Origin of the sequence: Streptomyces sp. NPDC019937, from assembly GCF_040631655.1 — a bacterium.
In the GTDB taxonomy this organism is placed as follows: domain Bacteria; phylum Actinomycetota; class Actinomycetes; order Streptomycetales; family Streptomycetaceae; genus Streptomyces.
In genome coordinates this window covers 1-43,051 of sequence record NZ_JBEYAL010000056.1, presented here as the reverse complement: position 1 = coordinate 43,051, position 43,051 = coordinate 1, and the positions used below count along the sequence as shown (strand labels likewise).

The window sequence follows — 43,051 nt, the reverse complement described above, 5'->3', positions numbered from 1 at the left end:
GGGGGCGGGGGACGCCGTTGCGGGGGACCACCGTGCCGCTGGGGCTCGGCGAGGCGGGCGCGTCGTACGCGTACGACGCGCCCGGGGCGCAGGTCCGGCGGCGTGGGATAGGTGCCTGGGTGCGGCAGCTGACCGGGGGCCGGGGCGCCGACGAGCGCGGCGCGGACGAGGCCGCGGGCGCCGAGGACGTGGCGGCGCGGGCGGCCGAGGAGGCCGCCGCGCTGCACCGGCGGTGGCCGGACCCCGCCGCGGTGCTGATGACGGCGCTGGGGCCGGGGCCGCGGCTGTGGGAGCGCGGGCCGGGCCACCCGGACGCGCTCACCGTGCGGCTCGGCTCCGCCGACCGGCTCGCGGGCGCGGGCGGGCTGCTGCCCGCGGCGCCCGTGACCGTCGATCTGCGGCAGGCGGGTTCGCTGGGGCTGGCGGGGCCGCGCGGGCGGCTGGCCGGGCTCGCCCGGTCCGTCGTGGCGCAGCTCGCGGCGCTGCACCCGCCGGGCACGCTGGAGATCGTGCTGCTCAGCACCGAGGACCGGCCCGCCGAGTGGTCCTGGCTGGGCTGGCTGCCGCAGCTCCAGCCGTTGCGCGGGCAGGACTGCCGGTTGCTGCTGGCGTACGACGCGGAGCAGGTGACGGCCCGTGCGGCGGAGCTGACGCGGCGGCTGGACGACGCCGCCGGGGGCCCGGCCGGGCCGTACACGGTGGTGATCGTGGACGGCGATCCGGGCCCGCCCGCGCTGCGCGAGACGCTCGGGCGGCTGGCGGTCGGTGGTCCGGGGGCGGGGATCCATCTGCTGTGCCTGGCCGAGGCCCCGGCCGCGTCGCCCGCCTCACCGCTGTCGGTGAGCTACGAGACGGCGTGCGCGGCCTCCGCGGCGTTCGCGTCGTGCGAGGTGGCGGCGCTGCTGAGCGGGGATGTGGCCACCGGGCTGCAGATCGTGCGCCGGGACGCCGCCACCGGCGGCGCGGGCGTCCCCATGTGGGTGGCCGGGGCCACCACGGCGGCCACCGTGGACGCGGTGTCGGGGGCGTGGGCCGAGCGGTTCGCGCGGGCGCTCGCGCCCCTGCGCCCGGCCGCTTCCGGCCACGGCGACGAGGGCGGTCCGGGGCGGCAGGTGTCGGCTCCGCTGCCCTACTCGGCCCGGCTGCTGGACGAGTTGGGGCTGGCCCGGGCCACCCCCGCCTCGTTGATGGCCCGTTGGGCGGCCGCCGCAGACGAGGTTCCGGCGGGCGGCCGGGCGCTCGCGGTGCTGGGCGCCGGGCCGCGCGGGCCGGTGACCGTCGATCTGGCCGCCGACGGCCCGCATCTGCTGGTCGACGGCGGGGCGGGCACCGGCAAGACGGAGCTGCTGCGGTCGCTGGCCGCCTCGCTCGCGGCCGCCGAGCGCCCCGACCGGCTGGAGCTGGTGCTCCTCGACGGCGCGGGGGCGAGCGGCGGCGCGGAGCGCGGCGAGGGGCTGCGGATGTGCACCGACCTGCCGCATGTGTCGACGTATCTGGCGGCCTCCGACCCGGTGCGGATGCGGGAGTTCGCGCAGGCGCTCAGCTCGGAGCTGAAGCGCCGGGCCGAGCTGCTGGGCCGACTGGACTTCGTCGCCTGGCACGCCCGGCTCCGGGAGGGTACGGGCGCGAGCGCGGCGGGCGCCCCGCGGGTGATCGCGCCCCGCTCCCCCGGCGACATCGACGCGCCGCCCAGTACGACGCTGAGGCTGCGCCCCCAGCGCGGCCGCCACGACCAGCCCGACCGTCCCGACCGGCACGACCGTCACGACCCGAGCGAGCAGCACGGCCCCGAAGCGCACACCGCGGAAGCTCCGCGCCCCTTCCCCCGCCTCGTCGTCCTCGTCGACGACTTCGACGCGCTGGTGGCCCCGGCCCTCGGCAGCCCGGGCCGCCCGGCGGCCGGTTCGGTCGTCCGCGCGCTGGAGGCGGTCGCCCGCGACGGCGCCCACCTCGGCGTCCACCTGGTGGCGGCGTCCGGCCGCCCGGACCGTACGGCGGATACGGCGGCGGTCGAGCGGGCCGGGCTGCGGATCGTCCTGGAGCCCCGTCCGCTGGGCCCCGCCTCGTCCGAGCGGCCGGAGGCGGAGACCCACGCGTCCGACGCGTCGGGTGAGCCCGGCGGGGAGCACGCCCCCGGGCGTGGCCGTCTGCTGCGCCCCGAGGACGCCGCGGCGACCCCGTTCCAGGCGGGCCGGGTCACCGGGCGGATACCGCGCACCGCGACCCAGCGGCCGACGGTCGTACCGCTGGAGTGGGAGCGGATGGGCGATCCCCCGGCCCGCCGCCCGCTGCGCGAACTGGGCAACGGGCCGACCGATCTGGCGCTGCTCGCCAGCGCGCTCCAGCGTGCCGCGCAGTCGGCCGACGCGCCGACCGCGCCCGCGCTGATCTGACCGTCGGGCTCCCGGCCGGAGGGGCGGGCCGCACCGCGGCCCGTCACCAACCCCTCGGCGCCCCCGATTAATTGACGCTTTAACCGATCTCAGATCCCAGATCCCAGATCACCGATCACCGATCACCGACCCCAGATCCCAGATCACCGATCTGCCCGTTCCGCTCCCCCTTTGTGATTCGGCGTTCATCACGGCCCGGTCACGACCGTGAGTGAACGCCGAAAACAGTATTGCCACGTTGGGTGACCGGGCGTAGGACTGTCGCACGGGACACGACCGCGCGCGAGGCGGTCGGCATCGGAGGGAAACGGGGATGCAGAAATCGCTTCGCAGGAAGCGGAAGAAGCGAGCGGCACGAGCCGCGCTGGCCGCGGCGTCGGCGGGAGCCCTCATGCTCACCGCCGCGGGCTGCGGCGGCGACGACGGGGACACGGTCAGCGGCGGCCCGCCGCCGGTCACCGTGAAGCTGCCTCAGCTGAAGGGCCAGAAGCTCCAGGTCACCGCCGTCTGGACGGGGACGGAGCAAGAGAACTTCACCAAGGTGCTGAAGGAGTTCGAGAAGCGCACCGGCGCCAAGGTCTCCTTCGTGCCCAGTGGTGACGACATGGCGGGCTTCGTCGGCTCGAAGGTCGCGGGCGGTTCGCCGCCGGACGTGGCGATGGTCGGCCAGGTCGGGGTCATGCGCGAATTCGCGCAGAAGGGCTGGGCGAAACCGCTCGACGCCGCCGCCAAGGCGGAGGTGAACAAGAACTTCGCCAAGGGCTGGCAGGAACTCGGCTCGTACGACGGCAAGCAGTACGGGGTGTATTTCAAGGCCAGCAACAAGTCGCTGCTCTGGTACAACACCTCGGCCTTCGACTACGCGGGCGCGAAGGTGCCGAAGACCTGGGACGAATTCCTGGCCCAGGCCCAGCTGATCTCGGATTCCGGCACGGACGCGGTCGCGGTCGGCGGCCAGGACGGCTGGACGCTGACCGACTGGTTCGAGAACGTCTATCTCTCCCAGGCGGGGCCGGAGAAGTACGACCAGCTCGCCCAGCACAAAATCAAATGGACCGATCCATCGGTCAAGAAGGCCCTCGAGACGCTCGCCCAGCTGTGGGGCGCCAAGGGCCTCGTCGCGGGCGGCCGCGGCGGCGCGCTGCAGACCGCGTTCCCGGATTCGGTCACCAAGGCGTTCGGCAACGCCGCCCAGCCCGAGGCGGGCATGGTCTTCGAGGCCGACTTCGTCGCCGCCAACGTCCAGGACGCGGGCGCGGAACTCGGCGGGGACGCCAAGGTGTTCCCCTTCCCGGCGGTGGGCGCCAAGCCACCGGTGGTGACCGGCGGCGACGTGGGCGTGGCGCTGAAGAACAGCAAGGCCGCGCAGGCGCTGCTGACGTTCCTGGCCTCGCCCGACGCCGCGACCATCTGGGCCCAGTCCGGCGGCTTCATCTCGGCGAACAAAAACGTCAAATTCAGCGCCTATCCCAATGACCCGATGCGTGACATCGCCAAGGCGCTCATCGCGGCGGGCAATGACTTCCGGTTCGACATGTCCGACCAGGCCCCGGCCTCCTTCGGCGGAAAGCCCGCCCAGGGCGAGTGGAAAGCGCTCCAGGACTTCCTCAAGAACCCGAGGAACGTCGAAGGAATCCAGCGCCAGTTGGAAGCCGATGCCGCCAAGGCGTACAAGAACTGACGACTCGACCGGGAGATCCACATATGTCGACCGCGACAGCGGGCGGCGCGGCCACACCTGGCCGGGCACCGTCCGCCCCACCGGCCACTCCGCACGTCGCCAAGAAGAGGAAGAGCGTCCTGGGCACCCGGCCCTGGCTGGCGGCGGTGTTCCTGCTGCCCGCGCTGGTGCTGCTCGGCGCGCTCGTCGTCTATCCCATCGGCTACTCCGTCTACCGCAGCTTCTTCGACGCGAGTGGCAACGGCTTCGTCGGCCTGGACAACTACACGGAGATGTTCTCCGACGACGCGACCAAGACGGCGATCAAGAACAACATCATCTGGCTGATCCTGGCCCCCACCATCTCCACCGCGCTCGGCCTGATCTTCGCCGTGCTCACCGAGCGGGTGCGCTGGGCCACCGCGTTCAAGCTGATCGTCTTCATGCCGATGGCGATCTCCATGCTGGCCGCGGGCATCATCTTCCGGCTGGTGTACGACCAGGATCCGGACAAGGGCGTCGCCAACGCCATGTGGGTGAGCGTGCATGACTCGTTCAGCGCCTCGCCGCCCTTCCCCGGCGCCCATCCGCGCCCGGCCGCCGGGCTGACGGAGTCCGCGGGCGGCTCCTTCACCACCCAGGACACCGTCCGCGCCGGGTCGCCCTCCTCGATTCCGCTGGTCGCCGCCAAGCGCGACGACATCAGCGGCGCGCAGGACGCGAAGGCCGCGCGGCCCGAGGCCGGGAAGATCACCGGCACCGTCTGGTTCGACTTCACCAAGGGCGGTCTGGGCAAGGAAGGCGCCATCGACAAGGGCGAGAAGGCGATGGCCGACCTCAAGATCGAGGCGGTCAAGGACGGCAAGGTCGTCGCCAGAACGACGTCGGCGGCGGACGGTACGTACACCCTCCCCGCCAAGGCCGAGGGCGCCCAGCTGCGGCTGCCCGCCTGGAACTTCTCCGCGCCGTACAACGGCATCGACTGGCTCGGCCCGTCCCTCGTCACCCCCGCCATCATCGGTTCGTACGTCTGGATCTGGGCGGGCTTCGCCATGGTGCTCATCGCGGCGGGGCTCGCGGGCGTACCGCGTGAGCTGATGGAGGCCGCGCGGATGGACGGCGCCAACGAGTGGCAGGTCTTCCGGCGGGTCACCGTGCCGCTGCTGGCGCCGGTGCTCTCGGTCGTCGTCGTCACGCTGATGATCAACGTGATGAAGATCTTCGACCTGGTCTACATCATCGCGCCGGGACCCTCGCAGGACGACGCCAACGTCCTCGCGCTCCAGCTCTTCCAGTCGTCCTTCGGGACGGATGTCAACCAGGGCCTCGGCAGCGCGATCGCCGTGCTGCTGCTGTTGCTGGTGCTGCCCGTCATGTTCGTCAACATCCGCCGGATCCGAAGGGAGAGCCGCCGATGACCAGCGCGGACACGGTCGTACAGACGAAGCGGTCCCCGATCGCGCGGATCGCGGAACGAGCCGGGGGCGGGGTGGTGCAGGTCGCCCTCGTCCTCATCGGGCTCTTCTGGCTGATGCCGACGGCCGGGCTGCTGCTGTCCTCCCTGCGCGACCCCTCGCAGGTGGACATCTCGGGGTGGTGGAAGGTCTTCACCGACCCGTCGCAGCTGACCTTCGACGCGTACGACAAGCTGCTCGGCAACCAGCAGATCACCGATTCGCTGTGGACCACGCTCGCCATCACCATCCCGGCGACCCTCCTGGTGGTCGTCTTCGGCGCGCTGGCCGGCTACGCCTTCGCCTGGATGGACTTCCCCGGCCGCGACTGGTGGTTCCTGATCGTCGTCAGCCTGCTGGTCGTCCCGATCCAGGTCGCCCTGATCCCGGTCGCCAAGCTGTTCGGGGAGATCGGCATCTTCCAGACCACGACCGGCGTCGTGCTCTTCCACACCGCCTTCGGACTGCCCTTCGCGATCTTCCTGCTGCGGAACTTCTTCGCCGAGATCCCCAGGGAGCTGCTGGAGGCGGCCCGCCTGGACGGCGCGGGCGAGCTGCGGCTGTTCTTCCGGGTCGTCATGCCGCTGGGCGCCCCGGCGATCGCCTCGCTGGGCATCTTCCAGTTCCTGTGGGTGTGGAACGACATGCTGGTCGCCCTGATCTTCGCCGACAGCGGCAATCCGCCGATCACGGTGGCGCTGCAGCAGCAGGTCCGGCAGTTCGGGAACAACATCGACATCCTGGGCCCGGGCGCCTTCGTCTCGATGATCATCCCGCTGGCGGTCTTCTTCGCCTTCCAGCGGCAGTTCGTGCAGGGCGTGATGGCGGGCGCGGTGAAGTAACCCCGCCCGACCTGTGGCCCGGCGACCCAGCGGTCGCCGGGCCATCGCCGTCTGCGGGCGGTCGGCGGGGGCGCTGGGCCGAACGGGGGCACTTTGGGCGGCGGCCCGCCATGCCGCCGCCCCATCCGGGCGGCGTTCAGATGATGGTGTGAGGAACCACCCGTCCCGCGCCGCCCGCCCCAGGACGCACGATGCCCCTCACCGCACCGCCCGCCGCCCCCCGCCACCCATGGCTCGCCGATCCGCCCCTGGTACGCGGCTACCGGCGTACGGTCCCGCTACGAATCCGCCGCGCGGTCATCGCCATGACCGGCGCCGACGTGCGCCGCGCGGCCCTGCACGGGCTGGGGCGGCTGTCCCTCGCCTCCGGCACGCTACGGCTGCGCTGGGCCAGGCGGCGGCTGGGCCGGCTGGTCCGTACCGGGCTGCTGTCCGCACCGGACCGCATGGTGATCGCCGACGACCGCGGCACCCGGATCGCGACCGTCGTCCCCGCCCCCACCCCGCTGTTCGCGCGCGCCGAGAACCTGCGGCTGGTGTGCGAGGCGCTGGACCGGGCGCGGCTCGACCACTTCGTCGTCCGCTGCTACAGCAACGTCGCCTCCGCCGTGGGCGTCCGCGCGGACCAGCGGGCCGAGGTGGTCGCCGCGCTCGGCGCGCTGTGCGCGAGGGAGGCGGGCTACGTCTCGCCGCCCCCGCGCCGCAAGGGCGGGGCGGGGGCGCTGCGCCTCGGCGCCACGGCCCGGGCCTGGCGGCCGCTGGCCGGCGCGCCCGTCATCCGCTTCACCCGCTTCCACACCACCCCGCGCGGGGACCTCGTCCTGGGCTCCTCGCACGGCTGCGACATCGAGTTCTGGGAGCGCGCCCCGGCGGACGCCCCGGGGACCCCGGGGACCTCCGAGCCGACCGACCACACAGCCACCGGCGGCGCGCCCCACCTCCACGCCCCCCGCCCCAACCGCACCACCGCCTCCGTACCGCTCGTGGGCGACGCCGTACGCGCACCGGACCAGCGGTTCACCCGGCTCGCCCCGGCCGAGGGCTGGTCCCCGGGTCCCCTCGTGCGTACGCGCCCCGAGTTCACCACCCGGCTGCCGGACGAGGTCCGCTTCCCCATCGACGTCGTCTACACCTGGGTCGACGGTTCGGATCCGCGGTGGCAGCGGCGGCGGGCCGCCGTAACGGGCGAAGGCGGCGGCTACCACGAGCAGGCCGCCAACGCCGCCCGCTACGCCAACCGCGACGAGCTGCGCTACTCCCTGCGCTCGCTGCACCTGTACGCCCCCTGGGTGCGCCACATCTACATCGTGACGGACCGCCAGGTGCCGCCCTGGCTCGCGCTCGACCACCCCGGCATCACCGTCGTCGACCACGAGGAGATCTTCGACGACCTCACCGTGCTGCCCACGTTCAACTCGCACGCCATCGAGACCCGGCTGCACCACATCGCGGGCCTCGCCGAGCACTTCCTCTACTTCAACGACGACGTCTTCCTCGGCTCGCCCGTCACCCCGCAGGACTTCTTCCTCGCCAACGGCGTCACCAAGTTCTTCCCCTCCCGCGCCCTGATCCCGCTGGCCCCCGCCGACCGCCTGGACGTCCCCGTATCGGCGGCGGGCAAGAACAACCGCAGGCTGCTGGAGGGCCGGTTCGGCGCGACCGTCACCCAGAAGATGAAGCACACCCCGCACGCCGTGCGCACCAGCGTCCTCGCCGAGATCGAGCGGGAGTTCGCCGACCCGATCCGCGCCACCATGGCCAGCCGGGTGCGTTCCGCCTCGGACGTCTCCCTGCCGTCCTCGCTCCACCACTACTACGCGTTCCTCACCGGCCGCGCGATCCCGGCCCAGCTGCGGTACGACTACGTCGACCTGGCCCGGCCCGGCATCCACTCCCGGCTGGCGAGGCTGCTGCGCTCGCGCCACTGCCAGGCGTTCTGCCTCAACGACACGGTCTCCTGCGAACACGACCTGGCCGGTCAGCTGGCCCTGCTCCGCCCCTTCCTCGACGCCTACTTCCCCGTCCCCAGCCCGCTGGAGCGGGCCGTCACCCGACAGGAGCCGCGGCAGCCATGCCCCTCGCCATCACCCTCCCGCTGAACCCGGACGTCCTGGCCGCCAGCGGTCCGTACCCCCGCGCGCTCAATGTGCTCAGCCGCAAACAGACCGCGGTCCAGCGGCAGTTGCGCCGCTCCGGCCTCGCGGGCTACGAACCCACCACCCAGGCCACCCTGCTGGCCCTGGCCGGACAGGCCCCGGCGGGCGGCGCGGTGTACGACATCGGGGCGCACATCGGGCTGTACTCGGCCCTCATCGACGCGATCTACGGGCACGGCGGCCCGCACACCATCGCCTTCGAACCCACCCCGCAGACCGCCGCCCTCTGCCGCCGCATCCGCCACTGCAACGCCCTGGACTACGAGGTGCAGCAGACCGCGCTCTCCCGCGAACCCGGCACCGCGGAGCTGTACTTCTCCCACAAGTCGGAGTCCTCGAACTCCCTCAACCCGGCCCACCGCAAGCACACCGAATCGGTGACCGTCCCGGTCACGACGGTGGACGCCTTCACCGAGGACCGCGGCCTCACCCCCCACCTCATCAAGATCGACGTCGAGACCTACGAGGCGGCCGTCCTCACCGGCGCCCTCGCCACCATCCGCCGCCACCGCCCCTGGATCATCTGCGAACTCCTCCCCAGCGCCGACCACGACACCCTCCGCACCGCCCTGGCCCCCCTCACCGCCATGGACTACGGCCTGCACCCGATCACCCCGGAGTCCCCCTGGCAGCGCTACGACGAGACCACCTACCGGCAGGCGGTCAGCCCCCAGTCCCGCGACTGGCTCCTGGCCCCCCGCCCCCTCGCCCCCGCCTTCCACCGCGCCGTACGCCGCTGGCTCATCGCGATCCTGGCCTGCGACGAGACGACGAACCTCCTCACCCCCGACAAGGCGTCCTTCCCCTACGCCTGGAACGCCCCCTACCGCCCCCGCGCCCTCCGCCCCACCCTGACCCGCCTCACCACCGCCGCGACCCTCGCCCGCCGCGCCTTCCCCCGGCCCGTCACCACGACGGTGCGCTGAGCGGCCCCGGCTCGACCGCCTCCGACACCGCGACGAGAAGGCCCTCGACACCGTCGCCCCAACGGGAGCTGATGACCAGATCCCGCGCCGGGTCGGCCCACAGCAGATGGGCACCTCCGTTGCCGCGGGCGCAGCGCCCGGTGGCCGGGGCGCCCGGCCAGACCGTGCGGTGGTCGTTGAGCCACCAGGACAGCCCGTAGTCCGGCTTGACCCGGCACGGGGTCCACATCCACTCGATCCAGCGGGCGGAGACGACCCGGGTGTGCCCCCACCGGCCGCCGCGCAGGCACAGCTGCCCGACGCGGGCCAGGTCGAGCGCGCTGATCCACAGCCCTCCGCCCCAGTGGGCGCCGCCGGACACCACCGGCACCCGCGCTCCGTCGAGGTCCACGAACGCGTTGGCGTAGCCGTGCCAGGACCAGGACGACGACGCCCCGATCGGCGCCATGACGCGCTCCCGCAGCACGTCCGGCAGCGCGCGGCGGAACAGGACCGTGAGCGCCAGGGCGGTCAGGTTCACCCGGACGTCGTTGTACGCCCAGCCCTCACCGGGCGGCCCGCCCGCCGACTCGGTGCCCTCCCGCGTGCTCTGCGCGTCGGCCGACGTCGGCTTCCCCCACAGCTCGCCCTCCCACTGGCTCGTCTGGTCCAGCAGATGCCGCCAGGTGATCGCCCGCCCGTGGACACCCTCGAACTGCGGCAGCCCGACCCGCGCGGACACCGGCTCGTCGAGGATCAGCACCCCGTCGTCATGGGCGATGCCCGCCACCAGCGCCAGCACGCTCTTCGTCGCGCTGTACGCCATCTCCACCCGCCCCGGATCCCCCCCACGACCCGATCACCACCCCCCGCCGGACGACCACCCCACTCGCCCCGCCGCCATCCAGCAGCGGCCCGATGACCTCCCGGTGCGAGGCGTCGGCCACCTGTGCGTCGAGGTACGCGGCCATGTCCCCCACCCCGGCCACCGCCCGCTCGCCCTGCTCCCGAGCGGCCCGCGCCACGGCCCCCGCGTCCACACCCTCCCAGGGGTCGCCGAAGCCACCCGTCTCGCCCAGGACCACGCCGACCTCGCCCATTCCCACCCTCCCCGTTGGAGCCGACTCACCGCACAGACTGCCGGCACCCGGCCACCATTCGGAGAGCGACAAAAGGCGCATATCCGGCGAGTCGCCTAAGGTGCAGTCAGTACGACGCAGCCTCCGCGAAGGGCACGTGCCATGAATCGCCTCGGTGTCCGCAATCCCCGCGGTCTCGCGGCGTTCGCCGTGGTGGCCGGGGGGATGGTGACGATGGCGGGGGCCGGTGTCAGCGGGGCCGGTGGGGTGTTCGTGGGGGCCGGGGCGGTGGGGGTCGCGGGCGATCTGGCGCTGCAGCGCTGCGCTCCGGGGCTGATGGGGCGTCTGGGGCGATTGCACATCGGGGAAACGCTGCGCTTCGAGTTGCGGTGTGTGCTGCTGCTCCTGCTGCTCGGGCGGATACACGTCACCGGCCCGATCGGGCTGGCGTCGGCGATGGCGCTGGTGCTCTGTCTGCTGGGCGGCCAGGCGCTGCATGCCGCGATATGCACGCTGATCCGCCGTCGGCGGCGGCTCGCGGTCGCGGCGCGCCACATCGATCTGCGCCGGCTGGGCATCAGCGACCGGCCGCCGCGGCGGCTGACCGAATGGCCGGGGCTGCGGATGCTGGCGTACGAGGTGTCGGCGCTGGCCGGGCTGGGGGCGACGCTGGTCACCGGGGACGCCCGCTGGGTGGTGGCGGGGCTGACCCTGGCGGCCGGGGGGTGCCTGGTGACGGTGCTGGCGCTGCTGCCGTACCTCGTGCGGTCGCTCCGGCTGCCGGGCCCGGCACGGGTGCTGGCCGAGGTGAACGCCTGGCTGGGGCGGCACCGGCCGGAGACGGTGCTGTACTTCTCCGGGCCGCGGGAGTCCGCGTACCAGGTCGGCATGTGGCTGGAGACGCTGGCCGCGCTGCGCGCCCCGGCGCTGGTGATCCTGCGGGAGCGGCATCTGCTGGAGGGGCTGGCGCCGACCGCGCTGCCGGTGCTGTGCGTACCGGCCGCGACGCATCTGCGGCGGCTGGACCTCGGCAGCGTGCGGGTCGCGCTCTATCCGGCGAACGTCGGCGAGAACATCCATCTGCTGCGCGTCCCCACCATGCAGCACGTCTTCCTGGGCGATGGCGACACGACCGCCGGAGTCGATCCGTACAGCAAGGTCTACGACCAGGTGTGGGTCGCGGGCCGGGCCGGCCGTCAGCGGTACGCGGAGGCGGCGGTCGGGGTCGAGGACGCGGACATCGTGGAGGTGGGGCGGCCGCAGCTGGACGGCGTACGGGTCCGGGAGGACGACGACCGCGCCCCGGCGGCGATACCCACGGTGCTGCTCACGGCCGGGGACGAGCCGCTCGTACGGCGGCTGCTGGAGAGCGAGCCGCCGGTGCGGGTCCTCTACTGGCCGCACCCCGCCGCAGGCGGCCGCCGGTCCGCCGCGCACCGGCGCATCGTCGCGGCGATCGGCGCGGCGAACGAGCGGCGGGCCGGGCGGGAGGCGGACGAGCCCGAGGAGGTGCGGGCGCTGCGCGCCGAGGCCGCCCGCTGCCGCACCGAGCTGACGCGCCGTATCGCCGCGCACCAGGCGCGGCTGCGCCGGGCGCACGCCGACGAGGCGATGCTCACCCGCGACAGCGCCGCAGCCGATCCGGCGCCGCCCGAGGAGGCCAGGGAGCTGAGCGAGCAGTGGCACCGGGCCCACTGGGCGGCCTCACCGCCCTGGTCGCACCAGATCATCGAAGCGGACGTCACGAACTCCCCCGCCCTCCACTCCTGCTTCGACCAGGCCGATCTGCTGATCGGTGACCCCTCCGGCGTGGTCTCGGACTTCATCGCCACCCTCAAGCCGTACGCCCTCGTCGACACGGCGGGGCTCGGCGCGCAGGAGTTCCGGCGGCGGCACACCGTGGCCCGCGCCGCCTATCTGCTGGGCCCGGAGGACGCCGGGGTGGACGACCTCCTGCGGCTGCTCTTCGACCCCGCCGGGGACACGTTGCGCGCCGCCCGCCACGAGCTGAGGGCGTATCTGCTCGGCCCCAGCACTCCGCCGTCCATCCAGCGCTTCGACGAGGCGGTCGACGCGCTCGCCGCGAAGGGCGAGGCGCTCAACCGGCTGCGCGAACTCCAGACGATCCGCGAGGGAGCACCCGATGAGCATCAGCCGGCCGCACCGTGTTCGTGCGCTCCCTCCGCGCCGCCGCCCGCGAAGTGAACCGGGTCCGGTGCGTCCTACGTCGAACGGGGGCGCCCCGGACGCCGGTCCGTCACCCACCGGCCGTACGTCCCACACCCGTCCCTCACCCCCGGCCCCGACCATGAGCAGCCCCCACCAGGAGTCAGGAGCGATCATGGGAACGCAGCACGTCGCAGCCGTCGGCCTCATCCAGGCGCCCACCGGCGGCAGATGGGCCGCGGACCGCGACCGCGTCCGCCGCGGCGATCCCCCGCACCGCGGCACCCCCGCACGCACCCGCCCGTCCGCACCCCCCGGCGACACCGCCTGAGCCCCACCTCACCCCACCGGAGTCCGCATGTTGCCGCGCACCCCACGCCCCGGCCCGCGCCCCCGCGTCAGCGTGATCGTCCCCGCCCGCGACGCCATGCCCACCCTGACCCGCGCCCTGACCTCCGCCATGGAGCAGACCATAGGCATCGCCCGGCTGGAGATCATCGCGATCGACGCCGGGTCCACGGACGGCACCGCCGAGGAGCTGGACCGGCTGGCGGCCGACTGCCCCGCCCTCAAGGTCGTCCACCAGGAACCCGGCGGCGGCCCGGGCAGGCCGCGCAACACCGGCCTCGACCTCGCCCGCGGCGACTACGTCTTCTTCCTCGACGCCGACGGCCACCTCGGCCCCGACGCGCTGCGCCGCATGGTCGCCATGGCCGACCAGAACGGCACCGACGTCGTCCTCGGCAAGATGGCCTCCCCCACCGGGCGCGGCGTCCCCCGGGCCGTGTTCCGCCACAACCAGCTGCGCACCGACGTCCTCGCCTCCCACGCCTACTCCACCCTCGCCCCCTGGAAGCTGTTCCGCCGCTCCCTCATCGAACGGTTCCAGCTGCGGTTCCCGGAGCACTGCCGCGCCGACGAGGAGCAGCCCTTCACCGCGGCCGCCTACCTCAACGCCTCCGGCATCTCCGTCGTCGCCGACTACGACTGCTACCACCTCGCCCGCCACGAGGCCCGGCAGAATCCCACCCGCCGCGGCCTCTCCGACCGCATCGACGCCATCCGGCTGCTGTTCCAGACCGCCGCCCGCTACACCCAGCCCGGTCCGCGCCGCGACCATGTGATGCGGCGCCACATCCGCCGGGAGCTGTGCGGCGCGCTGCGCGCCCTGCCCCGCGAGGACGAGACCGAGGCCCGGACGCGCTTCTTCCCCGAGCTGCGCCGCTGGGCGACCGACCACTGCTCGGACGCGCTCTTCCGCACGCTCACCGCGCCCGAGCGGCTGATGGTCCATCTGCTGCGCACCGGCCGCTTCGACGACCTGCTGAGCGTCATCCGCACTGCCAAGGAGGACGCGCGCCGCGGCCGTCTGGTCGAGAAGGGACGCGTGTACTGGCTGCACCCGTTCTTCCGCGACCCGGCGGCCGAAATCCCCGACGACTGCTTCGACGTCACCGACCGGCTGCCGGTCCGCCACCACCTCACCGGCGCGGCCTGGTGCGGCGGCTCCACGCTGCGGGTCCGCGGCCGGGCCGAGGTCACGGGCCTGGACGCCGGGCCCGAGGACCACACCGAACTGATACTCCGCCACCGCGAGACCAAGGACGAACTGTGCGTACCGGTCTCGGCGGCGGACAGCGAGGTGGAGGGCGAGTTCGAGGCGGACGTCGACATCGCCGCCGCCGGCGGCGGCGCCCCGCTGCGCCCGGGCGTGTGGGACGTCTACCTCGACGTACGCGCCGAGGGCGTCAGCCGCACCATACGGTTCGGCAACCGCCACGCCGAGGGGCTCGACATCGGCACCGCGCGCCGGGTGGTGACCGCGGGCCCCGGCCTGCGCGCCCGCGTCACGCCGTACTTCACCACCCCGTACGGCAATCTCTCCCTCGACATCGGCCCGGCCCCGCGCGGCGCGCCCTGCGAGGTGACCGAGGCGCTGTGGCACCCGTCCGACAAGGGCACCCTGGTCGTCGCCGGGCGGCTGCTGCCGCCGGGCTCGCCGCCCCGCGACCGGGTGCTGCGGCTGCGCGCCGAGCACACCGACGGCCGCGTCCTGGACCACCCCGTGCGGTACGCGGCGGGCCACCCGGCGGGCGCGTTCACCGCCCGGCTGCCGGTGCGCGACCTCGGCCGGGGCCGCTGGACGGTGACGCTCGCGCTCGTCGGCCACGGCGACGGCCCGCCGTGCGCCGCCCCCGTGCCGCCGCCCGAGCGGCTGCCCGGCACCCGCTGGCTGCGCCGGGGCCGTCCGTACTACGCCAAGCCGCTCACCGGGCGCGGCGCGGCGACCCTGGAGCTGCGCATCGCCCCCGTACGCCTGCTCGCCGCCGCCCGCAACCGCCTGGGCCGCCTTACCCCCTGAGCTACCGGATCCAGCGGCGGGCCCAGCGGCTCCGGGCCCGCCGCAACCGCCGCCGCGCGCCCGCTACGACCCTGATCGGCGCGACGTCCAGGGCGAGCGCCGGGGCCGATCGCGGGGTGAGCGGTTTGGCGTAGTACGGGCGGCCGAAGCGGAACCAGCGGGTCGAGGCCAGGTTGCCCACGCAGGGCACGACGACGGTGCGGTCCTCCAGGCGCAGCGTCAGCGTCCAGCGGCCCGCCGTCAGCTGCCCGACGGGCAGCAGCGCGGTGAAGTCACCGGAGGCGCCGCCCCGCTCGAACCGGGCCGCCACCTCGCGCACCGCGCCCGCCCCGCTCTCGGCGCGCAGCCGCACCCAGCCCCCGTGCTCACCGGTCAGCCGCCCGCCGACGATCAGGACGCTCTTCCTGGCGCCGTGCCACGCGGTCCGGGTCACCCGGCACGGGGCGTCCTCGGGGGCGTGGGCGACCTCGCCGACGTCGAGCGAGAGATTGCCGTACGGGGTGAAGTACGGGACGACCACCACGGGTTCGCCCCGGGGGGTCGTCACGGCGCGCCGGGCCGGCCGGGTGGCCTCACCGGAAGCCCGGCCCTCGCGGCTGCCGCCGAACCGCACGACGCGGCTGACACCCTGGGCGCGGACGTCGAGGTAGAGGTTCCACAGGCCGCGTTCCAGCGGCGCGCCGCCGTCGGCGGTGGCCGGGTCGATGACGGCGGCGAAACCGGACGTCCCGGGGTCGTGTGTCGCGGGCACCCGGATCTCGGGCCGGTCGGCCTCGTACTTGCGCAGGACGACGTCCGTGCCCGCGTCGATCGCGTCGATGCCCTCGATGGCGGCCCGTCCGGTCAGCCGCAGCGCTCCGCCGTGCCAGCGCGCCGTGTCGAGGTGGTGGTGGACCGGCAGCCGGTCCGTGATGTCGAAGCAGACGTCGGGGACGTCGGCGGTGTGGTCGCGGAAGAAGGGGTGGAGCCAGTAGACGCGGCCCTTGTCGACGAGGTGGCCGCGCTCCTGGTCCCGCTTGGCGTCGCGCGCGACGGCCAGGACGTCCTCGAAGCGGTCGGTGCGCAGCAGATGGATCAGGAGCCGGTCCGGGGCGTCGATCCGCTGGAAGATGGTGTCGGTCACCCAGGTCCGCGCCCAGCGCCGGAACTCGGGGAAGAAACGCTCCCGCGCGTCCCGCTCGCTCTCGCGCGGCAGCAGCCCCCGCAGCGGACCGCACAGCTCCCATTCGACGTGACGGCGCATGATCTGGTCCCGGCGGGGGCCGGGTTCGAGGTAGCGGGCCACGGTCTCGAAGCACAGCCCGATGCCGTCCATGCGGTGGGCGAGGCCGGAGGCGGTGAGGGTGAGGTTGCTGCGGTTCTCGCGGTAGCGGACGTAGTAGCAGTCGTAGTCGGCGACCACGGAGATGCCGGAGGCGTTGAGGTAGGCGGCCGCGGTGAACGGCTTGTCCTCGCAGTTGCGGTAGGGCGGGAAGCGCAGCCGCAGCCCCTCGATGAGGGAGCGCCGGAAGAGCTTCCAGGGGCCCAGGGTGAGGTAGGCGTGGGAGGAGAAGATGTCGGTGCGCGGCTGGTTGTGCGAGAAGACGGCCCGGGGCACGGCGCGGCCGCCGACCGAGGCGATCCGGCCGAGCACGATGTCGGTGCCGTTCTCGTCGGCCATGGCGACCATGCGGCGCAGCGCGTCCGGCCCGAGGTAGTCGTCGGAGTCGAGGAAGAACACGAAGTCGCCCCGCGCGCGGTCCAGGCCGGTGTTGCGGGGGCCGCCCGCACAGCCGGAGTTCGCCTGATGGACGACGTGCAGCGCGGGGCACCCGCGGGCGAGCCGTTCCAGCTCCTCCCCGGTACCGTCGGTCGAGCCGTCGTCCACCGCGATGATCTCGATCCGGTCCAGGCCGAGGGTCTGCTCCATGGCGGAGGTGACGGAGCGGGTCAGCTCCGGCATGGCGTTGTAGGCGGGGATGATCACGCTGACACGGGGAGGGGACGCTGAGGGCATGACGGGCTCCTGACTCCTGGCTCGGGGCCGACGGGGATCAGTCGCGGTCGGGGAAGGCGCGGGTGGGCTGCACGGTGTGCGGGGGCAGGGTGCCGCCGTGCCCGGGCATGGCCACAGGCAGCGACGGCACGGTACGGCTCTCGGGCCGCCCGTGGGCCACCGGCCGCGCCGTGACGTCCTCGCCCAGCATGAGCGTCCGTACGACGCGCTCCGCCGCGTGGCCGTCGTCGTACGGGCAGAAGCGGGCCCGGAACGCGGCGCGCAGCGCGGCCGCTTCGGCGTCGCACCACCGCCCCTCGCGGAAGACGGCGATCAGCTCGTCCAGGGTGCGGGCGACCGCGCCCGGGGTGTCGCCGGGGCGGCCCGACAGCAGGTCGAAGTAGACGCCCCGGGAGGCCCGGTAGATGTCCCAGTCGTCCGCGTAGATCACGATGGGCCGGTCGAGCAGGGCATAGTCGAACATGATCGACGAATAGTCGGTGATCAGCGCGTCGGCGGCCAGGCACAGCTCCTCGACCCGGGGATGACGCGACACGTCCCGCACCAGTCCCGCCTCGTGGAGTGCGCGCAGCGCCGCCGACGGCCGGTACGAGTAGTGGGACCGCACCAGGAGCGTCGTGTGGGGGCCCAGGGCGCGGCTGAGCCGCTCCAGGTCCAGCCGGGGGGTGAACCCCTTCTGGTAGTCGCGGATCGTAGGGGTGTAGAGGACGGTGGTGTGCCCCTCCGGGACGCCGATTCCGGCGCGGGCGCGCCGCACGTCGTCGGCGGAGGCCGTGACCAGGATGTCGTTGCGCGGATATCCGCATTCCAGCAGCCGGTAGGAGGCGGGGTAGACCCGCTCCCACACCTCGCTGGAATGCGGATTCGAGGAGAGGGCGAAGTCCCAGCGGTCGATGCGCTTGAGAAGGTTCCCGAAGCTCATTCCGGCCGCCGCGGCGGGATAGTACTGCTGATCCAGGCCCATGCATTTGAGCGGTGTGCCGTGGAAGGTCTGCAGATGCACCGTGCCGGGCCGCTTGACGACGTCATTGGGGAAATTGACGTTGTTGACGAGATAGGTGGCGCGGGCGACCGTCCGGTAGAAGTCCCGGGTGCCGGTGACGACGTAGTCGACGTCCTCCGGAAGCGCGTCGATCTCCGACTTCCTGACCACCCACACCCCGTGGACGTGCGGCGCCAGTTCGCGGGCCTTGTAGTAGATCGCCGCCGGGTTGCACAGCACTCCCCGGCCCCAGTACGCGCTGTAGACGGCGAGGTTGGGGTCGGCCGGGCGCTGCCGGTGGGCCCGGTACAGGGCGCGTTTGCCCCGTACGGCCAGCGCCGCACGGGTGACCCGCTTGGCCTTGCGGGCCCCGGCCACGGCCCGCGACGCCATCTCGTGCTCCCGGTAGCGGGCGAACGAGCCGCGGGCCAGCGCCGCGAAGCGCCACTCGGCCCCGGCGGGCGGCGTGAACCCGTCCGGCAGGTGGGTCCGGTACCAGGCGGCGGCCCGGCGGAAGAAGCGGGGCCGGTCGGCCGCCGCCACCCGGGAACGGCGGTCGAGGCAGAACAGGAAATGGGACACGGCCCGCTCGAAGAGCAGACACCGCAGCGGACGCAGATGCGGATGCTCGTCGAGGAAGGCGAAGAGCCGGGTGTACTGGTCGAATATGACGAAATGTTTCTCGCCCGGGCTTCCCGTGCTCGCGCCGACCCGGCGCTGACGGTATTCCAGGCCGACCAGATCCACGCAGGCGATGCGCCGCGCCGACAGCATCGTCAGATACGACAGCAGCGCGTCCTCGTAGATTCCCTCGCTGAACGAGAAGCCGTGGCCGGTGTAGAAGGCGCGGCGGTAGACCCGGTTGGACGACATCGCGAAGATCCGCAGGAATTCGGGGCGCTCCAGGACGGAGAACACCTCGGTGCCCGCCGAGTTCAGCAGTTCCCCGAAGAGGCTGGGGGCGGTGCGTCCGGACCAGTAGGTGCGCACATGGTTGAAGTAGAGGATGTCCGGGTCCTCGTTGAGGGCGAGCCGTTCGGCAAGGCCCTCCAGAGTGCCGGGCGCGAGGGTGTCGTCCCCGTCGAGGAACAGCAGATAGTCGCCGGTGGCCCGTTCGACACCGGCGTTACGGGCGTGGCCCGGGCCGGAGTTGACGGGCTGGTGCACGGGCACCACCCGGCTGTCGCGGGCCGCGCAGGCGTCGATGATGGCGCCGCAGTGGTCCGGCGAGCAGTCGTCGACGGCCACCACCTCCAGGTCGCGGAACGACTGGGTCAGCACGGAGTCCAGGCAGGCCTGCAGATAGCCCTGCACGCGGTAGGCGGCGATGACGATGCTGAAGCGGGGCATGCGGCTCCTCGGGACGCGGCGGCGGGTCGAGGCGCGAAGCGCTCACTGAGCACCACCGTAGGGTCGTACGTCCCGATATGCCCGATAAGCCCATGAAGGGGCGGCCGAGCGGGTGAAGAACGCCCCCGGCGGGCATGAAACCCGCCGGGGGCGCTGTCGAGAGCCGAGCCGGGTCAGCTGTGCGTACGCAGCATCGTCCGCATGGTGCGCATCGCCACCGACAGGTTCGCCAGGTCGAACGTCTCCGACGACTGGATCTCGTCCAGCGTGGTCCGCGCCCGCTGGAGGAGCGCGGCGTTCTTCTGCTCCCACGCCTTGAAGCGCTGCTCCGGCGTCGAGCCGCCGTTACCGACCGACAGGACGTCGGAGGTGAGGGCGGCGTGGGCCGCGTACAGGTCCTCGCGGATGGAGACGCGGGCCATGGACTGCCAGCGGTCGGCCCGCGGCAGTTCGATGATGCGGTCCATCAGCCGGCTGATGGACAGCCGGTCGGCCAGGTCGTAGTAGACCTCGGCGACCGCGAGGGGGTCCTTGCCGGTGCGGTCCGCGATGGCCACGATGTCCAGCGTCGGGAAGGCGGACGAGAAGCCCGCCACCCGGGTCGCCAGGTCATCGGGGACACCGGCGGCCGTCAGCTCGTCGTGGATGCGCTGGTACCACTCGATGTCGCCGCCGCGCAGCAGCTTGGGCAGCTGCGCCCGCACCGCGGAGACCCGCTCGGCGAAGAAGTCGATCGTCCCGGCCAGCTCCAGCGGCTGCGGCCGGTTGTTGAGCAGCCAGCGGGTGCCGCGCTCGACGAGCCGCCGCGAGTGCAGCCGCATCCGGGTCTGGAACTCCGCGGCGACGACCGTGTCCAGCGACTCGACCTCGTCCCAGATCTCCCCCAGCTCGAAGATGGCCCGCGCCGCGGTCTGGGCGCGCACGACCTCTTCGGTGGAGGCCCCGGTCTCCTCCCGCATGCGGTGCAGGAAGGTCGTACCGGCGGTGTTGACGGTGTCGTTGACCAGCACCGTGGTGATGATCTCGCGCCGCAGCGCATGCCCGTCGATGTGCTCGGGGAAGGTCTGGCGCAGCGCCTGCGGGAAGTAGGCGTGCAGCAGCCGCTGGAGGTACGGGTCGTCGGGGAGCCCGGTGCCGATCAGCTCGTCCGCCACGGTGATCTTGACGTAGGCGAGCAGCACGGCCAGCTCGGGCTGGGTCAGACCGCGCCCGGCGGACAGCCGCTCGCGGATCTGCCGGTCGGAGGGCAGGAACTCCAGCGCGCGGTCCAGCCGTCCCTCGCGCGTCAGCCGGCGCATCAGCCGCTGGTGGGCGTGGAGCAGGCTGGGGGCCTGGGCGCCGGAGATGGCCAGGGCCACGTTCTGCGCGTAGTTGTTGCGCAGCACCAGCGCGCCGACCTCGTCGGTCATCTCGGCCAGCAGCTTGTTGCGCTGCTTGACCGTCATGTCGCCCTCGGTGACCAGCGCGTTGAGCAGGATCTTGATGTTCACCTCGTGGTCGGAGGTGTCCACCCCGGCGCTGTTGTCGATCGCGTCGGTGTTGATCCGGCCGCCGTTGGTGGCGAACTCGATGCGGCCGAGCTGGGTCAGGCCCAGGTTGCCGCCCTCGCCGACGACCTTGACCCGCAGGTCCTGGCCGTCCACCCGGATCGCGTCGTTGGCCTTGTCGCCGACGTCGGCGTGCGACTCGGTGGACGCCTTGACGTACGTACCGATGCCGCCGTTCCACAGCAGGTCGACCGGGGCCTTGAGGATGGCCTTCATCAGGTCGGCCGGGGTCATCTTGGCGACCTTGGTCTCGATGCCCAGCGCCGCCCGCACCTGCGGGGTGATCTGGATGGCCTTGGCGGTGCGGGGGTGGATGCCGCCGCCCGCCGAGATCAGCCCGGCGTCGTAGTCCTCCCAGGACGAGCGCGGCAGCTCGAACAGCCTGCGGCGCTCGGCGTACGAGGTGGCCGCGTCCGGGTTGGGGTCGATGAAGATGTGCCGGTGGTCGAAGGCGGCGACCAGCCGGATGTTCTCGCTCAGCAGCATACCGTTGCCGAACACGTCACCGGACATGTCACCGACGCCGACGACCGTGAAGTCCTGGCTCTGGGTGTCGTGGTCCAGCTCGCGGAAGTGCCGCTTGACGGACTCCCAGGCGCCGCGCGCCGTGATGCCCATGCCCTTGTGGTCGTAACCGGCCGAACCGCCGGAGGCGAACGCGTCGCCGAGCCAGAAGCCGTACGACTGGGCGACCTCGTTGGCGATGTCGGAGAAGGTCGCGGTGCCCTTGTCGGCGGCGACGACCAGGTAGGTGTCGTCCCCGTCGTGCCGGACGACGTCCTGCGGCGGCTCGACCTGACCGCCGACCAGGTTGTCGGTGATGTCGAGCAGGCCGGAGATGAAGGTCTTGTAGCAGTCGATGCCCTCGGCCAGCCAGGCGTCCCGGTCCGCCGACGGGTCCGGCAGCCGCTTGCCGACGAAACCGCCCTTGGCGCCGACCGGCACGATGACCGTGTTCTTCACCATCTGCGCCTTGACCAGGCCCAGGATCTCGGTACGGAAGTCCTCACGCCGGTCGGACCAGCGCAGGCCACCGCGCGCGACCTTGCCGAAGCGCAGGTGCACACCCTCGACGCGCGGCGAGTACACCCAGATCTCGTACGCCGGGCGGGGCGCGGGCAGATCGGGCACGGCCTGCGGGTCGAGCTTGACCGACAGGTAGTCGTGCGGCTCGCCGTGCGCGTTCTTCTGGAAGTGGTTGGTGCGCAGGGTGGCCTTGATGAGGGTGAGGAAGGAGCGCAGGATGCGGTCCTCGTCGAGCGAGGCCACCTGGTCCAGCGCCGCGTCCAGCTCCTCCAGCAGGGCGTCGGTCAGCTCCAGGCCCGCCCGCTGCCGCTCGGGCGACATCCGGGCCTCGAAGAGGGAGACCAGCAGCCGGGTCGTGTGCACATTGTTGCGGAGGGTGTCCTCCATGTACGACTGGCTGAAGGTGGAACCGGCCTGCCGCAGGTACTTGGCGTACGCGCGCAGCACCATGGCCTGCCGCCAGTCAAGACCCGCTCCCAGCACCAGCTGGTTGAAGTTGTCGCTCTCGGCCTGCCCGGTCCACACGGCGGCGAACGCGTTCTGGAAGCGCTCACGGGCGTCGTCGGCCAGGGTCTCGCCCTCGCGCAGCGGCAGCCGCAGCCCGAAGTCGTAGATCCAGGCCGTGGACTTGTCCGAGCAGCGCAGCTCGTACGGGCGCTCGTCGACCACCTCGACGCCGAGCGTGTTGAGCACCGGCAGCACGGCCGACAGCGACACCTGGCCGCCCGACCGGTAGATCTTGAAGCGGCGCTCGGCGTGGGCCGCGCCGACCGGCTCGTACAGGCTGAGCGCGAAGTCCTGCTTGCTGTCCTCGGCGGTCAGCCGCTCCACGTGCTGGAGGTCGGCGACCGCGCCGCGGGGCGTGTGGTCGGCCTTGTAGCCCTCGGGGAAGGCGTTCTGGTAGCGGCGCAGCAGCTCGGCGGCGCGCTCCTCGCCCACCTCCGACACCAGGGCCTCGGAGAAGCCGTCGGCCCACGAGCGGGCGGCGTCGACCAGCCGGTTCTCGATGCGCTCGACATCGGCGTCGGTCAGGTCGGGCAGCTCCGTACCGGGCTGGACGCGGACCACGAAGTGCAGCCGGGACAGCACCGACTCGGTGTGGAGGGCGGTGAAGTCCACCGGCGGGCGGCCGCTCAGCTCCTCCAGCAGGATGTCCGTCAGCCGCAGCCGCACATCGGTGGTGAAGCGGTCACGGGGCAGGTAGACCAGCGCCGAGTAGTAGCGCCCGTACTCGTCCTGCCGCAGGAACAGCCGCAGCCGGCGCCGCTCCTGGAGGTAGAGCACGCTGGTGACGATCGAGCGGAGCTGGTCGACCGGGGTCTGGAACAGCTCGTCGCGCGGGTAGGTCTCCAGGATCTGCAGCAGATCCCGGCCGTCGTGGCTGTTGGGCCCGAACCCGGCGCCCGCCAGCACCTCGGTCACCTTGCGCCGGATGACCGGCACCCGGCGCACCGACTCGGTGTACGCGGCGGACGAGAACAGCCCCAGGAAGCGCCGCTCGCCGATCACATTGCCCTCGGCGTCGAACTTCTTCACGCCGATGTAGTCGAGGTACGACGGCCGGTGGACGGTGGCCCGGCTGTTGGCCTTGGTGAGGACCAGCAGCTTGTGCTCGCGGGCCTTGGCGCGGGCGTCGGCGGGCAGCCGGTTGAACGACGGGGACACCGGGGCGGGCCCGTCATGGGCGCTCTCGCCGCTGTCCCGGTGGGCCGGGTCGGACCGCAGGATGCCCAGGCCCGTGCCGGGCACCGCGCTCAGCACGTCCTCCTCGCCACCGGCCTCGGCGGGCGCCTGGGTCAGCTCGTACTCGCGGTAGCCGATGAAGGTGAAGTGGTCGTCGGCGAGCCAGCGCAGCAGCTCACGGGCCTCCTCCACCTCCTGGTCGCGCACCTCGGCGGCCTTGGGCTCCTCCGGCAGCACCTCGGCGAGCCGCAGCGCCGACTGGCGCATCTTCTCCCAGTCCTCGACGGCCTCGCGGACATCGGACAGGACGCGCAGCAGGTCGGTGGTGATCTGCTTGAGATCGCCCCGGTCGGTCTCCCGGTCGGTCTCGACGTGGATCCAGGACTCGACGACGGCGTCGTGCGGCAGGTTCTCGCGGGCCTTGCGGTCGTACGAGGCGTCCAGCAGCTCGATCAGCTTGCCGGTGATGTCACGGCGCACGACCACCTGCGGGTGGATCACCACGTGGATCCCGCGGCCCTGACGGGTCAGCTCGTTGGTCACCGAGTCGACCAGGAACGGCATGTCGTCGGTGACGACCTCGACGACCGAATGGCTGCACGTCCAGCCGTGCTCCTCGACGGTCGGGGTGTGCACCCGTACGTTCGCCGTGCCCTGGGGGCGCGCCTCGGCGAGCCGGTAGTGCGAAAGCGCAGCGCCGAAGACATCGACCGGGTCGCGGTCGGCGAGGTCCTCGGGTGGGGTGTGCAGGTAGTAGTGCTGGAGGTATGCGGTCAGGGTCTCCGGGCCCGGGCCCTGCACCGGTGGTTGCCCCCCGGCAGGACTGTTCTCAGCGACCCGGGCGGCCCGTGTGAGCAGCTCGGCCTTGGCTTCGTCCAGCTTGGTCTGCATGTCCTCTGGCTCCTGTCGCGCGCCTTTGCGTGACATCGATAGCGGTGGCATGACGCCGCGACTCGGGGTATCCGGTCACGTACGACGGTATGCCGGATAGGGAGAAGGCCGCGGCGTACTGGTCCGTAAGTGACCAAGACCCCACGCGGCGTCGACCAGCGGCAGCGGCTCCGGCCCGGAGGCGCCCCGGGCTGGGAGCGAGGGCCTCCTTGCCCCCGTGGACTATCGCGCTGATCACGCAGTAAGGCTATCTCCCCTCCCCAGGGGCTCGTCATGAGCCGTTCGTGTACAAAACCCGGCCCCGATGTTTGACGACACCGCACAGCGAGGGAGCGCGCGCCCGCTCATCAGGCGCCCTTGGCAAAGGCCCGGTGCGGATGCAGGGTGGCATCGACGGTGGTAAGCGTGGAAACGTGGAGGTGGGCGGCATGAGCAGCACGGCTGCGACTGCGAAGATCCTGCTGGTGACCGGGGACGCGGCCGAGTCCCTGGAGGTGCTCTACCCGTACCAGCGGCTGCGCGAGGAAGGCTACGACGTCCACATCGCGGCCCCCTCCCGCAAAACGCTGCGCTTCGTGGTGCACGACTTCGAGGACGGCTACGACACCTACACCGAGAAGCCCGGCTACAGCTTCCCCGCCGACCTCGCCTTCTCCGACGTCGACCCGGGGCAGTACGCCGCCCTGGTGATCCCGGGCGGCCGGGCCCCCGAATACCTGCGCAACGACCCGGAGCTGCGGAAGATCTGCAAGGCGTTCTTCGACGCCGACAAGCCGGTGGCGCAGATCTGCCACGGCCCGCTGCTGACGGCGGCGGTCGGCGGGCTGACCGGGCGGCGGGTCACCGCGTATCCGGCGCTGGAGCTGGACATGCAGGCGGCGGGGGCGACCTTCCAGGACACGGAGGTCGTGGTGGACGGCACGCTGGTGTCGTCGCGGGCCTGGCCGGACCATCCGGTGTGGATGCGGGAGTTCCTGGCGGTGCTGCGGACGAAGGCGCCGATCAGCTGACAGATTTCGCCGTCTGTCAGCTGTCAGACGTCAGCTGTTTTCTGTCAGCTGTGATGTGTCATCCGTTGACCGTCAGCTGTCATGTGCCGACTGTTCGCTGTCACGTGTCAGCTGTCGGCCAGCGCCTCGGCCTCCCGTACGGCCTCCTCCAGGGTGTCGACCACCGGCACCCCGGCGGCCAGCAGACTGGCCCGGCTGTGCGAGCCGCCCGTGTAGAGCACCGCCCGCGCCCCCACATGCCGGGCCGCCACCGCGTCGTCCACCGCGTCCCCGATCACCACGATCCGCTGCGGCGGCATCCTCTCCAGCGCGGCGAGATGGCGCACCATCTGCTCGGCCTTGCCGGTGGTGCTCTGCCCGGTGCGCCCGTCCACACGGACGAAGTGGCGCTCGATGCCGTGCGTGCGCACCAGGGGCATCAGGTTCTCGTGCGGCGCCAGCGAACACAGCGACTGGGTGAGCCCCGCCGACTGCCACTCCGTGAGCAGTTCCCGGGCGCCGAGCGCCAGCCCCGCACTCTCGGCCAGCGCCCAGTAGTGCCGGTGGAAGGCCTCGTCCATGACCTCCCACTCCGCGTCGGTGGGCAGCCGGCCCATCAGCCGCTCGTAGAAGAGCGGGACCGGGACGCGGTACAGCTCCCGGTAGCGCTCCAGCGTGATCGGCGGCAGGCCGATCTCCCCGAAGGAGGCGTTCGTCGCCTGGATCACGGCGTCGATGTCGTGGAAGAGCGTGCCGTTCCAGTCCCACACGATGTGCGTCACACGGTTCGTCCCCATCCCTCGACGGTAAGGCCTACTCGATGAGGTTGGGGATCTCCTGGGTGGCGTACCACATCAGCTCATGGTCCTCCGCGCCGTCCACCGTGAACTGCGCGTCGTCGTCCCCGAGGTCCGCCGCGCCCAGCGCGTCGGCCGCCGCGGCGACGTCCCGCTCGGCGTCCTCGGCGTCCAGATGCACCGCCGCGGCCTCGGCCAGCCGTACGGCGGCGGCGATCCGCACCTCCCCCAGCGCGGACGGGTCCAGCCCCAGGTCCGGATCGGCGACCGCCTGCCCGTCGGGCACGTCCAGGGCCACCACCACGCGCCGCCGCGGCACCTGCCGGTCCACGGCGAGCAGCCGCAGGGACGCCTGCGCGGCCCGGCTGAGCGCGGCGTACTCCAGCTCCTCGATGTCGTCCGACACGTACCACTCGCGCAGCGCGGGCGTCACGGCATAGGCGGTCAGCGGCCCCGGTCCCAGTTCTCCCGCCTTGTGCGCCTCGGCGAGACCGGAGAGGGTCAGGGGGACGTAGACGCGCATGGGCCGCCGCTTTCACGAGACATCAGGTCCCGCCAGGATACGTGCCACCCCCATTTCGGAAGGGCTCGGTCCGCCTCCGGCCCGGGTCCGCCGGTCCCCGTTCGGGGTATTTCCGGGGCCCCGCGACCCCCGGCTCTCCCGCCGCCACGCACGCCGCCACCAGCCCTTCCACCGGATCGATTCCCCCGGATAGGTGAAGCGCCGGGCCCCGCCCGGGCGCCTGGGGCCGGGCGTTGCGGGTGGCGGAAACGCGTCGGTAGAAGTCTCCCGACGGAAGCTACTGCCCGGTATCCCGCCGGGCCCGGCAGAGACGGCGAGGCGCATGCACGAGATCACGCGGACGGCGACGCGGACCGACCGGGGCACGACGGGCACCGCCGCCCGGCGCCGGAGCGGCGGGCCGCCGGGCCGCCGCGACTCCCGGCGGCCGGGCGGTGCCACCGTACGGCGGCCGGACGGCGCACCGGGCGGCGCGACCGCGTCACACCCCGGCACCCGCACCGCGACGCGGCGTACGGCGGCCGTCTCCCGTACGGCCGCCCTCGCCGCCGTACGGCGGGAGCGGGACCGGCTGCCCCACTACTGGTTCGCGCACCGGCTGCTGCTCACCCTCAGCGGCCAGCGCCCCGTCCACACCCTGCTCGGGCACGCCCTCCCCGACGCCTACGACCAGCTGATCGCCCTCGCGCCCCGCGCCCCGCTGCGGCCCGCCGCCGGACGCGCCGCGCCCGTCGTACGGCGCTGCGGGGAGTACCGGCCGCGGCACGGGGTGATCGAGGCGTTCGCCCGGATCGCCTCCGGCGACCGGCTCAGCGCGCTCGCGTTCCGTCTGGAGCTGGGCGCCGACGCCCGCTGGCGCTGCGCCGCCGTCGACCTCGGCCCGCTGGTCACATGAGGAGGCCGGGGCACCGTGCCCTCGCACGGTGCCCCGGCCTCCTCACGCGAACTGCAGACGCGCTACTTCTTACGGCGGCGGCCGCCCTTGTTGGCCTTGCGCCGCTCCGCGCGGGTCAGCCCGTCGGACTCGGAGCGCGGCGCGGGCGGGGTGTCACCGTTGGTGAAGTCGCCCTCCACGATGCCGCCCTCGCCGTCGACCGTCGGGGCCGAGAAGTGCAGCCGGTCCGGCCGCTGCGGGGCCTCCAGGCCCTTGGCGTGGATCTCGGGACGACCCGTCGAGGGTGCCCCCGCGCCCGCCGGGACCGCGTCCTGCACGTCCTTGTCGAGCGTGGCCTTCACCTCCGCGTCCTCGACCGGGACCTCCTCGACCTGCTGCTCGACCTGGACCTCCAGGTTGAACAGATAGCCGACCGACTCCTCCTTGATCCCCTCCATCATGGCCTGGAACATGTCGAAGCCCTCGCGCTGGTACTCGACCAGCGGGTCCTTCTGGGCCATCGCGCGCAGCCCGATGCCCTCCTGGAGGTAGTCCATCTCGTACAGGTGCTCGCGCCACTTGCGGTCCAGCACGGACAGCACGACGCGCCGCTCCAGCTCGCGCATGATCTCGGAGCCGAGCTGCTCCTCACGGGCCTCGTACTGCTGGTGGATGTCGTCCTTGATGGCCTCGGCGATGAACTCGGCGGTGATCCCGGCGCGGTCGCCGGTCTCCTCCTCCAGCTCATCGACGGTCACCTTGACCGGGTAGAGCTGCTTGAACGCGCCCCACAGCCGGTCCAGGTCCCACTCCTCCGCGAAGCCCTCGACGGTCTCCGCCTGGATGTACGCGTCGATCGTGTCGTCCATGAAGTGGCCGACCTGCTCCTGCAGGTCCTCGCCCTCCAGGACGCGGCGGCGCTCGCCGTAGATGACCTCACGCTGCCGGTTGAGGACCTCGTCGTACTTCAGGACGTTCTTACGGGTCTCGAAGTTCTGCTGCTCGACCTGCGACTGGGCGGAGGCGATGGCGCGGGTGACCATCTTGTTCTCGATCGGCACATCGTCGGGGACGTTGGCCATGGCCATCACGCGCTCGACCATCTGCGCCTTGAACAGCCGCATCAGGTCGTCGCCGAGCGAGAGGTAGAAGCGGGACTCGCCGGGGTCGCCCTGACGGCCGGAACGACCGCGCAGCTGGTTGTCGATGCGGCGCGACTCATGGCGCTCGGTGCCCAGCACATACAGCCCGCCGAGCTCCTTGACCTCCTCGAACTCGGCCTTGACCGCGGCCTCGGCCTTCTCCAGGGCGGCGGGCAGCGCGGCCGCCCACTCCTCGGCGTGCTCCACCGGGTCCAGACCGCGCTGGCGCAGCTCGGCCTCGGCGAGGTCGTCCGGGTTGCCGCCGAGCTTGATGTCCGTACCACGGCCGGCCATGTTCGTCGCGACCGTGACGGCGCCCTTGCGGCCGGCCTGGGCGACGATCGTCGCCTCCCGGTCGTGCTGCTTCGCGTTCAGCACCTCGTGCGGCACCCCGCGCTTGGCGAGCTGCTGCGACAGATACTCCGACTTCTCCACGGAGGTGGTGCCGACCAGGACCGGCTGGCCCTTCTCGTGCTTCTCGACGATGTCCTCGACGACCGCGTCGAACTTCGCCACCTCGGTGCGGTAGATCAGGTCCGACTGGTCGACGCGGGCGAGCGGGCGGTGGGTCGGGATCGGGACGACGCCCAGCTTGTAGATCTGGTGGAACTCGGCGGCCTCGGTCATGGCCGTACCGGTCATGCCGGAGAGCTTGGTGTACAGGCGGAAGAAGTTCTGCAGGGTGATCGTGGCGAGGGTCTGGTTCTCGTCCTTGATCTCGACCGCTTCCTTGGCCTCGATCGCCTGGTGCATGCCCTCGTTGTAGCGGCGGCCGGCCAGGATACGGCCGGTGTGCTCATCGACGATCATGACTTCGCCGTCGATGACGACGTAGTCCTTGTCCTTCTTGAACAGCTCCTTGGCCTTGATCGCGTTGTTGAGGTAGCCGACCAGGGGAGTGTTGACGGACTCGTACAGGTTGTCGATGCCCAGCCAGTCCTCGACCTTGGTCACGCCGGACTCGTGGATGGCGACGGTGCGCTTCTTCTCGTCGACCTCGTAGTCCCCGGTCTCTTCCTGACCCTTCTGCAGATTCGCCGCCTCGCCCCGGGTCAGCCGGGTGACCAGCTTGGCGAAGTCCCCGTACCACTTGGTGGCCTGGTCGGCCGGGCCCGAGATGATCAGCGGCGTACGGGCCTCGTCCACCAGGATCGAGTCGACCTCGTCGACGATCGCGAAGTTGTGCCCGCGCTGCACCAGCTCGTCCTGCGACCACGCCATGTTGTCGCGCAGGTAGTCGAAGCCGAACTCGTTGTTGGTGCCGTAGGTGATGTCACACGCGTACTGCTCGCGGCGCTGCGCCGGGGTCATGTTGGCGAGGATGCAGCCGACCTCCAGGCCGAGGAACTTGTGCACCCGGCCCATCCACTCGGAGTCACGCTCGGCCAGGTAGTCGTTGACCGTGATGAGGTGGACGCCCTTGCCGGACAGCGCGTTCAGATAGGCGGGCAGGGTGCCCACCAGGGTCTTGCCCTCACCGGTCTTCATCTCGGCGACGTACCCGAGGTGCAGCGCGGCACCGCCCATCAGCTGGACGTCGTAGTGCCGCTGGCCGAGCACCCGCTTGGCGGCCTCGCGCACCGTCGCGAACGCCTCCGGCATCAGGTCGTCGAGGCTTTCGCCGTCGGCGTACCGCTCCTTGTACTCGTCGGTGAGGGCACGCAGCTCGGCGTCGGAGAGGGACAGGAAGTCCTCTTCGATGGAATTGACCTGGTCCGCGATGCGGTGCAGCTTGCGCAGGATCTTTCCTTCGCCTGCACGCATGAGCTTGTTGAAGACGGACACGTAGGCTGGCTCCTTGCCGGTCGGGCCTGGCACGGTTGTGGGGTGCGCTGGCGCGGCATTGTCAAGGGGCACAAGCCCCGCCGCAACGGCCATCGTAAGACAGACCCCGCCTGGCCGGGAGGTCCGTCACCACGCGGGCCCGGTGTCACCACACCGTGTCAACGCGTGAGGGGGCGCCGGGGTGCCCCCGAATTCGCCAAAACCAGTCGCGGCGCCGCGCGGGGGCGGCCCAGACTCGGGCCATGAAGCCCGTCACCCTCACCACCGAGCGGCTCGTGCTGCGGCCCTTCCGGCCGTCCGACGCCCCGGCGGTCCATGCCGCCTGTCAGGACCCCGACATCCTGCGCTGGACCACCGTGCCCGCTCCGTACGAACGCGCGCACGCCGAGGACTTCGTGCGGCGGACCTGCCCGGAGGGCTGGCGGAACGACAGCAGCTACAACTTCGCGCTGGTCACCCGGGATGTGGGCGAACTCATCGGGGCGATGGGCCTGGTACGGCTGGGCCGGCTCCGCGGCCCCGAGCACCAGGCCGAACTGGGCTACTGGACGGCACGGGAGCACCGGCGGCGCGGCTACACGGGTGAGGCGGCGCGGGCGGTGGCCGAGTGGGCGTTCACCGGGCTGGGCGTGGAGCGGCTGGAGTGGTGCACCGAGGCCGGGAACGAGGCGTCGCGGGCGGTCGCCCTCGCCGTGGGCTTCCGGATGGAGGGGACGGACCGGGCGCGCATCGTCCGCGGGGGCACGCGGCGGGACGCCTGGCGGGGCGCGCTGCTGCCCTCCGACTGGGGGCTGCCGTCGGCCACCCCGTATCTCCCGGCCCCCGCCGCGCATCCGGCCTGAGGCATATCCGCAGGTGGTGGAGGGTTGTCGGTGGTCGCCACTACGGTGGCGCGCATGACGCATCCCGCCGCCGGGTCCGGACCCGCCAAGCCCGAGATCACCTTGTCCGCCGACGAGGCGCGCCGGATCGCACTGCGCGCCCAGGGGCTCCTGGGGGCGCCCGACCGGCGCGGCGGGGTGCGCGGCGTGCTGCGGCATCTGGGCGCGGTGCAGCTGGACACGATCTCGGTGCTGGCGCGCTCGCACGAGCTGATTCCGTACGCGCGGCTGGGCGCGGTCGGCCGCGAGGCGGTCGAGTCGGCGTACTGGACGGGCACCCACGCCTTCGAGTACTGGTCGCACGCGGCCTGTGTGCTGCCGATCGAGGAGTGGCCGCACTTCGCCTTCCGGCGCCGCGCCTACCGGGCCCGCCCGCACTGGCACCACGAGCTGCCGGACGGGACGTACGAGAAGGTGGTGGCGCAGCTGCGGGCCGAGGGCCCGCTGACCGCGAGCGAGCTGGGCGGCGCCAAGAACGGCGGCCTGTGGTGGGACTGGTCGGCGGTGAAGGTCGCGGTGGAGCGCGCGCTGATGTACGGCGAGGTGGTGTGCGTGGAGCGGCGCGGCTGGAAGCGGGTGTACGACCTGGCGGAGCGCGCCGTGCCGGACGGGCTGCTGCACGACGACCTGGACGACGCGGAGTGCCTGCGGCGGCTGGTGCGGCTCGCGGGGCAGTCCCTCGGCGTGGGCACCCGGGCGGACCTCGCGGACTACCACCGGCTCAAGGGGGAGCAGGTGGAGGCGGTGATCGCGGACTCGGGGCTGGTGCCGGTGAAGGTCGCGGGCTGGGACAAGGCGGCCTGGGCGGACCCCGAGGCGCTGGCCACCACCCCGCGCGGACGGCACCGCACGACCCTGCTGTCGCCCTTCGACTCGCTGATATGGGACCGGGCGCGCACCGAGCGGATCTTCGGCTTCAGCCATCGGCTGGAGGCGTACGTGCCCCGGCCCAAGCGGGTGTACGGCTACTTCGCCATGCCGCTGCTGTCGGGCGGGCGGCTGCTCGGCCGGGTCGATCCGGCCCGTGAGGGGACCACGCTGGTGGCCCGGCAGGTGTCGCTGGACTCCCCGAAGGCGGTGGCGCCGATGGCGGAGGCGCTGCGCGAGGCGGCCGGCTGGGTGGGCTGCGACGCGGTGCGGATCGAGCGCGTCAACCGGCCGGAGCTGGCCGCGCCGCTGGCGGCCGCGGTTGGCTGACCGCGGCCCGGCCCCGCCCGCTCACCTGATTTCGAGGATCTTCTCGCGCATCGCGTAGACCACGGCCTCCATCCGGGAGTGCAGCTGCAGCTTCTCCAGGATGTTCCGGACATGGTTCTTCACGGTGTTCTCGCTGATGAACAGCTCCTTGGCGATGTCACGGTTGTTCATGCCGGTGGCCACGAGCTTCAGCACCTCCAGCTCACGGTCGGTGAGCCGGGGAGCCGGCACCAGCCGGCGCTCGTCGGTGCGCTGGATCATCGACTTGAACTCGGTGAGGAGCTTGGCCGCCATCGACGGGCTGATCTGCGACTGGCCGTCGGCCACCGCCCGGATCGCGGTCGACACCTCGTCGGTCGAGATCTCCTTGAGCAGATAGCCGGTGGCGCCCGCCTTGATCGCGTCGTAGAGGTCGGCCTCCTCGTCGCTGATCGTCAGCATGATGATCTTGGCGCTGGGGGCCACTTCCTTGATCGATGTGCATGCCTCGATCCCCCCGCGCTTGGGCATGCGCACATCCATCAGGACGATGTCCGGCAGCAGATCCGCCGCCTTGTCCACGGCCTCGGCGCCGTCCCCGGCCTCACCGACGACCTGAATGTCCTCCTCCTGGGCCAGGACGATCTCCAACCCACGCCGGAAGAGAGCGTGGTCGTCCACTACGAGGACCCGGATCGGCTCCTTGCGCGACTCGGCCCTGTCCGGCCCCAGGCGTTGGTCATCGCCTTCGTCGGACATGGGCCCGAAGCTGTCCGCCATCGTTCCTCCCCCTGAAGGCCATGGCCCTTGCGGTCTGCACTCTGTGGTGCACGGTGCGGTGCGGCCTCAACCAGTCGTTTCCCCATACCGGTTGGCCGTCGAGCCATGATTTCATGCCCGGACCGGCCACGGGACCGCGCGGCGCATACGCCGCGCGATCCCGCTCACTCTCTGTGCGCCCGCCCAGAGGCGGTCGAGGCTCAGGTCGCCTCAGGCGCCGAGCGCATCGCCGGCGCCCCCGGGCTCCTCCCCGGCGAACGCCTCCGGCTGAAGATGAATGACCCCGTAGTCATAGCCGTGCCGCCGGTAGACGACGCTGGGCTGGCTGGTGTCGGAGTCGACGAACAGATAGAAATCGTGCCCGACCAGCTCCATCTCGTAGAGAGCCTGGTCGAGCGTCATCGGGACCGCGGCGTGGGTCTTCTCACGGACCACGAGGGGGCCTTCGCCCTGGACCTCCAGGGGCCCCATCCGGGTGGTCGGCACGGTGTCCGACGGGGTGCGCTGGGCGGCGATCTCGCCATGCCCGTTGATACGAGCCGCATTGGGCACCGTGATGGCCACGTCGCTGGCCGGAATGCGACCGTTGCCACGCCGGGTGTGGCGCTTGTCGTGCTGCTTGCGCATCCGCGCTTCCAGCTTGCCGGCCGCCAGGTCCAGCGCCGCGTACGGATCGGCCGCCGCGGCCTCCGCCCGAATGACCGGGCCGCGCGAGCGAAGGGTGATCTCCACGCGGTCGGACCGATCGGCCTGCCGCGGATTGTGCTCCTTGGACACCTCGACATCGAGGCTGATCACCTTGCCGTCGAGCTTCTGGATCTTATCCAGCTTCAGCTTCTCGGCCACGTGCTTCCGGAACCGCTCGGGCACCTCTGTTTTACGGCCCTTGACGACGATGTCCACGCAGAACTCCGTTCCCGGGTCGCTCCGGATCATCCACCGGAGCTCAATCCCTTGTGCACTAGGCTCCGGCGTCTTCCGGAGCCACCGGCTTGGCGGCTTCACCTCTCCTTCCCACGGGGAAGAAGTCCACCCCGTTTCGTCCAAAGACTCACAAGAAAGCACCCAAAAGCACGCCAAGCGGATTTGCGAGTCATAGCACCTGCCACTCCTCACAACCGAACATAGCTCGCCCGGACGGATGTCGGCACCCCCTACCGAGCCGTACCTCCGATCAGGTGCTTGGCATCCTTACAGCCTGCAACGACGCGGCTTCGTGTTCAGTTCCGCTTACCGCTCGCGAAGGGTCTGAGTCGGCCGGAAGGCGCCGACGGCGTGGGAAGCCCCGAAGGCGCGGAGTCCGGCGGCGCGGCCACCACCGCCCCGCCCACCACGCGTCCGCCCGCCTCCGCCACCGCCCGTGCCGCCTCCGCGAGCGAGGCCCCCGTCGTCATCAGATCGTCCACCAGGACCACCGGGCCCGCCACCAGGAGCCGCCCACCACCCGGCACGGCCTCCAGCGCCCCCGTCACGTTCGCCCGGCGCTGCCGGGCATCCAGCCCCGACTGGTCGGTAACCCGGCGCCGCTGCCGCAGCACCGCCGGCACCCTCGCGGGACACCCCGCGCGGCGCAGCACGCCTGCCGCCGCGAACGCGATACGCCGGGCCGGATCATGACCCCGCGCCCCCACCGCACGCCGCGCCGAGGGCACCGGCACCAGCAGGAGCGGCGGGCTTTCCCACGCCCCGGGCAGGGCCCCGCCGGCCGCCGCCCGCACCGCACCGGCCAGCGCCTCGCCCAGCGGCCCCGCCAGCCGCAGCGCTCCCCGCTCCTTGTGCGCGAGCAGCACCGCGCGGGCCTCGTCCACGTAATCCACCGCCGCGTGGACCACCGGCAGCCCCGGCGGCACCGGACTCGGCAGCACCCGGCGCGCCCCGGAACCGCGCAGCACCCCATGGCACCGGTCGCACAGCGGGACACCCGGCCGACCGCACCCCGCGCAGTCGGCCGGCAGCACCAGATCGGCGATCTCCTGCCACCAGCCCCGCATGGCCCCCACTGTCCCGTCACACCGGCCGGGCCGCCACCCCCTGTGGAAAACCGCGCGCATGTGGACAACCGGCCGCCCCCACGGCGGGACGGACGGTTACGGAGCCGCCACGCACGCCCCTACGGCTATCCGGGGTACACCGGCCCGGAACCGTCCTCGTCCACGGTCTTCCAGTCCGTGTTCGGCAACAGCCGGACGATCCCGTTCTCCCTGGTCTCGGCGAGCAGCGGCCGGGTCTGGTCCTCCGAGGCGGCGACCGTCTCCACCCCGTTCGGCCCCGGCACCTCCGGCAGATCCGCCGGAGAGCCGTCCGTCTCCACGTACTGCAGCTGCTGCACACCGTCCGACTCGCGGCCCGCGACCACCAGCCGGCTGTCCCCCGCCCAGGACGCGGTGTCGACGTCCTGCAGCTTCGGCGCGATAGCGTGCAGCGCCCGCACCGACAGCTTCGGACGGGCCGCCGTGCCCCGCCGCTCGATCCGGCCCAGCCGCAGCGTCGTATGCCCGTCACGCTTGACCAGCATCGCGATCCTGGTGCCGTCCGCCGACACCCGCAGCGCCGTGATCCGGCCACCGTCGAGCGCCGGCAGCCCGACCTCGTCCGCCTGGCCCGTACCGCCGCGCAGCCGCAGCAGCCGCGGCCGCTGCGGATCCCGGTCGGCCACCCACAGCCCGCCCAGCCCGTCCCAGCTGGGCGCCGTCAGCCCCTGCTCGGGGCTGCCGCCCTGGCTTTGCACCCGCACCCGGCCCCGCTCGGCGCCGGACGACAGCTCCGTCACATACAGCGACCGGCCGTCCTGGCTGACCGCCGCGGCGTCCCGCTCGTCGCGCGAGACCGCCACCGTGCCCAGCCCCGCACCCTCTGCGCCGAACGGCCCCGGCACCGGCTGCGGCTTGTCCTCGTCGTCGGACAGCCGGACCATCCGGTGCCGCGCGTCCACGAAGTACTGGTGCTGGGGCCGCCCGATGACCTGGGCGGGTGCGTACGCGCGCGCCGCGTCGCTCGACAGCGCGCACAGCTCGGAGCCGCTCTGCCGCTCCAGCCGCACTCCGCTGACCTCGTCCGATCCCTCCCAGAGGTCCTGCACCGTGAACAGCGTCTGCGCCGCCATCCGGGCACACCGGCCCGGGCTGATCCCCGCCGCCTGATCGCTCAGCCGGACCTTGAGCGCGTTCGAATCGTCCAGCGACAGCCGGTCGGTGTGGCGGCCGAGCGCCGTACCGGCCGGGAACGCCGTGCTGACCACCGGCTCCAGCCAGTCCGTCGGGCCGTCCAGCAGCGCCTTGACGGTCGCCGTGACCGGATTGATGCGCCGCCGCAGATAGACCGGATCGGCGACCAGGACCTCGTCCCCCACCCGTGAGTCCTCGCCGTCCGGCCCCAGCTTCGCGAAGTAGTACTTGTTCACCGAGTGGTAGATGCGCTGGAAATCGGACTCGCCGAGCACCAGCCCCGGCGGCGGTCCGTCGATCCGCCACTCCGACCCGCGCAGGGTCAGATGGATGCGCTGCTCGTACCTCTCCTCATCGGGCCGGTAGGCGTGCGCCGCGTCCACCGTGGCGATCCGCTTGCCCGACAGCACCACCGTCTTACTGTTGCCGTCCCGGTCGGCGGGGTCGGTCTCGACCCGCACGTCCGGCGCCTGCTCCAGCACCGTGGTCCGCGCGAACGGATCCCAGTCCTTGGAGGCGCCCCGGGTCAGATACTCCTTCGCGGTGGCGAAGTTCTCCTCGTCGCTCGTCGTGGCCTCCAGGAAGCCGGAGACCAGCTCCGCGGGCTGCTCGCCCTTGCCCGGGCTCACCCCGTACACCCGGACCTGCGAATCCACGTCCGAGCGCGGCGAGGAGTCCACCCGGCGCACATCCCCGCTGTCGGGCATCGAGGCGCAGCCGGACAGCAGCAGCACACCACACGCCAGCAACGTGCCCGTGCCCCGCGCGCGGCGGCGCGCGCCGGAGCGGGAACGGTGGCGGTCGGCACGGTCAGCGCCCACGGGGGCGGCCCTCCCCTTCGTTCGGTGTCGTTCGCTCCCGGTGCTCCCGGTACGACGGCTCCGTGGCGCCACGCACCACCCGGGCCCCGTTCCCCGGCAGCGCCGTCGGATCGGCCGAAGGCACCGGGGCATCGGCGGGCGGCAGCGCGGAACGGGGCTGGGCGGGCACCGAGGCCAGCCGCTCCGCCGCGGGCTGCGCCTGCCCGCCGTCGGCCGGCTGCCGGTTGCGCCGGGAGTCCTCGGGCTCCAGCGGGATCGGCGAACCGCGCAGCACATCGCCCGCGGCGCGCGGCAGCGTCAGCCGGAACTGCGAACCGCCACCGGGCTCGCCCCACGCCTGGAGCCAGCCGCCGTGCAGCCGCGCGTCCTCCACCGCGATCGACAGACCGAGGCCGGTGCCACCGGTCGTCCGGGCGCGCGCCGGGTCGGCCCGCCAGAAGCGGTTGAACACCCGCGTCGCCTCGCCGGGCTTCAGCCCCACCCCGTAGTCCCGGACGGCCACGGCGACCGCGCCGCCCGCCGCCGCGAGCCGCACCACCACGTCCCGGCCCTCGCCGTGCTCCACGGCGTTGACCACCAGATTGCGCAGCACCCGCTCCACCCGGCGGGCGTCCGCCTCGGCGACCACCGGCGCCTCGGCGCCCCGCACCAGGATCCGGGTGCCCTTGGCGTCGGCCAGCGGCTCGGCCCCGTCGACCACCCGGTTCACCACATCGCGCAGATCGATCTGATCGGCCTCCAGGGCCGCCGCACCCGCGTCGAACCGGCTGATCTCCAGCAGGTCGGAGAGCAGCGACTCGAAGCGGTCGACCTGGCCCCACAGCAGCTCGGCGGAGCGCGCCGTGATCGGATCGAAGTCCTCGCGCCCCTCATAGATGACGTCCGCCGCCATCCGCACGGTCGTCAGCGGTGTGCGCAGCTCATGGGAGACGTCCGAGACGAACCGACGCTGCATCCGGGACAGCTCCTCCAGCTGCTGGATCTTGAGCTGGAGGTTCTGGGCCATCTTGTTGAACGCCTCGCCGAGGCGGGCGATGTCGTCCTCCCCGGTGACCTTCATCCGCTCCTGCAGCAGACCGGCCGCCAGCCGCTCGGAGATCCCCGCCGCCATCCGCACCGGCGTGACGACCTGCCGCACCACCACCCAGGCGATGGCGCCGAGCAGCACCACCACGAACACCCCGGCCGTGGCCAGCGTGCCCTTCACCAGGCTCAGCGACTTCTCCTCCTGGGTGAAGGGGAAGAGGTAGTACAGCTGATAGGCGTCGCCGTGGTTGTCGTCCAGCCGCTTGCCGATGATCAGCGCGGCCTCGCTGTCGCCGGAGCCGAGGTGCTCGATCCGCCCGTACTGCTCGTACGGCATGTTCCGGCCCTCGTCCACCCGCTGCCGCAGATCGGCGGGCACGCTGTCCGCCTTGACGTCACCGGAGGCCCGGGGGCCACGGCTGGCCACATAGGGCGTCTCCCCGGAGTCGGAGCTGAGCGCGACCACCGAGTACGCGCCCTTGCCACCACTGGCCAACTGCTCCACCAGGGCGTTCAGCCACGCCCCCGCGTCCTGGGCACCCCGGCTGCCAGGGCCCGCACCGTCCTGACCACCGGAATCGCTCTTACGGTCGGCCATCTGCTCGGCCACCTCGAACCCGCCGACGGCCTGGCCCTGCGCGGCATGCCGCTTGGCGTCCAGCAGTCCGTTGCGCACCTGGCCGATGACGACCAGGCCGAGCAGGATCACCACGCCGAGCGACATCAGCAGCGTGGTGGCCACCACCCGCAGCTGGATGTTCCGCCGCCACAGCCGGGCAGCGGGCAGCAGCGGACGGCGCACCCACCGGCCGAACAGCCGGATCAGGGGATGGGCCGGGCCGCCGGAGGCGCCGTCGGGCAGCAGATGCCCGCCGCTCCACAGCCTCCGGAGCAACGGAATGTCACCCGCCGGATCGGGTCGCCCCGCCCGGCCGCTCTCCGGCGCCCCGCCTCCCGAACCCTGGGGCCGCGGAGCCGTGCCGCCACCCGTCATCTCAGCTGGGCCCGGCCTTGTAGCCGACGCCGCGCACGGTCACCACGATCTCCGGCCGCTCCGGGTCCTTCTCGACCTTGGAGCGCAGCCGCTGCACATGGACATTGACCAGCCGGGTGTCGGCCGCGTGCCGATAACCCCAGACCTGCTCCAGCAGCACCTCGCGGGTGAACACCTGCCACGGCTTACGGGCCAGCGCCACGAGAAGATCGAACTCCAGCGGGGTCAGCGCTATCGATTGCCCGTCCCGCTTCACCGAGTGCCCGGCGACGTCGATCACCAGATCGCCGATCTGCAACTGCTCCGGCGTCGGGTCCTCGGACCGCCGCAGCCGCGCCCGGATCCGGGCCACCAGCTCCTTCGGCTTGAACGGCTTGACGATGTAGTCATCGGCACCGGACTCCAGCCCGACCACCACGTCGACGGTGTCGCTCTTGGCGGTGAGCATGACGATCGGCACCCCGGACTCGGCCCGGATCAGCCGGCACACCTCGATCCCGTCCCGTCCGGGCAGCATGAGGTCGAGCAGCACCAGATCCGGCTTGGCCTCGCGGAAGGCGGCAAGGGCCTTGTCGCCGTCCGAGACGAACGACGGTTCAAAGCCTTCGCCGCGCAGCACGATGCCGAGCATCTCTGCCAGTGCGGTGTCGTCGTCGACGACAAGGACGCGTCCCTTCATGAGGCCATCATCCCATTACCTGATCGTGACCTGGAGCACAGCTCCGCGATACCCCCTTCGGTGACGGGCGCGACGACACCGCGCTCGGTGACGATCGCGGTGATCAGCTCCGGCGGTGTGACGTCGAAAGCCGGGTTGTACGCCTGGGTCCCCAGCGGGGCGACCGGCACGCCCATCGCCGCCTCGACCCCGGGGCCGGCCGGAGCGTGCGGCACTATGACGTCCGTCACCTCATGCCCGGGCCGCTGCTCGACCTCGATCGCCGACCCGTCGGGGGTGTCCGGGTCCACCGTGGTGGTCGGGGCCACCACGATGAACGGCACATGGTGGTAGCGGGCCAGCACCGCGAGCGGATAGCTGCCGACCTTGTTGGCCACCGAGCCGTCCGCGGCTATGCGGTCCGCGCCTATCAGCACCGCGTCCACCTCTCCCGCCGCGAACAGCGACCCCGCCGCGTTGTCGGTGAGCAGCGTGTACGCCATCCCGTCCCGGGCCGCCTCGTACGCCGTCAGGCGGGAGCCCTGGAACAGCGGACGGGTCTCGTCCACCCACAGCCGCCGCAGCTGCCCGGCGTGGTGCACCGCTTTGACCACCGCCAGGGCGGTGCCCTCACCGCCGGAGACCAGCGCTCCGGAGTTGCAGTGGGTGAGGATGCGGTAGCCCCCGGCGGGCAGCAGCTCATCGAGGAGCGCCTGGCCGTGCTCGGCCATCCGCTCGCTGGCCTCGGCGTCCTCACCGTGGAGGGTGCGCGCCTCGGCGAGCGCGGCAGCGGCGGCCCGGTCGGAGTCCGCCCCGTCCCCGATCGCCGCGTGGTACGCGGCGGCGGCCCGGCGCACGCCATAGCCGAGGTTGACGGCGGTGGGACGGGCATGGGCGAGCGATTCGGCGGCCTCGTCCACGTCGAATCCGCGCACCGCGGCGAGGGCGACCCCATAGGCCCCGGCGATGCCGAGCATCGGGGCTCCTCGTACGGCGAGCGAGCGGATCGCCTCCACCAGCATCGGCACATCCGTGCACACCAGCTCGACCTCCTCCGCGGGAAGCCGGGTCTGGTCGAGGAGCACCACCACGGGCCCCTCCGGTGGTTCCTCCCAGCGCAGTGCGAAAGCAGTGGGCGCTGCGGCGCCTTCCGGGGATCCCCGGTGCTGATCAGCCATCCGCCCAGTCTGCCCCCTGCGGTGCCGACTAATGAAGTAGTCAGCCCACCCCGGCGCCCGGTACGAACCACAACACACCGTGGCACGATGGCTACGAACCGGCCGTCACCGCATCCGCGACCGGCCAAGGAACAACTTACGGAGCGACGATGAACGACTCTCCGGGCTGGGCTCCGCCCGGATCGTCCCCTTCCGACGAGCCCGACCACGGCAGTCAGCAGCCGAACGAGCCCGTCGGCCACCCCGCGCAGGAGCGGCCCGCGCGGGGCGCTACCTGGGCCAGGCAGCAACCCCCGGCGGGACGCTGGACGGCCCCCGACGGCGGCATCTCCACGCGGCCTCCGCATCCGGCCGGGCCGGCGAACGGCGGCGGCTGGGGCACCGGTTGGCGACAGGCGCCGCCCGCGCCCCGCCCCGGCGTCATCCCGCTGCGCCCGCTCGGTGTGAGCGAGATCCTCGACGGCGCGATCGCCACGATGCGCGCTCACTGGCGCACGGTCCTCGGCATCTCGCTCGCCGTCTCGGTGGTGGCCCAGGGACTGATCACCGTCATCACCGGCCTGTGGTTCCGCACTACTTCCGGAACCGGCTCCGTCGACAAGCCGGACCCCACGCTCGGGGAGACGCTGGAAGCCGTCCGCAGCGCGATGGGCAGCAGCTCCGTGACGTTGTTCGTCGGCGTACTGGGCACGATCGTGACGACCGCCCTGCTGACCATGGTCACCGCCCGTGCGGTCCTGGGACGGCCCGTGTCCACCGGCGAGGCCTGGGGCGATGCCCGGCCGCGCCTGCTTCAGCTGTGCGGCCTGCTCCTGCTCATCCCGGCCATCGCCGCGGCCGTCATCGGTGTGGGCATGGCGCCGGGGCTGCTCCTCACAGCGGTCGGTGTGCCCAGCGAGGGCGCGGCGCTCGCCTCGCTCGGAGCTCTCGCGGGCACGGGCATCGCCATCTGGCTCTGGGTCCGCTTCAGCCTCGCCGCCCCCGCGCTGATGCTGGAGAAGCAGGGGATCATCTCCGCCCTGCGCCGCTCGGCCAAACTTGTACGCGGAGCGTGGTGGCGCGTCTTCGGCATCCAACTGCTCTCCATCGCGCTGGTCTTCATCGTGGCCGCCATCGTCGAGGTCCCGACCAGCGTCGTCGCGATGGCGTTCGGCGGGGACGGCGCCATCGACTACCTGTCCGGCGAGTCCGTCTCCGTCGGCTGGGCCTTTCTGATCGTCGTCGGCATCGGCGGAGTGATCAGCTCGGCCATCACCTTTCCGATCAGCGCCGGTGTGACCGCTCTCCTGTACATGGATCAGCGCATCCGCCGCGAGGCACTTGACCTCGACCTCGCCCGTGCCGCCGGCTACGGCGACTGATGTCGTGATGGTTGAGATGGTTGTGGTGACGGTGGCGGGCAATGGCGTCGGAACGGGCCCCACAGCGGGCCCTGACGCCACCTCCACCGCCCTCCCGACCTTCATCGCCTGCATCGCTTGCATCGTGAGCCCCCGCTCTCCTCACCCCTCCTGCTGGCGATTCTGAGCGGTCTGACACGCGCCACGCCAGCGCCACAGCCCCACTTCACTCGATCCAGTGATACATCAGTTCGACTGGGAACCTGGCGCCGAACGCAAAAATGCCTCGGTCCCGAGCATGTAATGCTCGGGACCGAGGCTAAAAATTGTTCGGCAGCGTCCTACTCTCCCACAGGGTCCCCCCTGCAGTACCATCGGCGCTGAAAGGCTTAGCTTCCGGGTTCGGAATGTAACCGGGCGTTTCCCTAACG

Annotated in this window: 29 protein-coding genes and 1 rRNA gene; 14 read left to right on the top strand and 16 right to left on the bottom strand. The window is 72.3% G+C overall.

The window, feature by feature from the left end:
- From ABZ562_RS37090 to ABZ562_RS37065, 6 genes are all read left to right on the top strand, one after another.
- Positions 1-2,393 (top strand): FtsK/SpoIIIE domain-containing protein (locus tag ABZ562_RS37090; protein ID WP_361488672.1); only part of this gene is annotated, 2,393 nt, incomplete at its 5' end.
- A gap of 313 nt (positions 2,394-2,706) precedes the next feature.
- Positions 2,707-4,074, top strand: a complete 1,368-nt coding sequence (locus tag ABZ562_RS37085) for an extracellular solute-binding protein (RefSeq protein WP_361488670.1) — start codon at positions 2,707-2,709, stop codon at positions 4,072-4,074.
- A gap of 23 nt (positions 4,075-4,097) precedes the next feature.
- The gene (locus ABZ562_RS37080; RefSeq protein ID WP_361488667.1) at positions 4,098-5,471 is read left to right on the top strand and encodes a sugar ABC transporter permease; all 1,374 of its coding nucleotides are present in this window, start codon (positions 4,098-4,100) and stop codon (positions 5,469-5,471) included.
- A complete protein-coding gene (locus ABZ562_RS37075) occupies positions 5,468-6,349 on the top strand; it encodes a carbohydrate ABC transporter permease (protein ID WP_361488666.1) in 882 nt (293 codons plus the stop codon). The genes ABZ562_RS37080 and ABZ562_RS37075 overlap by 4 nt, the downstream gene beginning before the upstream one ends.
- A gap of 191 nt (positions 6,350-6,540) precedes the next feature.
- Positions 6,541-8,448, top strand: coding sequence for a stealth family protein (locus ABZ562_RS37070; RefSeq protein WP_361488665.1), 1,908 nt, complete (start codon positions 6,541-6,543; stop codon positions 8,446-8,448).
- Positions 8,421-9,431: an FkbM family methyltransferase gene (locus ABZ562_RS37065; RefSeq protein WP_361488664.1), complete on the top strand. Its 1,011-nt coding sequence runs from the start codon at positions 8,421-8,423 to the stop codon at positions 9,429-9,431. The genes ABZ562_RS37070 and ABZ562_RS37065 overlap by 28 nt, the downstream gene beginning before the upstream one ends.
- Here ABZ562_RS37065 and ABZ562_RS37060 read toward each other — a convergent pair.
- Positions 9,412-10,236 (bottom strand): serine hydrolase, encoded by an 825-nt coding sequence (locus ABZ562_RS37060; RefSeq protein ID WP_361488661.1) that lies wholly within the window; start codon positions 10,234-10,236, stop codon positions 9,412-9,414. The genes ABZ562_RS37065 and ABZ562_RS37060 overlap by 20 nt on opposite strands.
- Entirely contained in the window at positions 10,181-10,516 is a 336-nt protein-coding gene (locus tag ABZ562_RS37055) for a hypothetical protein (RefSeq protein ID WP_361488658.1), read from the bottom strand. Before ABZ562_RS37055 ends, ABZ562_RS37060 begins: the two co-directional genes overlap by 56 nt.
- A 135-nt stretch (positions 10,517-10,651) precedes the next feature.
- Here ABZ562_RS37055 and ABZ562_RS37050 point away from each other — a divergent pair, with 135 nt between their 5' ends.
- The 3 genes from ABZ562_RS37050 (at position 10,652) to ABZ562_RS37040 (ending at position 15,017) form a co-directional block, all read left to right on the top strand.
- A complete protein-coding gene (locus ABZ562_RS37050; protein WP_361488655.1) occupies positions 10,652-12,694 on the top strand; it encodes a hypothetical protein in 2,043 nt (680 codons plus the stop codon).
- A 136-nt stretch (positions 12,695-12,830) separates the two neighbouring features.
- Complete coding sequence (locus ABZ562_RS37045; protein WP_361488652.1) at positions 12,831-12,986, top strand: hypothetical protein; 156 nt, start codon at positions 12,831-12,833, stop codon at positions 12,984-12,986.
- 27 nt (positions 12,987-13,013) lie between these two features.
- On the top strand, positions 13,014-15,017 hold the full coding sequence (locus ABZ562_RS37040; RefSeq protein ID WP_361488649.1) for a glycosyltransferase: 2,004 nt from the start codon (positions 13,014-13,016) through the stop codon (positions 15,015-15,017).
- A 1-nt stretch (position 15,018) separates the two neighbouring features.
- Here the strand turns inward: ABZ562_RS37040 and ABZ562_RS37035 are convergent, their stop codons facing one another.
- The 3 genes from ABZ562_RS37035 to ABZ562_RS37025 all read right to left on the bottom strand — a co-directional run bounded on the left by ABZ562_RS37035 (position 15,019) and on the right by ABZ562_RS37025 (position 24,492).
- The gene (locus ABZ562_RS37035; protein ID WP_361488647.1) at positions 15,019-17,013 is read right to left on the bottom strand and encodes a glycosyltransferase family 2 protein; all 1,995 of its coding nucleotides are present in this window, start codon (positions 17,011-17,013) and stop codon (positions 15,019-15,021) included.
- 37 nt (positions 17,014-17,050) lie between these two features.
- Entirely contained in the window at positions 17,051-19,345 is a 2,295-nt protein-coding gene (locus tag ABZ562_RS37030; RefSeq protein WP_361488644.1) for a CDP-glycerol glycerophosphotransferase family protein, read from the bottom strand.
- A 173-nt stretch (positions 19,346-19,518) separates the two neighbouring features.
- Positions 19,519-24,492 (bottom strand): NAD-glutamate dehydrogenase, encoded by a 4,974-nt coding sequence (locus tag ABZ562_RS37025; RefSeq protein ID WP_361488642.1) that lies wholly within the window; start codon positions 24,490-24,492, stop codon positions 19,519-19,521.
- Positions 24,493-24,920: 428 nt separating this feature from the next.
- Here ABZ562_RS37025 and ABZ562_RS37020 point away from each other — a divergent pair, with 428 nt between their 5' ends.
- Entirely contained in the window at positions 24,921-25,502 is a 582-nt protein-coding gene (locus tag ABZ562_RS37020) for a DJ-1/PfpI family protein (protein WP_361488640.1), read from the top strand.
- Positions 25,503-25,609: 107 nt separating this feature from the next.
- Here ABZ562_RS37020 and ABZ562_RS37015 read toward each other — a convergent pair whose 3' ends face one another.
- Entirely contained in the window at positions 25,610-26,278 is a 669-nt protein-coding gene (locus tag ABZ562_RS37015; RefSeq protein ID WP_361488637.1) for an HAD family hydrolase, read from the bottom strand.
- A 16-nt stretch (positions 26,279-26,294) separates the two neighbouring features.
- Positions 26,295-26,801, bottom strand: coding sequence for a hypothetical protein (locus tag ABZ562_RS37010; RefSeq protein WP_361488635.1), 507 nt, complete (start codon positions 26,799-26,801; stop codon positions 26,295-26,297).
- 322 nt (positions 26,802-27,123) lie between these two features.
- On the opposite strand from ABZ562_RS37010, the gene ABZ562_RS37005 reads away from it, so the two are divergent.
- Positions 27,124-27,696 (top strand): Rv3235 family protein, encoded by a 573-nt coding sequence (locus tag ABZ562_RS37005; protein WP_361488632.1) that lies wholly within the window; start codon positions 27,124-27,126, stop codon positions 27,694-27,696.
- Between the two features lie 62 nt (positions 27,697-27,758).
- Here ABZ562_RS37005 and secA read toward each other — a convergent pair whose 3' ends face one another.
- Positions 27,759-30,602: a preprotein translocase subunit SecA gene (gene secA, locus ABZ562_RS37000; RefSeq protein ID WP_361488630.1), complete on the bottom strand. Its 2,844-nt coding sequence runs from the start codon at positions 30,600-30,602 to the stop codon at positions 27,759-27,761.
- A 242-nt stretch (positions 30,603-30,844) separates the two neighbouring features.
- On the opposite strand from secA, the gene ABZ562_RS36995 reads away from it, so the two are divergent.
- Positions 30,845-31,444 carry a GNAT family N-acetyltransferase gene (locus ABZ562_RS36995; protein WP_361488627.1) on the top strand — a complete coding sequence of 200 codons (600 nt, stop codon included), beginning with the start codon at positions 30,845-30,847 and terminating at the stop codon, positions 31,442-31,444.
- A 54-nt stretch (positions 31,445-31,498) separates the two neighbouring features.
- Entirely contained in the window at positions 31,499-32,680 is a 1,182-nt protein-coding gene (locus ABZ562_RS36990) for a crosslink repair DNA glycosylase YcaQ family protein (protein WP_361488625.1), read from the top strand.
- Positions 32,681-32,701: 21 nt separating this feature from the next.
- On the opposite strand, the gene ABZ562_RS36985 is transcribed toward ABZ562_RS36990, so the two are convergent.
- The 7 genes from ABZ562_RS36985 to mtnA form a co-directional block, all read right to left on the bottom strand.
- Positions 32,702-33,439 carry a response regulator transcription factor gene (locus ABZ562_RS36985; protein ID WP_055555488.1) on the bottom strand — a complete coding sequence of 246 codons (738 nt, stop codon included), beginning with the start codon at positions 33,437-33,439 and terminating at the stop codon, positions 32,702-32,704.
- Positions 33,440-33,649: 210 nt separating this feature from the next.
- A complete protein-coding gene (raiA, locus tag ABZ562_RS36980; protein ID WP_361488622.1) occupies positions 33,650-34,342 on the bottom strand; it encodes a ribosome-associated translation inhibitor RaiA in 693 nt (230 codons plus the stop codon).
- A gap of 317 nt (positions 34,343-34,659) precedes the next feature.
- Positions 34,660-35,430 (bottom strand): ComF family protein, encoded by a 771-nt coding sequence (locus tag ABZ562_RS36975; protein WP_361488619.1) that lies wholly within the window; start codon positions 35,428-35,430, stop codon positions 34,660-34,662.
- Between the two features lie 125 nt (positions 35,431-35,555).
- Positions 35,556-37,424 carry an LpqB family beta-propeller domain-containing protein gene (locus tag ABZ562_RS36970; protein WP_361488616.1) on the bottom strand — a complete coding sequence of 623 codons (1,869 nt, stop codon included), beginning with the start codon at positions 37,422-37,424 and terminating at the stop codon, positions 35,556-35,558.
- Positions 37,414-39,333, bottom strand: coding sequence for an MtrAB system histidine kinase MtrB (gene mtrB / locus ABZ562_RS36965; RefSeq protein ID WP_361488674.1), 1,920 nt, complete (start codon positions 39,331-39,333; stop codon positions 37,414-37,416). Before mtrB ends, ABZ562_RS36970 begins: the two co-directional genes overlap by 11 nt.
- 112 nt (positions 39,334-39,445) lie before the next feature.
- A complete protein-coding gene (gene mtrA / locus ABZ562_RS36960; protein ID WP_055555491.1) occupies positions 39,446-40,123 on the bottom strand; it encodes a two-component system response regulator MtrA in 678 nt (225 codons plus the stop codon).
- Positions 40,120-41,280 carry an S-methyl-5-thioribose-1-phosphate isomerase gene (gene mtnA / locus ABZ562_RS36955; protein ID WP_361488612.1) on the bottom strand — a complete coding sequence of 387 codons (1,161 nt, stop codon included), beginning with the start codon at positions 41,278-41,280 and terminating at the stop codon, positions 40,120-40,122. The genes mtrA and mtnA overlap by 4 nt, the downstream gene beginning before the upstream one ends.
- 149 nt (positions 41,281-41,429) lie before the next feature.
- Between mtnA and ABZ562_RS36950 the strand changes: the two genes are divergently transcribed.
- Complete coding sequence (locus tag ABZ562_RS36950) at positions 41,430-42,641, top strand: hypothetical protein (protein ID WP_361488610.1); 1,212 nt, start codon at positions 41,430-41,432, stop codon at positions 42,639-42,641.
- Between the two features lie 307 nt (positions 42,642-42,948).
- Here ABZ562_RS36950 and rrf read toward each other — a convergent pair.
- Positions 42,949-43,051, bottom strand: a 5S ribosomal RNA gene (gene rrf / locus ABZ562_RS36945); the annotation flags it as partial.

What these genes read in the sequence shown, in the direction of transcription:
- ABZ562_RS37085 (WP_361488670.1), top strand. Translation starts at nt 2,707, where the DNA reads ATGCAGAAATCGCTTCGCAGGAAGCGGAAGAAGCGAGCGGCACGAGCC.
- ABZ562_RS37080 (WP_361488667.1), top strand. Translation starts at nt 4,098, where the DNA reads ATGTCGACCGCGACAGCGGGCGGCGCGGCCACACCTGGCCGGGCACCG.
- ABZ562_RS37075 (WP_361488666.1), top strand. Translation starts at nt 5,468, where the DNA reads ATGACCAGCGCGGACACGGTCGTACAGACGAAGCGGTCCCCGATCGCG.
- ABZ562_RS37070 (WP_361488665.1), top strand. Translation starts at nt 6,541, where the DNA reads ATGCCCCTCACCGCACCGCCCGCCGCCCCCCGCCACCCATGGCTCGCC.
- ABZ562_RS37065 (WP_361488664.1), top strand. Translation starts at nt 8,421, where the DNA reads ATGCCCCTCGCCATCACCCTCCCGCTGAACCCGGACGTCCTGGCCGCC.
- ABZ562_RS37060 (WP_361488661.1), bottom strand. Translation starts at nt 10,236, where the DNA reads ATGGCGTACAGCGCGACGAAGAGCGTGCTGGCGCTGGTGGCGGGCATC.
- ABZ562_RS37050 (WP_361488655.1), top strand. Translation starts at nt 10,652, where the DNA reads ATGAATCGCCTCGGTGTCCGCAATCCCCGCGGTCTCGCGGCGTTCGCC.
- ABZ562_RS37045 (WP_361488652.1), top strand. Translation starts at nt 12,831, where the DNA reads ATGGGAACGCAGCACGTCGCAGCCGTCGGCCTCATCCAGGCGCCCACC.
- ABZ562_RS37040 (WP_361488649.1), top strand. Translation starts at nt 13,014, where the DNA reads ATGTTGCCGCGCACCCCACGCCCCGGCCCGCGCCCCCGCGTCAGCGTG.
- ABZ562_RS37035 (WP_361488647.1), bottom strand. Translation starts at nt 17,013, where the DNA reads ATGCCCTCAGCGTCCCCTCCCCGTGTCAGCGTGATCATCCCCGCCTAC.
- ABZ562_RS37030 (WP_361488644.1), bottom strand. Translation starts at nt 19,345, where the DNA reads ATGCCCCGCTTCAGCATCGTCATCGCCGCCTACCGCGTGCAGGGCTAT.
- ABZ562_RS37025 (WP_361488642.1), bottom strand. Translation starts at nt 24,492, where the DNA reads ATGCAGACCAAGCTGGACGAAGCCAAGGCCGAGCTGCTCACACGGGCC.
- ABZ562_RS37020 (WP_361488640.1), top strand. Translation starts at nt 24,921, where the DNA reads ATGAGCAGCACGGCTGCGACTGCGAAGATCCTGCTGGTGACCGGGGAC.
- ABZ562_RS37015 (WP_361488637.1), bottom strand. Translation starts at nt 26,278, where the DNA reads ATGGGGACGAACCGTGTGACGCACATCGTGTGGGACTGGAACGGCACG.
- ABZ562_RS37010 (WP_361488635.1), bottom strand. Translation starts at nt 26,801, where the DNA reads ATGCGCGTCTACGTCCCCCTGACCCTCTCCGGTCTCGCCGAGGCGCAC.
- ABZ562_RS37005 (WP_361488632.1), top strand. Translation starts at nt 27,124, where the DNA reads ATGCACGAGATCACGCGGACGGCGACGCGGACCGACCGGGGCACGACG.
- ABZ562_RS36995 (WP_361488627.1), top strand. Translation starts at nt 30,845, where the DNA reads ATGAAGCCCGTCACCCTCACCACCGAGCGGCTCGTGCTGCGGCCCTTC.
- ABZ562_RS36990 (WP_361488625.1), top strand. Translation starts at nt 31,499, where the DNA reads ATGACGCATCCCGCCGCCGGGTCCGGACCCGCCAAGCCCGAGATCACC.
- ABZ562_RS36985 (WP_055555488.1), bottom strand. Translation starts at nt 33,439, where the DNA reads ATGGCGGACAGCTTCGGGCCCATGTCCGACGAAGGCGATGACCAACGC.
- ABZ562_RS36975 (WP_361488619.1), bottom strand. Translation starts at nt 35,430, where the DNA reads ATGCGGGGCTGGTGGCAGGAGATCGCCGATCTGGTGCTGCCGGCCGAC.
- mtrA (WP_055555491.1), bottom strand. Translation starts at nt 40,123, where the DNA reads ATGAAGGGACGCGTCCTTGTCGTCGACGACGACACCGCACTGGCAGAG.
- mtnA (WP_361488612.1), bottom strand. Translation starts at nt 41,280, where the DNA reads ATGGCTGATCAGCACCGGGGATCCCCGGAAGGCGCCGCAGCGCCCACT.
- ABZ562_RS36950 (WP_361488610.1), top strand. Translation starts at nt 41,430, where the DNA reads ATGAACGACTCTCCGGGCTGGGCTCCGCCCGGATCGTCCCCTTCCGAC.